Origin of the sequence: Streptomyces sp. NPDC059373, from assembly GCF_042751495.1 — a bacterium.
GTDB lineage: Bacteria > Actinomycetota > Actinomycetes > Streptomycetales > Streptomycetaceae > Actinacidiphila.
This window is the reverse complement of the sequence record NZ_JBHYXC010000007.1, coordinates 54,566-99,268: the sequence shown is the minus strand read 5'-3', so window position 1 is coordinate 99,268 and position 44,703 is coordinate 54,566. Positions and strand designations below refer to the sequence as shown.

General features: G+C 69.1%; 36 protein-coding genes and 3 pseudogenes (1 of these 39 running past the window's edge). 18 read left to right on the top strand and 21 right to left on the bottom strand.

Annotated elements, in window-relative coordinates; genetic code table 11:
* The first annotated feature begins 630 nt into the window (after positions 1–630).
* Positions 631–3,234, top strand: coding sequence for a rifamycin-inactivating phosphotransferase (gene rph / locus ACFXJ5_RS14225; protein WP_384630733.1), 2,604 nt, complete (start codon positions 631–633; stop codon positions 3,232–3,234).
* A gap of 123 nt (positions 3,235–3,357) precedes the next feature.
* On the opposite strand, the gene ACFXJ5_RS14220 is transcribed toward rph, so the two are convergent.
* Both ACFXJ5_RS14220 and ACFXJ5_RS14215 read right to left on the bottom strand, forming a co-directional pair.
* Entirely contained in the window at positions 3,358–3,906 is a 549-nt protein-coding gene (locus ACFXJ5_RS14220) for a DUF1062 domain-containing protein (protein WP_384630641.1), read from the bottom strand.
* Positions 3,907–4,252: 346 nt separating this feature from the next.
* The gene (locus tag ACFXJ5_RS14215) at positions 4,253–5,236 is read right to left on the bottom strand and encodes a helix-turn-helix domain-containing protein (protein ID WP_384630640.1); all 984 of its coding nucleotides are present in this window, start codon (positions 5,234–5,236) and stop codon (positions 4,253–4,255) included.
* Positions 5,237–5,346: 110 nt separating this feature from the next.
* On the opposite strand from ACFXJ5_RS14215, the gene ACFXJ5_RS14210 reads away from it, so the two are divergent.
* Positions 5,347–6,378, top strand: a complete 1,032-nt coding sequence (locus ACFXJ5_RS14210; protein WP_384630639.1) for a saccharopine dehydrogenase family protein — start codon at positions 5,347–5,349, stop codon at positions 6,376–6,378.
* Positions 6,379–7,211: 833 nt separating this feature from the next.
* Here the strand turns inward: ACFXJ5_RS14210 and ACFXJ5_RS14205 are convergent.
* Entirely contained in the window at positions 7,212–8,147 is a 936-nt protein-coding gene (locus tag ACFXJ5_RS14205) for a DUF5996 family protein (RefSeq protein WP_384630638.1), read from the bottom strand.
* 1,010 nt (positions 8,148–9,157) lie between these two features.
* Between ACFXJ5_RS14205 and ACFXJ5_RS14200 the strand changes: the two are divergent.
* Positions 9,158–9,339: pseudogene (locus ACFXJ5_RS14200) on the top strand (DUF2637 domain-containing protein); the annotation flags it as partial.
* A 142-nt stretch (positions 9,340–9,481) separates the two neighbouring features.
* Here ACFXJ5_RS14200 and ACFXJ5_RS14195 read toward each other — a convergent pair.
* On the bottom strand, positions 9,482–9,910 hold the full coding sequence (locus tag ACFXJ5_RS14195) for a hypothetical protein (protein ID WP_384630637.1): 429 nt from the start codon (positions 9,908–9,910) through the stop codon (positions 9,482–9,484).
* Positions 9,911–10,832: 922 nt separating this feature from the next.
* On the opposite strand from ACFXJ5_RS14195, the gene ACFXJ5_RS14190 reads away from it, so the two are divergent.
* The 5 genes and pseudogenes from ACFXJ5_RS14190 to ACFXJ5_RS14170 form a co-directional block, all read left to right on the top strand.
* The gene (locus ACFXJ5_RS14190; RefSeq protein WP_384630636.1) at positions 10,833–11,129 is read left to right on the top strand and encodes a hypothetical protein; all 297 of its coding nucleotides are present in this window, start codon (positions 10,833–10,835) and stop codon (positions 11,127–11,129) included.
* 932 nt (positions 11,130–12,061) lie between these two features.
* A complete protein-coding gene (locus ACFXJ5_RS14185; RefSeq protein WP_384630732.1) occupies positions 12,062–13,231 on the top strand; it encodes a metallophosphoesterase in 1,170 nt (389 codons plus the stop codon).
* Between the two features lie 102 nt (positions 13,232–13,333).
* Positions 13,334–13,795 (top strand): hypothetical protein, encoded by a 462-nt coding sequence (locus tag ACFXJ5_RS14180; protein WP_384630635.1) that lies wholly within the window; start codon positions 13,334–13,336, stop codon positions 13,793–13,795.
* A 33-nt stretch (positions 13,796–13,828) separates the two neighbouring features.
* Positions 13,829–14,608, top strand: coding sequence for an SDR family NAD(P)-dependent oxidoreductase (locus tag ACFXJ5_RS14175; RefSeq protein WP_384630634.1), 780 nt, complete (start codon positions 13,829–13,831; stop codon positions 14,606–14,608).
* A gap of 31 nt (positions 14,609–14,639) precedes the next feature.
* A pseudogene (locus tag ACFXJ5_RS14170) lies at positions 14,640–14,809 on the top strand (cold-shock protein); the annotation flags it as partial.
* A gap of 65 nt (positions 14,810–14,874) precedes the next feature.
* Here ACFXJ5_RS14170 and ACFXJ5_RS14165 read toward each other — a convergent pair.
* The 4 genes from ACFXJ5_RS14165 to ACFXJ5_RS14150 all read right to left on the bottom strand — a co-directional run bounded on the left by ACFXJ5_RS14165 (position 14,875) and on the right by ACFXJ5_RS14150 (position 18,458).
* Positions 14,875–15,567, bottom strand: a complete 693-nt coding sequence (locus ACFXJ5_RS14165; RefSeq protein ID WP_384630633.1) for a BlaI/MecI/CopY family transcriptional regulator — start codon at positions 15,565–15,567, stop codon at positions 14,875–14,877.
* A 1,110-nt stretch (positions 15,568–16,677) separates the two neighbouring features.
* On the bottom strand, positions 16,678–17,067 hold the full coding sequence (locus ACFXJ5_RS14160; protein ID WP_384630632.1) for a hypothetical protein: 390 nt from the start codon (positions 17,065–17,067) through the stop codon (positions 16,678–16,680).
* A gap of 133 nt (positions 17,068–17,200) precedes the next feature.
* Complete coding sequence (gene cynS, locus ACFXJ5_RS14155; protein WP_384630631.1) at positions 17,201–17,650, bottom strand: cyanase; 450 nt, start codon at positions 17,648–17,650, stop codon at positions 17,201–17,203.
* Positions 17,651–17,834: 184 nt separating this feature from the next.
* A complete protein-coding gene (locus ACFXJ5_RS14150) occupies positions 17,835–18,458 on the bottom strand; it encodes a DJ-1/PfpI family protein (protein ID WP_384630630.1) in 624 nt (207 codons plus the stop codon).
* Positions 18,459–18,546: 88 nt separating this feature from the next.
* On the opposite strand from ACFXJ5_RS14150, the gene ACFXJ5_RS14145 reads away from it, so the two are divergent.
* Positions 18,547–19,884 (top strand): PLP-dependent aminotransferase family protein, encoded by a 1,338-nt coding sequence (locus ACFXJ5_RS14145; protein ID WP_384630629.1) that lies wholly within the window; start codon positions 18,547–18,549, stop codon positions 19,882–19,884.
* Positions 19,885–20,238: 354 nt separating this feature from the next.
* Here ACFXJ5_RS14145 and ACFXJ5_RS14140 read toward each other — a convergent pair whose 3' ends face one another.
* Complete coding sequence (locus ACFXJ5_RS14140) at positions 20,239–20,973, bottom strand: IclR family transcriptional regulator (protein ID WP_384630731.1); 735 nt, start codon at positions 20,971–20,973, stop codon at positions 20,239–20,241.
* A gap of 106 nt (positions 20,974–21,079) precedes the next feature.
* Between ACFXJ5_RS14140 and ACFXJ5_RS14135 the strand changes: the two genes are divergently transcribed.
* Genes ACFXJ5_RS14135 through dmpG form a run of 3 tightly spaced genes read left to right on the top strand, consistent with a single transcriptional unit; the run spans position 21,080 to position 23,921 of the window.
* Positions 21,080–21,928: a 2-keto-4-pentenoate hydratase gene (locus ACFXJ5_RS14135; protein WP_384630628.1), complete on the top strand. Its 849-nt coding sequence runs from the start codon at positions 21,080–21,082 to the stop codon at positions 21,926–21,928.
* Entirely contained in the window at positions 21,925–22,890 is a 966-nt protein-coding gene (locus ACFXJ5_RS14130) for an acetaldehyde dehydrogenase (acetylating) (protein WP_384630627.1), read from the top strand. The genes ACFXJ5_RS14135 and ACFXJ5_RS14130 overlap by 4 nt, the downstream gene beginning before the upstream one ends.
* Positions 22,887–23,921: a 4-hydroxy-2-oxovalerate aldolase gene (dmpG, locus tag ACFXJ5_RS14125; protein ID WP_384630626.1), complete on the top strand. Its 1,035-nt coding sequence runs from the start codon at positions 22,887–22,889 to the stop codon at positions 23,919–23,921. The genes ACFXJ5_RS14130 and dmpG overlap by 4 nt, the downstream gene beginning before the upstream one ends.
* A gap of 273 nt (positions 23,922–24,194) precedes the next feature.
* Here the strand turns inward: dmpG and ACFXJ5_RS14120 are convergent, their stop codons facing one another.
* Positions 24,195–25,544, bottom strand: coding sequence for an amidohydrolase family protein (locus ACFXJ5_RS14120; protein ID WP_384630625.1), 1,350 nt, complete (start codon positions 25,542–25,544; stop codon positions 24,195–24,197).
* A gap of 139 nt (positions 25,545–25,683) precedes the next feature.
* On the opposite strand from ACFXJ5_RS14120, the gene ACFXJ5_RS14115 reads away from it, so the two are divergent.
* The 3 genes from ACFXJ5_RS14115 (at position 25,684) to ACFXJ5_RS14105 (ending at position 27,856) form a co-directional block, all read left to right on the top strand.
* Positions 25,684–26,082, top strand: a complete 399-nt coding sequence (locus ACFXJ5_RS14115; RefSeq protein ID WP_384630624.1) for a winged helix-turn-helix transcriptional regulator — start codon at positions 25,684–25,686, stop codon at positions 26,080–26,082.
* A 256-nt stretch (positions 26,083–26,338) separates the two neighbouring features.
* Positions 26,339–27,349 carry a phosphotransferase family protein gene (locus tag ACFXJ5_RS14110; RefSeq protein ID WP_384630623.1) on the top strand — a complete coding sequence of 337 codons (1,011 nt, stop codon included), beginning with the start codon at positions 26,339–26,341 and terminating at the stop codon, positions 27,347–27,349.
* A gap of 291 nt (positions 27,350–27,640) precedes the next feature.
* Complete coding sequence (locus tag ACFXJ5_RS14105; protein ID WP_384630622.1) at positions 27,641–27,856, top strand: transposase; 216 nt, start codon at positions 27,641–27,643, stop codon at positions 27,854–27,856.
* Between the two features lie 172 nt (positions 27,857–28,028).
* On the opposite strand, the gene ACFXJ5_RS14100 is transcribed toward ACFXJ5_RS14105, so the two are convergent.
* The 6 genes from ACFXJ5_RS14100 to ACFXJ5_RS14075 all read right to left on the bottom strand — a co-directional run bounded on the left by ACFXJ5_RS14100 (position 28,029) and on the right by ACFXJ5_RS14075 (position 36,029).
* The gene (locus ACFXJ5_RS14100; RefSeq protein ID WP_384630621.1) at positions 28,029–29,909 is read right to left on the bottom strand and encodes an RICIN domain-containing protein; all 1,881 of its coding nucleotides are present in this window, start codon (positions 29,907–29,909) and stop codon (positions 28,029–28,031) included.
* A 55-nt stretch (positions 29,910–29,964) separates the two neighbouring features.
* Complete coding sequence (locus ACFXJ5_RS14095) at positions 29,965–31,740, bottom strand: amylo-alpha-1,6-glucosidase (protein ID WP_384630620.1); 1,776 nt, start codon at positions 31,738–31,740, stop codon at positions 29,965–29,967.
* Positions 31,741–31,820: 80 nt separating this feature from the next.
* Positions 31,821–32,648 carry a carbohydrate ABC transporter permease gene (locus tag ACFXJ5_RS14090; protein WP_384630619.1) on the bottom strand — a complete coding sequence of 276 codons (828 nt, stop codon included), beginning with the start codon at positions 32,646–32,648 and terminating at the stop codon, positions 31,821–31,823.
* A complete protein-coding gene (locus ACFXJ5_RS14085; protein ID WP_384630618.1) occupies positions 32,645–33,631 on the bottom strand; it encodes a carbohydrate ABC transporter permease in 987 nt (328 codons plus the stop codon). The genes ACFXJ5_RS14090 and ACFXJ5_RS14085 overlap by 4 nt, the downstream gene beginning before the upstream one ends.
* Before the next feature lie 21 nt (positions 33,632–33,652).
* Positions 33,653–34,900, bottom strand: coding sequence for an extracellular solute-binding protein (locus tag ACFXJ5_RS14080; protein ID WP_384630617.1), 1,248 nt, complete (start codon positions 34,898–34,900; stop codon positions 33,653–33,655).
* Positions 34,901–35,024: 124 nt separating this feature from the next.
* Entirely contained in the window at positions 35,025–36,029 is a 1,005-nt protein-coding gene (locus tag ACFXJ5_RS14075) for a LacI family DNA-binding transcriptional regulator (RefSeq protein ID WP_384630616.1), read from the bottom strand.
* A 316-nt stretch (positions 36,030–36,345) separates the two neighbouring features.
* Here ACFXJ5_RS14075 and ACFXJ5_RS14070 point away from each other — a divergent pair.
* The 3 genes and pseudogenes from ACFXJ5_RS14070 to ACFXJ5_RS14060 all read left to right on the top strand — a co-directional run.
* Positions 36,346–37,032, top strand: a pseudogene (locus ACFXJ5_RS14070) (glycoside hydrolase family protein); the annotation flags it as partial.
* A 172-nt stretch (positions 37,033–37,204) separates the two neighbouring features.
* On the top strand, positions 37,205–37,453 hold the full coding sequence (locus tag ACFXJ5_RS14065) for an RICIN domain-containing protein (RefSeq protein ID WP_384630730.1): 249 nt from the start codon (positions 37,205–37,207) through the stop codon (positions 37,451–37,453).
* A gap of 23 nt (positions 37,454–37,476) precedes the next feature.
* Positions 37,477–38,874, top strand: a complete 1,398-nt coding sequence (locus tag ACFXJ5_RS14060) for a glycoside hydrolase family 43 protein (protein ID WP_384630615.1) — start codon at positions 37,477–37,479, stop codon at positions 38,872–38,874.
* A gap of 229 nt (positions 38,875–39,103) precedes the next feature.
* Here ACFXJ5_RS14060 and acs read toward each other — a convergent pair whose 3' ends face one another.
* From acs to ACFXJ5_RS14035, 5 genes are all read right to left on the bottom strand, one after another.
* Complete coding sequence (gene acs, locus ACFXJ5_RS14055; protein WP_384630614.1) at positions 39,104–41,086, bottom strand: acetate--CoA ligase; 1,983 nt, start codon at positions 41,084–41,086, stop codon at positions 39,104–39,106.
* Positions 41,083–41,736 (bottom strand): acetate uptake transporter, encoded by a 654-nt coding sequence (locus tag ACFXJ5_RS14050; RefSeq protein WP_384630613.1) that lies wholly within the window; start codon positions 41,734–41,736, stop codon positions 41,083–41,085. Before ACFXJ5_RS14050 ends, acs begins: the two co-directional genes overlap by 4 nt.
* A 208-nt stretch (positions 41,737–41,944) precedes the next feature.
* A complete protein-coding gene (locus ACFXJ5_RS14045) occupies positions 41,945–43,678 on the bottom strand; it encodes a cation acetate symporter (protein WP_384630612.1) in 1,734 nt (577 codons plus the stop codon).
* Positions 43,675–44,148 carry a hypothetical protein gene (locus ACFXJ5_RS14040; RefSeq protein ID WP_384630611.1) on the bottom strand — a complete coding sequence of 158 codons (474 nt, stop codon included), beginning with the start codon at positions 44,146–44,148 and terminating at the stop codon, positions 43,675–43,677. The genes ACFXJ5_RS14045 and ACFXJ5_RS14040 overlap by 4 nt, the downstream gene beginning before the upstream one ends.
* Positions 44,145–44,703 carry the 3' portion of a LytR/AlgR family response regulator transcription factor gene (locus tag ACFXJ5_RS14035; protein WP_384630610.1) on the bottom strand. 221 nt of this gene lie beyond the right edge of the window, so only the last 559 of its 780 coding nucleotides appear in the window; the start codon falls outside the window, past its right edge — the gene reads right to left on this strand; the stop codon is at positions 44,145–44,147. The genes ACFXJ5_RS14040 and ACFXJ5_RS14035 overlap by 4 nt, the downstream gene beginning before the upstream one ends.

The window sequence follows — 44,703 nt, the reverse complement described above, 5'->3', positions numbered from 1 at the left end:
TCTGCGGCCCTCCGGCCCATCCAAAACCCCCCCCCCGGGGGTGGGTTGGGGGGTCCGCCCCCCCCCCCCCCCCAAACCGGCCTGCTCACCCTCGGGCCTTGCCGACAAGGGAAATAACTTCTTCCGCGGCTGCATCCGTAGGCCGCTGGGACATACGCCTTGGCCAGCGACGCGTACCCGTACGCGGCGTGCCACCGCTTCGCGAGAAGCTTGTCAGTTCCATTGGACGGCAAAAGGCAAAGGCAAGGAGAGCTCTCTCCTTGCCACTCTCAACGTATAGCGCGCTGGGGGGCTTGCCGCAAGACCCGGGTCACGGCGCAGAATCGTCGGCCGATGCCACAACCTGCGGAAATGGGGGCACGACGTGTGTGTGGTGTTGTCGACGTATGGGGGACGCGGTGATGTCGAACCAGTGGTGGGACCGGCAGTGCGGTTGCGGTTGCGGGTGCTCGGCGCGGAGGTGCGGGGGTGCGCGCCGCCCGACTGGGCGGAGCGGCCGGCCGACTCGTCAGAGGGAAGGCAACCAGGGATGAGGACGTGCTCGACAAGAGGTTCGACAGAGTTGGAGGCGCCGGTGATTCGATCGGCCACCGCAGTGCAACGGAGCACGGCTGCCTCGGAGGTATCGCCGTGATTGAGCAGTACGTGTTGGATCTTCGTGAGGTTGACGAGATGCAGGTCGCGGTCGTTGGCGGTAAGGGCGCGCACCTGGGCGGGCTGTCGCGGATCGAAGGCATCCGCGTGCCGGGTGGCTTTTGCGTGACGACGGACGCCTTCCGGCGGATCATGGCGGAAGCGCCGTCGATCGACGATCGGCTCGATCAGTTGTCGCGCTTGAACCCGGACGACCGGGAGGCGATCCGCACGCTCAGCGCGCAGATTCGTCGGACCATCGAAGGGATTGCCATCCCGGGCGATCTCGCGGCGGCGATCACCCGCGCACTCGCCCAGCTCGGCGAGCAAGTCGCCTTCGCCTACGCCGTCCGATCCAGCGCGACGGCAGAGGACCTGCCGACGGCCTCCTTTGCCGGCCAGCAGGACACGTACCTGAACGTCGTAGGGCCGGCGGCGATCCTCCAGCACGTCAGCCGGTGCTGGGCCTCGCTGTTCACCGAGCGGGCCGTGACCTACCGCCGGCGGAACGGCATCGACCACCGTACGGTCCACATGGCCGTGGTCGTGCAGCAGATGGTCTTCCCGGATGCGGCCGGCATCCTGTTCACGGCCGACCCCGTCACGGGCAACCGGAAGGTCGCCACCGTGGACGCCGGCTTCGGCCTCGGCGAGGCCCTGGTCTCCGGCCTGGTGAACCCGGACGTCTTCAAGGTGCGACACGGCGAAGTCGTCGCCAAGGCGATCGCCGCCAAACAGCGTGCCGTTCACGCCCTGCCCGCTGGTGGTACGCAGGAAGTGGCGATCGACTCGCAGCGGCAGGAGGAGCCGGCGCTGACGGATGCGCAGGTCGTGCGGCTCGTGCAGCTCGGGCGGCGGATCGAAGCGCACTTCGGCCGCCCCCAGGACATCGAATGGTGCCTGGTCGACGATGGCTTCCAGATCGTTCAGAGCCGGCCGATCACGACGCTGTTCCCCATCCCCGACACCGGGGACCAGGAGAATCACGTCTACGTCTCCGTAGGTCATCAGCAGATGATGACCGACCCCATGAAGCCCCTGGGGTTCTCCATGTGGCAGTTGACGGCCATGGTGCCGATGCACGAGGCCGGCGGGAGGCTGTTCGTCGACGTCACCCGGCGCCTGGCCTCGCCCGCGAGCCGTGCCGGCCTCCTGGACGTCATGGGGAGAGGCGATCCGCTGGTCAGGGACGCGCTGGAGACCGTCCTCGACCGCGACGGTTTCGTCCCGTCGCTCCCGGACGCGGGTCCCGGCGGGCCGCAGGCCAGGGGCGCGTCCGCCCCCATCGAGCCCGATCCGGCCATCGTCACCGAGCTGATCGAGCGCAGCCAGGCGTCCATCGCCGCCCTGGAGCGCGACATCCGGACGAAGACCGGACCGGCGCTGTTCGACTTCCTGCTGGAGGCCTTCGAGGAGCACAAGCGAGTCCTCAGTGATCCGCTGAACCTTCAGGCGATCATGGCGGGGATGGAGGCCACGTGGTGGCTCAACGACACGCTGCAGGAGTGGCTGGGGGAGAAGAACCCGGCTGACACGCTCACGCTGTCCGCCCCCGACAACGTCACGTCGGAGATGGGACTGGCGCTGCTCGACGTCGCGGACGTGATCCGCCCGCATCCGGAGGTGGTGGCGTTCCTGCAGGGCGTCGAGGACGAGGGCTTCCTGGACGAGCTGGCGAAGCTCGCGGGCGGGACCGAAGCGCGCGACGCCATCGAGTCCTACCTCGACCGCTACGGCATGCGCTGCGTCGGCGAGATCGACATCACGAGACCGCGTTGGCGCGAGCGCCCCACCACGCTCGTGCCCGTGCTCCTCGACAACGTCAGGATCTTCGAGCCGGGCGCCGCAGAGCGGCGCTTCGAGCAAGGGCGGCAGAAGGCGCGGAAGAAGGAACGGGACGTGCTGTCACGCTTGCGGGCCCTGCCGGACGGGGACCAGAAAGCCGACGATGCCAAGCGGATGATCCACCAGGTCCGAACCTTCATCGGGTACCGGGAGTACCCGAAGTACGGCATCGTCAGCCGCTACTTCGTCTACAAGCAGTCCCTGCTGGAGGAGGCCGAGCGCCTCGTGCAGGCCAACGTGCTTCCTGAGAAGGAGGACATCTTCTACCTCACGTTCCAGGAACTGCACGACGTCGTGCGCTCGAACCAGGTGGATGACCAGCTCATCCAGCGGCGCAAGGACGCGTTCCGGTCGTACGACGCGCTCACACCGCCCCGGGTGCTCACATCGGATGGTGAGGCCGTCACCGGGGCGTACCGCCGCGACGACGTGCCGGCCGGCGCCCTGGTCGGCCTACCGGTTTCCGCCGGGACCATCGAGGGGAGGGCCCGCGTCATCCTTGACATGGCGGAGGCGGATCTCGAAGCGGGCGACATCCTGGTCACGACCTTCACGGACCCCAGCTGGTCGCCGCTGTTCGTCGGAATCGCGGGCCTGGTGACGGAGGTGGGCGGCCTGATGACCCATGGCGCAGTGATCGCCCGGGAGTACGGCCTCCCGGCCGTCGTCGGCGTAGAGCAGGCCACCCGGCTGATCCGGGACGGGCAGCGGATCCGCGTGCACGGAACCGACGGGTACGTCGAGATCCTGCCTTGACCGACCACACCGAGAAACCCTGTCCGTAGCTTCCGACCAAACAACGCGAAGCGTCGTGAAAGACCGAGACCAGGGGCCTGTCCGGCGGATCTTGCCGGACAGGCCCCTGGTCCCGGGGAGGGCTCAGCGCTTGAGCGTGAAGGTGAAGTCGCCGGAGAGCTTGCCGCTCAGCCGGACTGCCGAAACGAGTTTCCCCTCCGTGATCAGTCTCTCGACCTCGGCCCGCGAAAGACCGCAACCTTCAGCGATCAGTCGCACCGGCCGGACAGGGATCCGCGCCGCAAAGCGGACCGAGATGTCGATCACCTCGCGGTCCAGGTGATCCGATCCGCCGGTGTCGAGGCGCCAGGCGTTGTCCCAGTCGAGGGCGATGCGATTACGGCGCCGCACGACCGGATCCTGGAGCAGCTCAGCTGTCAGGCCAGGGTCGTTGTCATGCAGCCGGTCCAGCAGCTCAGGTCGTACGGAGCGCACATTCATCCGCTCCAGGACCGTGAGCTTTGCAGTTTCCCCGCAAGCGGTACAGAGCGCGAGCAGCCAGGCGTCGATGAGCTTGTGGTTTGCGTTGACGCGAAACTTACCGCTTGCCCGGAAGCGCTCGGACGCGCACGCGTGGCAACGGCGGAGAACGAGCGGCAGGCAGGTGGGCACGACCACCCAGTTGTTGAGCACAGAAGTACACCGGTTTCAGTGAGAAGTCCGCAGCAAAAAGGAGCGCGGCGCACATGCGCGACGCGCGACGATTCAGCGCTCGGGAGGTCTCACACGGTGTACAACGGCACGTCCTTGCCCAGACGACTTGGTTCGGCAGCACGGTAATGGCGCACAGCGGTGCTGTTCCACTGGTTTTCGAGCGCCTCACCGCCAGGTCAAACCCGCTCTGCTGAGTTCCCCACTTGTCGTGTGGTCTTGGTCAGCGTGTCGGGCCGGGTCAAGTTCGGCGAGCCTGCCTGAGCAACGAGTTCGGCGCAATAGTGACTGACGGCAGGTGAGCCGCCGCAGCGCTGCTGCTCATGGCTCAGGGGCGTTGGCGGTGTTGCCCGCTGTCGTTCGGGCCGGGGCGGGTCCGTGAGCGGAAGGTGCGGCGGTAGGTGTCCGGAGGCACGCCGACTGTGCGGTTGAAGTGCCGGCGTAGCGTCGTGGCGGTGCCCATGCCGGCTGCGGCCGCGATGGTGTCGACGCTGTCGTCGGTGGTCTCCAGCAACTCCTGGGCGTGGCGGATCCGCTGGGTCAGCAGCCATTGCAGTGGGGTGGTGCCGGTCACCGATCTGAAGTGGCGGCCCAGGTTGCGCGAGCTCATCCGCGCCTGGCGGGCCAGGTCCTCCACGGTCAGCGGATGGTCCAGCCGTTCGATCACCCAGGGGAAGAGTTCGGCGAGCGGGTGGTTGTCCGGGGCGGGCACCGGGGTGGTGACGAACTGGGCCTGGCCGCCGTCCCGGTGCGGCGGCACGACCAGGTGGCGGGCGAGGGTGTTGGCGATCGACGAGCCGTGGTCGAGGCGGACCAGGTGCAGGCACAGGTCCATGGCGGCGGCTTTGCCGGCGGAGGTGAGCACGCGGCCGTTGTCCACGTAGAGGACGTCCGGGTCGACCGTCACCTGGGGGTATCGGGCGGCCAGCGCCCGGGTGTGCGCCCAGTGCGTGGTCGCGCGCTTCCCGTCCAGCAGGCCGGCGGCGGCCAGTACGAACGCGCCGGTGCAGAGGGAGGCCACGCGTGCGCCGGCATCGTGGGCCGCGCGCACCGCGTCGACCAGGTCGGCGGGTGGGGCCTGGTCGACGTCGGCCCAGCCCGGGACGATCACGGTGTCGGCGCGCGGGAGTTGGTCGAGGCCGTGGTCGGGCTCCAGCAGGAAGCGGCCGACCCGCACGGCGGCCGGTCCGCAGAGGGCGATGTCGTACCAGGGGCCCGTCACGGCGGCCGGGGCGGAGCCGAAGACCTCGCAGGCCAGGGCCAGTTCGAAGTGCAGCATCCCGTCGGTGACGGCCAGCGCGACAGTGTCCATGTCCGAAATTGTACGGGGCATGGCGTTCCGGACACTCGCGTGGGGCGCCAGCCCTCGACAGGATGTCCGTAACGGATCACGGCAGATCATGTGAGCACGGAGGAGAACCCATGGGGTCGGGGCAGGCAGTGACGGTGTTCGGCGCGTACGGTCACACCGGACGTTTCGTAGTGGCACAGCTGCGCGAGCGCGGGTTCGTCCCGGTTCTTTCCGGCCGGGACGCCGAGAAGCTGAAGGTACTGGCGGAATCCCAGCCCGGACTGGACATCCGCCCGGCGTCGGTCGACGATCCGGCCTCGCTCGACCACGCATTGGCCGGTGCGGCGGCTGTGATCAATTGCGCCGGGCCTTTCGCCACGACGGCCGCCCCCGTGATCGAGGCGGCACTGCGCGCCGGGATCCCGTATGTGGACGTGGCGGCCGAGATCGAGGCCAACGTCGATACGTTCACGCACTTCACGGACCGCGCCCGAGCCGCAGGAGTGATGATCGTCCCCGCGATGGCCTTCTACGGCGGCCTCGGCGACCTGCTGACCACCGCCGCGATGGGCGACTGGACGGCGGCCGACGAGGCGCACATCGCGTACGGGCTGAGCAGTTGGCACCCCACCGCCGGGACGCGCGAGGCAGGCGCGGTCTCCCGTGAGCGGCGGGGTGGCCGACGCGTCCGCTACACGAAGGGGCAGTTGGAGTACCACCAGGACGCCCCGCCGACCCTCACGTGGCCGTTCCCCGACCCGATGGGCCCGCGGGCCGTCATCGGGGAGTTCTCGATGGCTGACGTGGTCACCGTGCCCAGCCACCTCGATGTCCCCGAGGTGCGCTGCTACATGACCGACGTGGCGGCCAAGGACCTGTCGGCCTCGGACACACCGGCGCCGAGCCCGGTCGACGAGCGTGGGCGGTCCGCGCAGACCTTCCTCGTCGATGTCGTCGTGCGCGCCGGCGACACTGAACGGCGAGCTGTGGCGAGGGGCCGGGACATCTACGCCGTCACCGCGCCGCTCGTGGTGGAAGCAGTTGACCGCATCCTCACGGGACGGACCAGCACGGTCGGTGTCGCCTCCGCCGGCGAGATCTTCGACGCGCCCGACTTCCTCCGCGCGCTGTCCCCGCACATTTCCCTTGAACTGCGCCAGTAGCCGGCAGACCGCCCACGCCGCACGCCGGGCTGCCGGCCACCCTGGAAGCCGCCCAACCGGGCCATCCCCTCTCATCCCGACGTCGCCTCACTGCGAAGCCAGTGACCGGCCGGCGCACCGGTTGACATCACCGATCACCAGGGCCCGGCGACCTGACGGTCGCCAAGCCTGCCACGCGCTCTCAGCTCCATGAAGCGGGGAACAAGAGCAGCCCTGGTCGAAATTGCCGAGCGTCATCAGGGGCGCAGTCGTGTGGGGGATTAAAGGCGCTCGCGGAGGAACTCGGGCGAACTCCTTGTGGTCCTCGCCGGTACAGCTCGCCACGAGCGCATGAGCGGGGCGGCCTGCGGTGGCGGCAGGCCGGGAGGATGCTGCCGGGGCAGGTTGACGCGGAGTGGTCGGAGTTGGTGGTCGATGTGCCGGACCTGGGTCTGCGGTCGGGGCAGGGTGGCGGTCTTCCCTCTGGCGTCGTGTCGGAAGCGGGCCGGTCGGGGGTTGCCGGCACACAGCCTTGCTGGGACGCCGCCCTGGCCGCTACGAGGCAGTCCACGTCGAGCACTTCCGGCGGGTACTGACCACGGCGCGCGCGTGGGGTGAACATTGGCATCTCGGGACACCTACGACTACGGCTTCACCGACTGGGTGTACGGCCCCACCGTGCTGACCCAACGCGAAGAGGCTCCCATGTTCACTCCCATCCCGTTGGCTTCGGCGCAGGCCGATGACACCGCGGACACGGACGCCGCGGCGCTCGCCGGAGGTCGCACGCGATGACCGAGAGCCTTGCCGGACAGGCCCCCTGCCTATGGGCCCAAACCCTTGGAATCGATCATCTAGGCGAGGTTGGGCGGTGTCCTGCTCATGTGCCAGCCGTCGAAGCGTGGTCCGACGAGGTCGGGCGGCCACCCTGCCGTCTCGACGGCAGCGTCGTAGACGGCGTCGCCGAAGGCCACAATGGCCTGGTGCGGGTCTGCTGTGTCGCGCACCGCGGTCCACGGCAGAAGAACGAGGCCGGCGTCGGGATGCCAGGCTGCGCCGTCGACACCCCAGGACCGACTGTCCAGGCCGTCTGGCTGCGGCCAGATATAGGCGTACATCCCGACGTCCGGCGACTCGGGGCTTCCGAAGGAGAATCCAACCGACACGTACTCCTCGACCATGCCGTGCTGCACGAACGCCGGACGGTCAGGCGGCGGCAGGGTCGACACCCCCCGGTATCGTGTGGCGGACAGGTCGAAGCCGCCCCACATCACGCCGACGCGGGGGCGGTGTCCCCGGTACGGCGCCTGCCACGTCTCGAGCGCGCCGGCGGCGAGGTTGAACCCTGCCCAGATCAGCTGAGCCGCGTCGTGATCCCAGGAGCGGTCGACGTGATCACGGTCGAGGCCCGACGGGGCACCCGGAATTTCGCAGATCACCGTGCTGCCCGGTCTGGGCATGCCAAGTTCGGCGGCCGCGTTGCAGAACGACGCATGGAACGCGGCGACTGATCCCGTACGCAATGCCAGGGTCCGCGAGCCCGTGTTCGTCTCGATGACCACGTCGCCGTCGAGCAGGCGGTAGTGAACCGTGAAGGTCACGCCGTGCTGTCGGAACGTCGGCGTCATAAGCCCCCGGGGGGTGACGTCGAGGACGACGTCACCCCAGCCGGGTTCGAACAGTTCGTTGAGGGTGTACTTGCCTGCGACCTGCACCAACCGGTTCACGTTGTCGACCATGGGGGCCAGGTCCTCATAAACAAGCGCTGGCCACGCGAGGTGTTCGATCACGGGAGCCTCCCGGGGTGTCGGCGGGATCAGGGGGAGGGGACGTCAGGTGCCGTGCGGCTTCGCCCCACGCAGCAGCGGGCCGGTCCCGGATACCGCGGTGCCATCCACTGCACATTCTCGTACGCCGGTCACGGCCCTGCCTGGCGTGCTCGGCGGCGCGGCTCGGCCCAGATCCCCAAGAGGCACCAAGTAGCACTAAGCAGGGATTGCTTCCACTGCCCACCGACGGAAGTACAAGATGCCATGCCCTCCGTGAGTGCGAAGGACTTCGACCACGTTGCGGAGTGCACCCTTCCCCCGGACCGGGACATAAACCACCCAGTTGCCCTGGTCCAACGCCGCGCCGTGGACCTTCAGCGTGTTCCCTTCATAAGCACCCCGCTGCAACAGCCGGAGCAAGCGCGCCCGGACTCCGTGGCCGGCGCCACGCCGGTCCAACAGACGCGCCCCTTCCGGACCGCTGAGAACGTCCACTTCAGACAGGTCGATCCCCGCCCGTTCCAAGTCGTGACAAGCGGCGGTGCACCGCGCCTCGTTCTCCATGGTGGCGGCCACACGTTTCATGGGGTAGGGGTAGAAGTGTTCATCGATCATCCGTGGCTGACCCACGTGAATTCCTCCCTCTGAGGGAGCTCTCGCTCCTCCTCCGGTCATCGCTTTCCGTCACCGGGTACCCGGTGACGCGATCCGCAGCGTCGGCACCGCCACCAGCCCGTTCTGGGCTCGTCGCCGCCGGCTCAACGGTCGAAAGTGGAGTGGGCCACAACGGAGGCCTGGGCAGCGACGGCGGTCCGTTCGATGCCGAAGTCATCGAACGGAGGGAGGATCCGCTGACGTAATCAGCTCTTCACCTCGGTAGGACCTTTGATACGTATTGTCATTATATGGGTGATGTTCGGTGAGGGCGGTTCGACGGACATTGCCGGAGCCGACAGGTCGTGGTCGGCGACCGCCTCGCCAGCTGATGCAAGGGAAGGCTGGAGTTTCCCCCTGAGTAGGGCACCCGGAGCCCGTTGCTGCGGCAGACGGCCTGGCCACTGACCGCCGCCACCATCGCTTCCAACGGCGCCGCCCGTGGCCGGACCCGCTGGGCGTCGGGATGCACGCCATCATCCCGGTCCTGTTCGTGGTCAGCGTCGAGGCGGCGCGGCACGCGGTGGGCCGGGTCGCGGACATCACCGCCGACCGGCATAGGGGGAACCGACGAAATGCGGCTCCGGAGGTGACGGAATGCGCCGAGTGGGGGCAGCGGGCCGGGTGGCCGCCGCGTTTGTGGCACGCTAGCCGGCCACTCTGAGCGTCGCGGTTGGCTGGCCCAACGAACCCGTTGCTGGTCAGCAGTTGATGGGGGGGTTACCGGAAGCGACTCGGCAGAAGTCCGACCCGAGTCCGCCGTCGACGGTGCCGGCGTTCGGGCCGACGAAGATGAAGTCGCCGTCGGCGCTGCCGAGGATCCTGCCGGTCGCCGTGGTACCGGCGTTGGCCGTGATGGAGTCGCCGCCGGCGCCGCCGTCGACGGTGCCGGCAACGATGCCGTTGATGGAGATGTAGTCGCTCCCGCCCAAGCCGTTGACGCTATCGCCCACGGCGAGGGCGCCGCAGCTGATGTAGTCGGGGCCGGCAGTACCAGTGACGGTCGTACCGGACACGGGACGGCCGTTGACCGTACATGAAGTCAGGGCTTGTGCAGGCGTTGCGGTCAGGGCGAGGGGAGCGGCCACGAGGGTGGCGGCGCAGAGCGTACGTATCGCGTGTCTGATCATGTAATGAGTGGTTCATGGTGACTTCATGATCGCAATTCCGCACCATCGGTGACTCTACCGTCCGGGGTAGTTTGCCGCCCGGACGGGCCACCGAGGCTGGCGGTCGGATGATCGGGTTTGCGGCTGGTGTCCGAGGCAGGAGTCCGGGGCCCATCCCGCAGGTTCCCCATCTGGGAACCTGCGGGAACCACCCACACCGACGACGCCGACGTACGGAAGTTCACCCGGGAACCTTCACGCCCCGGCCCGGGAAGTCCACCCGACGCGGGCCACGTTTCCGCAGGTCGGCGAATTTCGCCGGTAGCCCCATATGGAGTCGGTACGCATTACCCGCTGGGTCCTCGCGCACGGCCTCAGTGTCGGCAGGTCGGTCAGCGGCCCGTCGGCTGTGGCCTGGTTGCGAAGGTGGATGGCAACGGGGGACAGCCAGTAGCGACTGCTCGCTCGGTGAGCCGAAGCGTCTCGTGCGCTCCTGGCGACTGCTGGATCCCTCTGAGGCCTTTGGCTTCGGGGCTCACACGGTTGCCTCCGGGATCAGGACCGCGATCTCTCAGCCGGACCCACCACCAGCCGGCCGTCCGGGGAAAACCGCTACCGCGCGGACCGGCCCGGGGAACAGCAACTGCCGCCCGGAGGGCCGCCCGGTGGCCAAGGTCCCACACCCGCACTCCTCCGTCCTGGCTGCCGGTTACGGCGATTGCATGGCCGTCCACCACCGCGGTCGCCACCGCCTCCACCGGGCCGTCGTGGTCGGTGAGGGGTTCACCAACAGGCTGGCCGGCGGGTGGCGGGGTCCTTGCCACTCGTCCGGCGTGGACGGCTTCGAGCCGTCCATCCGTACGGCGCACCCGGAGGTGCGGTCGGCTTACCGGGATGGTCGGCTGGGCGTGACTCTGCACACTTGCGCGCATTGGAGCCCAGCATGGCGATCATCGCGATCTTCGACCAGCCCGGTATGACCCAGGCCCAGTACGAACAGGTCTCCGACAAGGTGAACCGCGGCCGTGGCCTGGTCAAGAGCGCCACGGACTGGCCTGTGCCTGGCCTCATCTCGCACACCTCTGCCCCCACACCCAATGGCTGGTATGTCGCCGACGTCTGGGAGTCCGAGGAGGCGTTCCAACGGTTCAGTGAGGTCGTGCTGCCGCTCCTGCGGGAGGCCGGTGCGCCGGAGGTGGAGCCGAAGATCTACCCGGTGTTCAACCTGGTGACCCCGTAGCCGTCGGCCTTCTGGTTGCGCGATGGGCTGAGGCATGACCCACAGGCCTGGTTGAGCGGGGTGCCACGGCACCCCGCTCACCGCCTGTCCTGCGGGGAATGCTGCGACCTCGGCACGGGATCGCCACTGGTGCGGATCGACAGAACCGCAGGTCAACGACTGTCGTGGGTAGCCCTCCTTGCGGCGCTTCACGCGTTGGGCCGCGACGGCTTCCGTGGAGAGCTCGGTTGGCAGGTCATGTTCGCTGAGGCCGAGTTCGGATGGGATGGGATGGGACTGTCCGTACGTCGTTGAGGGCGGCGTGCACCTGGTGCTCATCGGTGATCGTCTCGGCCTTGAGGAAGTGGCCGTCGATCTGGGGCACGCGGACCGGTGTGGCCCGCTTCTCGCCGTCCGTGCGCCACCACGTCAACATGGTCGGCCGCTACGCGTTCCGGCTCCCCGACCTGTCCGGCGGGCTGCGGCCCCTGCGCGACCCGGACGCGCCCGGCGACGAGGAATCTGTGCGCGGTGGCGATTCGTTCGTCCGCCATATCGGCGATCACGCAGTGCGCGGGGGAGTGGCTCGGCCCCCACGCTCGCTGGCTCGACGAGGGACCGTGGGGAACACACTTGGCGGGAGCGGCGGTCGGCGCCTGGGGCTGGACCGCCCCGCCTGCACAGGGGTGGGGTGCGAGGATGTAACCGTTCGCCTCGTGAATAGTGGTGCGCCGCGAGCGGTGTGCCGGGTCATTGGTGTCGGTGCCCGGTGTCGGGCAATGGATGTGGGGTGCGGAACAGTGCCGGACAGTGAGTCCCGTCCGTCGAATCCGGCCGGTCGGGCGGTCGGGGCCGGGGAATCGTACATTTTGCCGGGATACCCGCTCCCAGGCGACCAGGAGGCGGGAGAATCTGTCCCGTCTGCGACCGCGGACCCGGCCGGCCCGTCGGGGTTGGCGAAGGACGCGGGTGCTGTACGGGTTCTGCGCCGATGGCTGGGCGGATTCGTTGTCCTCGCCGTGCTCGTGTCCCTGTTCTACCTGCCGTGGTGGGTGTTGCTGTCCTCGGGCACCGACTGGCCGTTCCCGATCGTACTGGGCGGCACTGTTCTCTTCGCGGTCGTGTTTCTGGCCTTCCCGGTGATGATGGTTCTGGGGCATGGGCGAAGGCGGCAGGACTGGGCGGCCCGTATCGGTGACACCGTCCTCGGGGTGATCTGGGTGCTGTTCGCCTGGTCAGTGCTGGGCGGTGTACTGCGGCTCGCCCTGATCATTATCGGTGTCGGCGGTCCGGCAGGGGCCAGGGCTGTGGCCGTTGGTGTCGCGGCCGTCGCTCTTGGGCTCCTTGTCTGGGGATTCACCGAGGCGATGCGCCTGCCCCGGGTCAGGCGGGTGGAAGTCACCGTCCCGAGGCTCGGCCACGGCCTGGACGGAACGCGGGTCGTCGTGCTGGCCGACACCCACTATGGACCGATTGACCGGGCGGGATGGTCGGCGGGGGTTGCCCGCGCCGTCAATACCCTGGACCCCGACATCGTCTGCCACGCGGGCGACATAGCGGATGGCACGATATCCCAGCGCCGCGGGCAGGCCGCACCGCTGGGGACGATGCGATCGCGGTTGGCCAAGGTGTACGTCACCGGAAACCACGAGTATTTCGGTGAGGCCCAGGGGTGGCTCGACCACATGGGACAGCTGGGCTGGGAGTCGCTGCACAACCGTCATGTCGTCGTGGAGCGCGGCGGGGACAGACTCGTTCTCGCCGGTGTGGATGACCGAACCGCGGCGTCCTCCGGGCTGGCCGGCCACCGCGCCGACCTGGCAGGCGCGTTGGCGGGGGCAGACCCGGATCTGCCGGTCCTGCTCGTCGCCCACCAGCCCAAGCAGGTGGGGCAGGCCGTGAGCGCCGGGGTCGACCTTCAGGTCTCCGGGCACACCCACGGCGGGCAGATCTGGCCCTTCAACTTTCTCGTCCGGATTGATCAGCCGGTAGTGCACGGCCTGAGCCGGCACGGAGAGCGAACCCAGCTCTACACGAGCCGGGGTACCGGCTTCTGGGGACCGCCGTTCCGGATCTTCGCGCCGAGCGAGATCACTCTCCTCACACTGCGGTCGTCGGCGTAAGGTCCCGGACGCACCGGAAGCCACCGGACGTGGAGCTGGGGCAGCCAGACACCGCCACGTACAGCCGCCTCGAACGCCTGTTGCTCGACGGTGTCACCGGCGATGAAGGAGATCGTCGTCGTCACCGCGACAGGACGCGAGCCGACCGAACGAGCCGAACTCCGCGCCGAGTTGTCCGGCCTTCGGCTGGCGGAACTGCGCGAAGGAGTACGGCTCCGGCCCGCCAACCTGCTGCGGCCACGGCCCAGCCACGTCGCAGAACTCGCCCAGGGCTTCACCGCCAGGCCCGAGCAGCCCTCGCGCGCTCTGGCCACGAGTGTGCGGGCGCTCGACACGTGGGCCGAAACGGCCGACGCTTTCCTCACCCGCTTCGCAGCGGTGGAGGGTCCGGCTGATCGCTTCGCCACCGCCGCGGCCATGGTCCGGCATCTGCTCACCGACCCCGTACTGCCCGACGACAGGCCCGCGCCGGCCCTGCGTACCACGTACACCGACCAGCGGAGCGAACTGACCGAAGCCGGGCGGACCGGCCGCGGGAACACGGAGACGCGGCCAGGTGCTTGAGGAGCATGCGGGGAGCACGGAAAGGGAATCACGGTGGATCTTGAACTGACTGGTCGGCGTGCCGTTGTCACTGGCGGGAGCCGAGGGATCGGTCTGGCAATCGGCCGGGCGTTGGCAGCCGAGGGGGCCGATGTGGCACTTGTCGCGCGAGACAAGGATGCTCTTATGAGGGCTGCCGAGCAGGTCGCTGCGGAGAGCGGCCGCCGAGTGATCGGTGTACCTGCCGACACCGGGGACGACCAGTCCGTGGCCGCGATGGCCGAGGAGGTCGTCCGACAGCTCGGAGGCGTCGACATTCTCGTCAATGCCGCAGCCACCCCTAACACCGGAGGTTTCTCCGAGGACGCGTTGGAAGGCGAGATCAACGTCAAGGTCCAGGGATATCTACGCACGGCACGTGCCTTTGCACCGCTCATGACCGCTCAGGGCTGGGGCCGCATCATCAACATCGCCGGCCTTGCCGCACGCCAGACGGGTTCGGTGGTGGGATCCGTACGCAACGTCGCAGTGGCCGCACTGAGCAAGAACCTCGCGGACGAACTCGGCCCTCAAGGCGTGAACGTCGTGGTCGTACACCCTGGCGCTACGCGTACCGAGCAGACGACGCAGCTGCTCACCGCTATGGCCGACGCCCGAGGCGCCAGCGTGGAGGAGGTGGAGCGCGCGATGGAGTCGACGGTGTCGATCGGCCGTCTGGTGACCGCGCAGGAGGTCGCGGCTGTGGTCACCTTCCTCGCCAGCCCGAAGAGCGTCGCGCTGAACGGCGAGCCGATCGTGGCGAGCGGCGGTACCCGCGGCACCATCCACTACTGAGGCCGTCGGCGCGGAGTCACCCTTTGGAGGCGTGCATGGCCGGCGGAACCTCAAGTGGTTCAACTCGGAGAGGGCTTCGGCCTCATCGAGCAGGACGGGGGAGGCCAGGATGTCTTCGCCCACTACTCCACCATCGCGGGCAACGGATTTCGTGAGCTGCGGGAGGGGCAGAAGGGTCCTCAGGCGGAGAACATCACTCCCGACCTGGGCCAGTTCTCGCTGCCTGTCCCCGGCCGGCTGGGGACAGGCACTGCCTCCCGGTGCCGTCAGGCGTCCACCGGCACCGGTTCCACCGGCACCCCGGCGGACGCGTCTGCCGGGGACTCGTCCTCCTTCTTGAGGGCCGTGTAGTACACGTTGATTCCCTGCTTCTCGCGGCCCACGTTCCCCTTCGCGATAAGCGTGTTCACCGTGTTGCGCACTACCTTTTCGTCCGGGGTGCGATCAGGGTGGGCTTGCGTGATGTCATCCGCGATCTCAGCTGCCGTTCGCGGCCGGTAGTCCTGGAGGACCTCCATGACGAACACACGCAACGGGGGCCCGTCTTTCTTTCCTCCCGGCTGCGCCCTCTTCGCAGGCTTGGCGATCGTGGCGGCCTTCGCCGCACCGTCGGGCTGGGCCTGCGCCGTCTTCTTCGAGCGTTTGCCCGACACGACCGTGGCGTTCTTCGCCTGCCGCGGCCGCGGAACAGCTCCGGCCGCAGCCACTAGCCCCGCGGTATCTCCCTTGCCGGCGACCAGCGAATCGGCCGGCGGTTCCGGTGCGGCGGCCCCGCCGGTCAGCGTGTCCTGCACGCCCGACAGCCACGTGCGATCGGCCTCCAGCCGGTCCAGGCGGGCCTGCAGGGCCGCCATCTGCGAACGGACCTCCTCCTGCTCCTTCGTATTGCTCTCCAGGTCGGCCGCGATCTTCTCCGCATACTGACGCTGAATGGTGGTAATTCCCGGCTCGTTGGACATGCGATCTCCTCGTACGTGGTGTTGCTGCCGGATGCTACTCATTCGGGGGAGCCCGTAGTGCGGTTGTGCACGATATGCACTCTGCCGGGCACGTGACGTCCCGCTCGTACCCCGGATACAGGGCATCACCCGCTGCTTCGACGACGGCGCCCGCTCCAGCCGTCCGTCCGGCATGAGTTCCCCGCGCCCAGCCACCAGACACGTGTACGCAGGCGAACGGGTCATGTCCCCCGAGGGACATGACCGTCCGTCGCCGACGAACATCACCAACAGTCTCTTGTGGGACCCGTGCATCTCTCCGCACCCGACGGGTTATCACGTGGCCTGTGCACCCACCCCGGCGGCGCCCGCACTTTCCCCACCCCCGCCGCCCTCACCCACCCACACGCCACCACCCGAACGGCGCACGCTCGCATGTAACAGCACGTCAGCTACCGGCATCCGCCGAGCAGCACTGGTTCGCAAAGTGAATGGGGGGCTCGTAAGTTCGGCCGGCCGGGGGTTGATGTTCGACAGGGCGAGCCGGAAGGGCGGGCGGCGGTGCGGGCACGCGCATGCACTCGGTGGGGTGACAGGTGCCCTTGAGGGATTGCCTGGACGGGTGCGGGATCGTTGGTCGGACGTGACAATGACGCAGGAGGCCGTGGTCCCGAGCGGGAGGCGGCGCAAGATCACCGGCAGCAACGACGGCGAACCGATTCCTCTCGCGGCGGATCCGCCGATCTATGCGGCGGTGGCCCAGCGGTGGCGGCAGGCCGGGAGGATGCTGCCGGGGCAGGCTGACGCGGAGTGGTCGGAGTTGGTGGTCGACGCGCCGGACCTGGGTCTGCGGTCGGGGCAGGGTGCCGACCTTCCCTCCGGCGTCGTGTCGGAAGCGGGCCGGTCGGTGGTTGCCGGCGGTGCCCGACTGGTCTCTGTCGCGGCGGAGCCGGCCGGATCGGGCGGCCTTGGTTGGGCCCCGCCGGATCCAAGATCAGACGGTCCACGATGGGTGCGTACAGCCTTGGATCGGTGAACGCGACGCGATCACGACGCATCTACAGCTGCGAGCGCCAGGCTGCCGCTCTGGGTGCCGGGCTGCGTCCCCGTCGTGGCCCGGCACCTCTGTGGTCAGGCGCGGTTGGCGTGTGCGGGTTCGGGTCGGTCGGGGGACAGGACCAGGTTGTTGGTGTCGAGTGATATGTCGTAGGTGCGGGCGATCTGCTGGACCGGGGCGACGGCTTTGTGTACGCCGGCGGTGTTCTCGGCTGCCCATTCGATGGTGGTCAAGTCCCGGTACAGCACTTCGGCGGTCACATCGATGTCCAGGCCGCGCAGCGCCGCGTGTCGGGCGGCGTCCAGGTCCGGGCTGTCGCCGTCGGTGTGCCAGGCGGCGAGGGTGTGGGCGATGTCGATGATGCGGGAGAGCATCTCGTGTCGGGCGGAGTGCGCCCACGGGTAGTCCTGGCCGTCGAACGGCTTGCCTCTGACGAGGCCGAGGGCGTTTTCCACCGCTGACACCGAGTGCGAGGGTTCTGCCCGGGATCGATGAGTAACGAGTTGAGACATCGAACACCTCACTCAACGGCACGGGAGCCTCGTGCGTTGCGCGCACCGACACCGTCACCCGATCAGTGGCCACGCTGAAAAAGGCTCAGTCACTGGGCCAGTTGTAGGGCAGAAACTTCCCGTCGAAGGTAATGACGACATGCTCGGCCCCGTCGTGGGTCGCGCGCCCGATGTCCAGCTTGAAGTTGATCGCACTCGTGATCCCGTCGCCGAACTGCTCGTGGATCAGCTCTTTCAAAGCCGGGCCATAGACCTGCAGCGCCTCGTAGAGGCGGTAGATCGTCGGATCGGTTGGTATCACGGCGGGAAGCCCGCCGCGATACGGAACGGCGGCGAGCACCGGCACAGCTTCTGCAGGCAGGTCAAGCAGCTCAGCGACCTGACGTGCGCTGTCTGGTGGGAGTGGATGTTGCCCGAGCAATGCCGCGGTAGTCCACACCAGCGGCCGGCCAATTGCGTCAGCCAGCTGCTGCCACGTGAAGCCCTTGGCCAGTCTGTTGGAAACGATCGCAGCCGTTATCTCGTCGCGGTTCATGCATGGTCGGTGGTCGCTTGGCGCCGACTGCGCGCCGGATCCACCGTGCGCCGCGTCTTTCCCCGCGTCGTTCATCGCTTTGAGACCTCCCTGCCTAGGAGTCCGGTAGGTGTTCGGGCCGCGAACGACCGGCCAGGCTGCCGGAGGGCGTGGCTCTAGTCGGTCGCTGCTTGCGACTGGTTGTTCAGATGAGCGCCGGTGTGGGAGCGGGCAGGTAGGGGGTGATGTTGCGCCAGGCGCGCTCGATGTATTCCTCCTTCTCGCCGACCGGGGCGACATAGTGCAGCGCGCTCTCGGCGGCGTCGTTGCCCTCGAGGCGGGCGATGATCCAGGCGGCGAGGTAGTGCGAGGCCAGGCAGCCGCCGGCGGTGGCGATGTTGTCCTTGGCGTAGAAGGGCTGATTGAGTACTTCGACGCCGGCGGCGATGACCCAGGGCTTGGTGGTCAGGTCGGTGCAGGCGGGGATGTCGTTGAGCAGGCCGAGCTTGGCCAGCACGAGCGCGCCGGAGCACTGTGCCGCGATGAGTTGGCGCGAGGGGTCCAGGCGGCGCAGGATGTTCATGATCGCCGGGTCTTCGACGACCTCGCGGGTGGCGATGCCACTGCCGACGATGACGGCGTCAGCGGCGCACGCCTCCTCGAGGGTGGACATCTGTTCGATGACCACCCCGTTCATCGACGTCACCTTGGGGCTGGGGGTGGCGATGGTGACGCGCCAGCCGTCGGTCTTGATGCGGTTGAGCACACCGAGCGCGATCAGGGAGTCGAGCTCGTTGTAGCCCTCGAAGGTGAGGATGGCGATGTGCACGGCGGTTGTCCTTCCGGGTGGGTGGGTCTTGACGGTAGGGACCCACGAACAGGACAGTCAAAGAATTGTCATGCGTACAATCCGGTGTATGGCAGCCCCGCGGTACAAAATGCTGGTCGACGCGCTCGCATCCGACATCCGGACCGGGCGGCTCGCCGCGGGCGTGCGGCTGCCCACACACCGCGGGCTCGCCGCCCGTGAGGGCATCGCCGTGGTGACCGCGACTCGGGTGTACGCCGAGCTGGAAGCGATGGGTCTGGTGAGCCGGGAACAGGGCCGCGGTACGTTCGTGCGTGACATCGCGGTTCCTGCCGGTCACGGCATCGATCAGCAGGTCGTCGCCACGGATGCAGTCGACCTCAACTTCAACTATCCGTCGCTGCCTGGGCAAGCCGATCTCCTTCGGCAGGCCCTGCGAGAGGTGGCCACCTCTGGTGATCTCGACTCGCTGCTGCGCTACCAGCCACATCGAGGGCGTCCCCAGGACAGAGCCTCGATCGCACGGCACCTGAGGCGTCGAGGAATCACCACTGACGCGGATCGGATCCTCATCGTCAACGGTGCGCAGCACGGCCTGGCCATCACCGTCATGGCCGCGCTCAACGCCGGCGACGTCGTCGCGGTCGACGCACTCACCTACCCGGGTTTCAAGGTGCTCGCGCATGCCTTTCATCTCGACCTGGAGCCCATACCCGCAACCGCCAACGGGCCGAATCTTGATGCCCTCGAGAAGCTGTGCGCGACCCGCCCTGTGCGTGCGATCTACACCATGCCCACCTTGCACAACCCGCTGGGCTGGGTCATGCCGGCAACTGACCGAACCCGCCTGATCAAGATCGCCCGGCAGCACGGTCCGCTCATCATCGAAGACGCCTCCTACGCCTACCTGGTCGAGGACCCTCCACCACCGCTGGCAGCAACCGCGCCGGACATCACCGTCTACGTCTCGGGACTGTCCAAGAGCGTCGCAACCGGCCTCCGAGTCGGGTTCGTCGTCGCCCCGCCATCTGCGGTGCCGTCGCTCGAACGCGCGATTCGGGCGACTACCTGGAACACCCCGGCTCTCACCACCGCGATCGCCTGCCGCTGGCTCGACGACGGCACGGTGGACCACTTGGAAGCGCAGAAACGAGACGACGCCAAGACCCGCCAAGCACTCGCCAGACAAGAGCTGGCAGGTCTGCCACTCATCAGCCACCCCTCGTCCTACTTCACATGGCTGCCGCTGCCCGACGACGCACGCGCCGATCGCCTGACCGCCACCCTCGCGCGTCAGCACATCTCGGTATCCACGGCCGAGCCGTTCACCACCTCGATGCACACACCGCAAGCGATCCGCCTCGCTCTGGGCTCGACCGATCTGGACAGTCTCCAGTCGACACTGCGTACAGTGCGACGAGTCGTCGTCGAGGACGCCTACGCTTGAACTCCCCTCGATCAGCCGATTCCTGCCCGCACCAGCGTCAGCGCACGAAAGATCGTCGGCGCCGGAGGCCAGGGGAAAACCGGTCGGCCTGCGACCCGAGACTGATGAGGAAATCACGGTTCTCAGGCTGGTGACCGCTCGAGACGTTCACCAGCCGTGTGCCGCGGTGCCGCTCTTCGCAGGTCCGCTCGCGCCGCGCGGCGTCGCACGACTGAAGTCGTGGCGGATCCGCCGCAGGGCCCGGTGCAGCCCGAATCGAATGTCGCGCGCCTCGGCCTCACAAGGTGGCCTCCAGGGCGACCGCTTCCGCGGTGAAGGCGCCGGCCCGCAAGGCCGTTGCGGCTGGAGCGCTTCCTACTGGCGTGAGCCGTCCTGCCGCAGCATCCGGGACAGGCCGAGTGCGGCGGTGCGCACGGCCGGGGCCAGCTGGGTGGGGCGGAAGCGGGCCAGCGGGACGGCGACCGAGAGCGCGGCGACGGCCGTGCCGCCGCCGTCGAAGACCGGGGCGGCGACGCAGCACACACCCAGCGCGGCCTCCTGTTCCTCGTAGGCCAGGCCGGAGACCTGGACCTGTTCGACGGCAGTGCGCAACCGCTCCGGATCGGTCAGGGAGTGTGGGGTGAGGTGCGGCAGCGGTTCGGCGAGGACCATGTCGGTGAGTTCGGGGCCGGAGAAGGCCAGCAGTGCCTTGCCCACACCCGTGCAGTTGAGCGGCAGTCTGCCGCCGACGCGGGAGGGGAGCGGCAGCGGATCGTGGCCGTGGACGCGCTCCAGGTAGACCACGTCACGGTCGTCCCGGACACCGAGGTGCACGGTCTCATGGGTGGCCTCGTAGAGGTCCTGCACGAAAGGGAGCGCCGTCTCACGAAGACCGTGACGGCGGGGCACCAGCGTGCCGAGTTCGAAGAGCTTGCCGCCCAGCCGGTAACCAGCGTCGACGCGCTCCAGGAGACCGAGCCGCACCAGGTCCGCCGACAGCCGGTGCGCGGTGGTCTTGCTGAAGCCGGTGCGCTCCGCGAGTTCCGCCAGACGGTACGTACCGCCGTCGGGACGGAAGCAGTCGAGGATGGATATGGCTTTGTCCAGCATGTTGCCCTGGTCGGAGTTCCGTGTCACGGAACAATAATTGCCCCATCTTCGCCGCCGCGTCTATACCGGACTCATCACATCCCGCACGTCCTCTTGGAGTGGTCGCATGCCGACGCCCCCCAGCGCCGAATCCCCGCCCGCCGTGGTGGTCAAGGCCGCCGACGCCCTCGACGCAGCGACCCGCACCGGGGTGCCCTGTCCGCCGGTACGGACTCTGCTCGCCGAGGGCGGTATCGCGGGCGCGTACGCCGTGCAGCGCCTCAACCTCGAGCGCGCTCTCGCCAAGAACGACCGCCGGGTGGTCGGCCGCAAAATCGGCCTCACCTCCACCGCCGTTCAGCGGCAGCTCGGAGTCGACCAGCCGGACTTCGGTGCGCTGCTGTCCGACATGGCCGTCCCCGACGGCGGCACCGTACCCGCTGGGCGGCTGCTCCAGCCCAAGGTGGAGGCCGAGGTCGCCCTCGTCCTGGGCCAGGATCTGCCGCACGCCCAGTGCACGGTGGCCGACGTACTGCGCGCAGTCGACTTCGCGCTGCCCGCGCTGGAGATCGTGGACAGCCGCATCGCCGGCTGGGACATCACCATCGTCGACACGGTGGCCGACAACGCCTCCTCCGGCCTCTTCGTACTCGGGGGCAGCCCCGTGCCGCTGACCGCCGTGGACCTGCGCACCGTCCAGATGACGATGACCCGCGGTGGCGACAAGGTCTCCTCGGGCACCGGCGCCGACTGCCTCGGCGGCCCGCTCAACGCGGCCGTCTGGCTCGCGTCGACGCTCGCTGCGGCGGGCGATCCGCTGCGGGCCGGCGACATCGTGCTCACCGGCGCACTGGGTCCCATGGCCGTCGCCACCCCCGGTGACGCCTTCGAAGCCCGTATCTCCGGCCTCGGGTCGGTACGCGTCGCATTCGCACCGGAAGCACCGGAAACACCGGAAGAAGGAGAGCAGCAGTGAGCAGCACCACCCCCCGAGGCCGCACCAAGGTCGCCGTCATCGGGTCGGGCAACATCGGCACCGATCTGATGATCAAGGTGCTGCGCACGTCCGAGGTCCTGGAAATGGGGGCCATGGTCGGCATCGACCCGGACTCCGACGGCCTGGCCCGCGCCCGCCGCTTCAAGGTCGCCACCACCCACGAGGGCGTCGACGGCCTGGTCAAGCTCGACGAATTCGCCGACATCGGGATCGTCTTCGACGCCACCTCGGCCGGCGCCCACCCCTACAACGACCAGGTGCTGCGCGCCCTCGGCCGCAGAGTGGTGGACCTCACGCCGGCCGCGATCGGCCCGTACGTCGTGCCGTCCGTCAACCTGGACGAGCACCTGGACGCCGCCAACGTCAACATGGTCACCTGCGGCGGCCAGGCCACCATCCCGATCGTCGCCGCCGTGGGCGCGGTCGCCCCGGTCCACTACGGCGAGATCGTGGCCTCCATCTCCTCGCGCTCCGCGGGGCCCGGAACCCGCGCCAACATCGACGAGTTCACCGAGACCACATCCTCGGCCATCGAGAAGGTCGGCGGCGCCGCCCGCGGGAAGGCGATCATCGTCCTCAACCCCGCGGAACCGCCGCTGATCATGCGCGACACCGTCTTCTGCCTGGTCGGCGACTGCGACGACGCCGCGGTCACCCTCTCGGTCGAGGAGATGGTCGGCCGGGTCCAGGCGTACGTGCCGGGCTACCGGCTCAAGCAGCAGGTCCAGTTCGACCGGGTCGCCGACGACGACCCGCTGCGCAGGCTGCTGCCCGCCGGCACCGGCGGCCCGGCGGTCAAGGTGTCGGTCTTCCTCGAGGTCGAGGGCGCCGCCCACTACCTGCCGTCGTACGCCGGCAACCTCGACATCATGACGTCTGCGGCTCTGCGCACCGCGGAGCGCACGGCCTCGCACCACACCCCGGAGGTGGCTCCCCGATGAGTGCCAACCAGCCCACCGCCCTGTACGTCCAGGACGTCACCCTGCGCGACGGCATGCACGCCGTCCGGCACCGCTACACCGTCGAGCAGGCCCGCACCATCGCCGCCGCCCTGGACGCGTCCGGCGTCGGCGCCATCGAGATCGCTCACGGCGACGGCCTGGCCGGGTCCAGCATCACCTACGGGGTGGGCGCACACACCGACTGGGAGTGGATCGAGGCCGTCGCCGACGCCGCCCGCAACGCCGTACCCACCACCCTGCTGCTGCCGGGCATCGGCACCCTCCACGACCTCAGGCAGGCCCATTCCCTGGGCATCACATCGGTCCGGATCGCCACCCACTGCACCGAGGCCGACATCTCCGCCCAGCACATCTCCGCCGCCCGCGAGCTCGGCATGGACGTCGCCGGATTCCTGATGATGTCGCACATGGCGGAGCCGGCCGAACTCGCCAGGCAGGCCAAGCTGATGGAGTCCTACGGCGCCAACTGCGTGTATGTCACGGACTCCGGCGGCCGGCTCACCATGGACGACGTACGGGAGCGCTTCCGTGCGTACCGCGACATCCTGGACCCGGCCACCGAGACCGGCATCCACGCCCACCACAATCTGGCCCTCGGCGTCGCCAACACGGTGGTCGCCGTGGAGGGCGGCGCGACCCGCGTCGACGCCTCCCTGGCCGGGCAGGGCGCCGGAGCGGGCAACTGCCCCTTGGAGGCGTTCGTCGCGGTGGCCGACCTGATGGGCTGGGACCACGGCTGCGACCTCTTCCCGCTGATGGACGCCGCCGACGACCTCGTCCGCCCCCTTCAGGACCGAGCGGTCCGCGTCGACCGGGAGACCCTCACCCTCGGCTACGCCGGCGTGTACTCCAGCTTTCTGCGCCACGCCGAGACCGCCGCCGCCCGCTACGGCCTTGACACCCGCGCCGTCCTGGTCGAGGTCGGCCGCCGCAAGATGGTCGGCGGCCAGGAGGACATGATCACCGACATCGCCCTCGACCTGGCCTCGGGAGCCGCCGCACAGGGCTGACACTCGGCCACGTCGTGATCCGACGCGCAGCCGCCTGTCCCGAAACCGTTCAGGCGGGAGCGTCGGCGCCGGATCCGCCGCTCGAGGCCAGGCAAGCCGGGACGGCCCAGTATTGCTCACGCCTGTCGGTCAATGGCGCCGGGCCACGAGGCTTCCGAGGGCGAGGGGACGGTCCCACTGCAACCCCCGAAATGATCAGGTGTTGCAACCACCCCTGGAAACCAAGCATTCCCGTGGGGCCAACTGACTCGTTCGAAGCCAGCCAGTCCCATGTCATGCTGCGCCTCGCTCCGCGATGCGCGTGCGGGACTGCTTCATGAGGTCGCGTGCGGTCTCGGCGTACGGGCCGACGAGTTGGCCGTCCTTCTTGACGACCTTGCCGCCGACGATCACTGTCTCCACGTCGGCCGCGCCTGCTCCGAACACCATGGTGCTGACCGGGTCTCCGAAGCCATCGAGGTGGGGGGCTCGCATGTCCACGACTACGATGTCGCCCTGTTTGCCGACGGTGAGGGTGCCGATCTCGTCGTCGAGATGCCAGGCGCGGGCGCCGCCGGTGGTGGCCAGGTGCAGCATGTCGCGCTGGTCCAGTTCGACGTCCATGACTGCTTCGTGACGGGCGACGGCCTGCTTGTTGGCCCGTGAGCGTTCTGCCGCGAGTGCCATCCGCATCTCGCTGAACAGGTCGACGCCGCTGCTTGTCGTGGTGTCCACGCTCAGACCCGCGGGGATTCCGTGCCGCAATGCGGATCCGGTGGCCGGGTAGGTGCCGAGGGCCATCAGCGTCTCCACGGTCGCCGAGATGGCGATCGATCCGCCGGTTTCCGCGAGGAGGTCGAATTCGCGCTCGGTCAGCCGGTTCGCGTGCGCGTAGTTCACGTCGGGACCGAGCAGGCCGTGGCGATGGAGGGTTTCCACCGAATCAGGAAACCCTGCCATACCGACGTGGACAGAGATGGGGAGTCCGAGTTCGCGGGCGAACGCGAAGTCTTCGACAGTCGCTTCCGGTGTGGTGAACGCGGGGCCACGCAGCGCCATACCCATCCGTAGCCGGCCACTGGTCCCGTCGGGGAACAGCTCGTTTCGGACGTGGCGGGCGTCCTCGGGATGGCGCTGCGGAGGCCGGCCCAAGAATGCAGCGGCGTTGGGCCCAGGGCCGCCGTAGAGGAAGATTCCCCGGATTCCGGAGTCGTGCAGGGCCCGGACGTTGGCAGCGGCGTATCCAACGCCCTGCAGGTTGTGCGACCAGTCGGCGATCGTGGTGACGCCGGAGCTCAATGCCTGCAGCGAGCCCCACAGCGTCCCGGCGTAAATGTCATCCTCGGTAAAACCGGGGGCGATCTTCTCGACGACTCTGCCGACATACCCCAGAAGCGAGGCGTCCCCGGCGCTCCCACCCAATGCCCCCTGCCATACGTGGCGGTGGCTGTCCACCATGCCGGGGATCACCAGGCGCCCCTCTGCGTGGATCACCTGCGCGCCGCGGGCCTCGTCGAGTGAAACGACACCGACGGAGGCGATGCGGCCATTCTTGATGAGGACATCGCCCTGGGGAACGTCCCCCGTCTCCGGGTCGAGGGTGACTACATACCCACCGGTGATCAAGAGGTCCTGGTCACTCACGATTGCGCACTTCTTCCCGCCACAGATAGTACCTGTTCGGCATGCAGGTCTACGATGAATACCACCTCTTCAGGCTCACCGACGGCCCGTCCGCGGGCAAGAAGGCAGCTTGAACTGCCCTAGTACCCCGGAGGGAACCATGGCCTCGCTCATGACGCCTCAGCAGGTGCCGGACCTGGTGACAGGTGTCCATGAGGCGGTCCTGAGGAACGTTCTGGCCCGGCTCGGCGACAAGTGGACGGTCATCGTCATATGCCGTCTGGATGCCGGCCCTAAGCGCTTCAATGAACTGCGCCGAGCAACGGGGGGCATCACCCAGCGCATGCTGACCGCCACCCTGCGGCACCTTGAACGTGATGGCCTGGTCACGCGAACGGTGAATCCGACGGTCCCGCCGCAAGTCGAGTACGCGCTGACCTCCGGCGGCCGAAGCCTCCACTCGGTCCTCTACCAACTGGTCGAGTGGACCGAAGAGAACCTCGAAAGCATCCTGAGCGCCCGAGCGGCATACGACTCGATCAGCCCCACGGGGCAGTAGCACCCTCTGCTCTGGTCAGCGCGGGCCTGGCCGCCCTCGGCGCGATGAGGTCCGGGCGGCGCGACGCGTCGATTGTCGAAGCGCTTCAAGAGCCCGAACGACGAACATGAACGGCTGTGGTTCCGGGAAAAAATCCGCCTCCGGGCGTAGGAGCCCGGGGAATTACCGTCGTAAACACCTTGACGGCGCTGATCAGGGAACCCAGTATCGAGGCGCTTCGACGCCCTCCGCGTATTCGCCCAGCACAGAGGTCCCCATGCAGAGCCAGACCAAACGCCTGCTCACCGCCGAGCAGTTGGACGCCATGCTGCGCGCGTCGGCAGACACAGGCTGCCGGGTGGAGGCGGAGCTGACCGACGGTTGGTTCAACAGCGCCTACCGGGTCCGTCTCGACGACGGCCGCCCCGCCATCGTGAAGGTCGCCCCGCACGCCGACGTGCCGGTGCTGCGTTACGAGCGAGGCATCATGCGCACCGAGGCCACGGTCTACCGGCAACTGGCCGCCGTCGGCGGCATCCCGCTGCCCGAGCTGATCCACCAGGGCCCGGACTTCCTCGTCATATCCGTCCTGGACGGCATCCCCTGGGACAAGGCCGGCGACCAGGTCCCGACCGGCCGCCAGGACGCGCTCCGGCGCGAGTTGGGCCGGATCACCGCCCGGCTGCACACCGTACGGTCGCCGGACGGCCGCTTCGGCTATCCCGCACCCGAGGCCGGGCTCACCGGGGCGGACTGGCCGACGGCCTTCTCCGCGATGGTGGAGGCCATCCTGGAGGACGCCGGGCGCTGGGACAGCCCGCTCGGGATCGCCCCGGACGAGGTGCGGTCACTGGTGGCGGCGGGGGCGGACGCGCTCGGTGAGGTCACCGATGCCGCACTCGTCCACTTCGACCTGTGGCCGGGCAACATCTTCATCAGCGCCGGCGTCACCGCCGATGTCACCTCCGACGGCCGGCCGCCGGGCGTGACCGGCCTCATCGACCACGAACGGGCCTTCTACGGCGACCCGGCGGCCGAGCTGGTCTCCCTGGACTTCGGCGGCGGCATCGGCCCCGACGGCCCGCTCGTCGCCGGCTACCTCGAAGCCGGCGGCCGGCTTCCCTTCGGCCCCTCCCTCCGGCGCCGGCTCGCCCTCTACCGCCTCTACCTCGGACTGCTCCTGGTCGTCGAGTGCGGCCCGCGCGGATACGGCGCCGACCACATCGCCTACTGCCGGCGGACGCTCGACAGCTGGGCGGCCGCCCTGCGTGACCTCACGAACTCCTGACCTCACGAACTCAACCAGGTCTCACCGACAACAGCCCAGCGGTGGGCGGACTGCTACCGGACCTGCGGCGAAGCGGGCGCGACGTGAGCGGCGGTGTGCCGCCGACACCCATCACGTCATTTCGAAACGCATCGTGGCAGAGGCTGAACGCACCTCGCGCGGTATCGCCTTGGAAGACCTCAAGGGCATCCGGACGAGGGCTCGGTTGAGAAGGCTCCAACGGGCCGCGGTGCACTCCTGGGTTTCGCCCAGCTCGGAGTATTCATCGGGTACAAGGCCCGCCGTGCCGGCGTGCCGCTGGTGTACGTCGATCCCGCGTACACCAGCCAGCAGTGCTCCGAGTGCGGTTGCGTAGACACAAGGGATCGGGCCTCGCAGGCCCGGTTCCGGTGCAGGTCGTGCGGCGTCGTTGCGCACGCCGACCTGAACGCTTCCCGCAACCTCGCCCACAAGGGCGAGGTTGCGTGGATTGCGGGGCGTGAGTCGCGCGGCCCAGCCGCCGCGTAGGCGGCTCAGACGCGGGAGACCACGCGACAGCCAGTCGCGCCCTACCCGCAAGTTCGGTCCTTCAGGACCGGGTTAAGTTGACCCGAACGACTTTCACGCCCAATCCCGTACCCCTGCGGGGACTACCGGGTCTGTCAGACGAACGTTTGACAGACCCGGCGGTCGGGACGGGTCAGGCAGCCTTTCCGGGCAGCCGCCAGATCTGGTTCTTCTTGGTGCTGAGCGCGCTGGCGGCGTCACAGGTCCACTGGTGGATCAGTGCGCCCGGCGAGGTCGACACGGTGCTGACGTCGACACACTTGCCGCTGTGGACCGCGACCAGCTGGTAGTCCTGGCTGTTGCCCAGCGCGGTGACCGGGTTGAGGGTGAACTGCTGGTTGGTGCCGCCGCTGCAGGTGTACTGGATGACGGCGGCGCCGTCGGCGGTGGACGCCCCCGAGACGTCCAGGCACTTGCCGCTGAGTTCGTTGACCACCGTGTAGGTGTTGGTCCTGCCGTTCACCGGCTTGAAGTCGAGCATCTGCTGGTAGCCGCCCTCGCAGGAGTACTGTTGGTACTGCATGCCGTCGGCGGTGCTGAGGTTGGTGTCGTCCAGGCACTGGCCGCTGTGCTGCACGACGGCCACGGTGGAGACAGTGTTGTTGGACGGCGGCAGCAGTGTGACGGTGTAGCCGTCCTTGGCGTTGGTCCACGGCACGCTCACCGAGGCCGCGTTGCCGCTGACGGTCAGGGTCTGGTCGGAGACGGTGACCGGGCCGGTCACGGCGCCACCGCCGTTGTAGGGGATGCGCTGGAGTATCGCGCGGACCTTGCCGCTCTCGACGACGGAGGTGGTGTCCAGGCCGGTGAGGCTGACGGTGACGGTGCCGGTGTTGCCGTTGCTGCCGAGCAGGACCTTGGCGTTCTTGGCGGTGTTGTCCTTGGTGGCCAGGCCGTCGGTGTTGGTGCCCGGGGTGAGCTTGACGATGTTGCCGCTCTGGGAGCCGTAGTAGCGGTACATGAACCACTCGCCGAGCGGCAGGTACTGACCGGAGCTGTTCTTGGTCAGCAGACCGGCCTCGTAGTCGTGCAGGTTCGACCCGGACGCCCAGTTGCCGCGCAGGCCGTCCGCGCCGGCCCGCTCCAGGCGGCCCATGAACCAGGCGCCGCCGCCGGGGGTCTGCATGGAGGGCGTGGCGTACTCGTTGATCTGGTACGCACGGGTGTTGGTCAGCCCGTGCGAGGCGAGCGTGGTGTTGGCGTTGGCGACATCGGTGACGGGGTCACCGGGTTCGTCGTGCCAGCTCCAGATGTCGGGGGCGACGTTGTTGGCCTTGACGTAGGTCAGGTAGGTGTTCCACCAGGTGTTGGAGGAGCTGGGCTGGGCGGCGATGCTGGGGCCCACGATCAGCTGGGAGGGGAACTCGGCACGGACGCGGGCGTAGAAGCGTGACCACATGGCCAGGTACTGGGTCTGCCCGGAGCCCCAGAAGTTGCTGCCGTCCGGCTCGTTCCACAGATCCCACTGGACGGTCATGTTGTTGGCTTTGACGTCCGAGACCAGCTGGCCGAGGAAGTTGTCGAAGCTCGTCCAGTCGCCGTTGTCACCGGGGAAGGACTGGCTGGTCGTGCCGTCTGCACCCCACAGGTCGTGCGGGAGCAGGATGAAGGTGCCGCCGAGCGCGACCGTGCGCTTGTACTGGGCCAGGGTGGAGGCCCAGCGGGTCTGGTAGTCGGTGAGGCTGGTGGCGTAGCCGCCGCTGTTGAGCTGGGCGCCCCCGGCCCGCATGTAGTTCCACTTGATGTCCTTGTAGAAGTGGTCCTGGGGCAGGGATCCGTTCTGGGTCATCCCGTAGATGGTGCCCGAGGCGTGATACGTGGGGGCTCCTCCGGCGGTGGAGAAGTCCACGGTGACGGAGGTGTCGGCGGCATGCGCCGTGGCGGCCGGCAGGACGGCTGTGACGAGCGAGGTGACCACTGCGGCGAGGGTGGTGGATACGCGGAAGCGGCGGGCTCCGGAGGGGACGGGCTCGCTGCCGTGTCTGGGTGGGGGAAGGAAGCGAGGTATGCGCATTGCGGGTCTCCCGAGTGTCGATACTGCTGCCTGGGCACGACCGGCCCAGGGGTCTTCAGTCGCCGACGGCTTCCACGGCCTCCACGGCCTTTCCGGTCGCGGAACGGAGCTGGTGGGCCTCGGCGAGGATGAGATAGCTGCTGGCGGTCCAGGTGTAGGCGCGGTCGCGCAGTCCGGCGCCGGTCAGGGCGTCGAAGTTCTCCGCGAAACCGTTGGTCTCGCACAGGGTGCGGAAGCGGGCGCTGATCTCGTCCGCGAGGCGCTGGTGGCCGGCCCGGCGCAGGCCGTCCTCGATGAGGACGGTGGCGGGGGCCCAGATGGGGCCCCGCCAGTAGCCGTCGGACCGGTAGTGCGGGGACGCGGGCAGTTCGGTGGCGAGCCCGTGCGGGGTGAGGTGTGCCTCGATCCGGTCGGCGAGCACGGCACTGATGTGGTCGGGCAGGTGCTCGCCCAGCGCGATGGGCATCAGCTCGAGCAGGCTGGAGCCGCTCCAGGTGCTGCCGGTCCGCACCCCGCGCGCCTGGAACCGGTCGCCGGTCCAGAGCTGGTCCAGCATCGCGCTCTGTGTCGCTGCGGCGGTCCGGGACCAGCTGTCGGCTTCGTCGGGCAGGCCGAGTTCGGCGGCCAGTTCGGCGAGCTGGTGGAGCTGGAGGGTGAGGAACGCGGCGAGGTCGGCGGTGACGGTCACGCGCTCCGGGTCGAAGACCGTGGCGTTGTCCCAGCCGCTGTCGTTGCCGTGCTGGTAGTGCGGCAGGGCCGAGCCGGGCGCGCGTCGGGCGGTGAGCCAGAAGTCGGTCCAGCGCCCCAGCCTGCGGTAGGCCTCGGTCAGTTCGGCGCGGCCAAGGGGCTCGGGGAGCCGCCGGCGCAGCAGACCCAGGGCCCAGCCGTGGATGGGCGGTTTGACGAAGTTGTAGAGCACCTCGGAGTGGGTGACCGAGTCCGGCAGCGCCCCGCTGCTGTCCTGATGGTCGAAGATCAGCGAGAACTGGTCCCAGGCCAGTTCGGGCCGCCCGGGCGCCAGAGCGAGGGCGTTGAAGCAGTGGTCCCAGCTCCAGACCTTGTCCATCCAGTGCTTGGACATCAGCACGGCGGGACGGCCGACGAAGCCGGCCGGCCGTACGGTCGCGGACCACAGGACGTAGGCGGCGAGTTCGGCGGCCGGGGTGTCGGGGGAGCGCCAGGGGGCGATGGCGTCGGTGAAGCCGGTGAAGGCGTCGTGCGCGGCCTCGGCGATCCGGTCGAACGGCGCCGCCGAGCGGTACGGCTCGCGTGCGCTGTCGAGTTCCTCGACAGCGGCCTCCCAGGTCCCGCCGGGCCCGGCCGTGACCGTGAGTCCTCGGTCGCCGCCGCCCAGCGCCTGGGCGCCGGACACGTCGGCGGCTTCGCCGGACAGTACGGTGACGCGGTAGCGGCGGCCGGTCTCGTACGAGGTGAACACATATGAGCCGTCGACCGGATCGTCGTAGAAATAGGTGCCGCTGAAGGGCGTCAGGGTGTCCGCCGCCGCCGCGATGCGCAGGGCCGGCCCGTCGCCGCGCAGGCGCACGGTGTCCGGCGCTTCGTAGACGAGGTCGATACGTCCCCCGCCGGCGCCGGTCCAGCTGAGCCGGCTGGGGGTGGCCCGCACGGTGGTCCGGGCCCGGCCGCCCCCCGGGCCGTCGAGCGGCACGAAGCGCAGGACGGCGTGCATGCCGGTCTGGTGCGAGACGAGGTGCAGGTCGTCGGCGAGCGTCTGCTCCGCCACGACGGGCGAGATGTCGAACCAGGATCCGTGCGTGCTGAACGGGATGTCGTGGACGGGAAAGGCCGGGCCGGACGGGGCGTCGGTCATCAAGCGGTACTCGTTTCTCGGGCGGGGCAAGTCAAGTCGGCGCAGGGCCGGTGCGTGCGGGCTTCACCGGCGGCGGGCCGTCAGTCCTTCACGGCTCCGGCCGTCACGCCGGCGGCTACGTAGCGCTGGGCGAGCACGAGGATGAGCGTCGCCGGGATCGAGGCCACGACGGCGGTGGCCATGATGGCGTTCCACTGCTGGTTGTTGTTGCCGATGTAGTGGTAGATGCCCAGGGTGCTCGGCTCGCCGGAGCCGCCGTTGTCGAGGGTGCTGGCGAAGATGAAGTCGGACCAGGACCACAGGAACGCGAACAGCGAGACGGTGACGACGGCGTTGCGGCTCATCGGCAGCACGATGGACCAGAAGGTGCGCAGGCTCCCGGCTCCGTCGGTCCTGGCGGCCTGGAGCAGTTCGCCGGGGATTCCGGACATGAACGCGGTGAAGATCAGGACGCCGAAGGGGACGGCCAGGGTGGAGTCGGCGACGATGAGCCCGGGGACCGACTGGAGCAGGCCGAGGCTGAGGTAGATGGCGTAGAAGCCCATCGCCATGATGATTCCCGGCACCATCTGGGCGGCCAGGAGCAGGAAGCTCAGGATTCCGCCGCCGCGCGGCCGGAGCTTGGCCAGGGCATAACCGGCGGGCGCGGCCAGCGCCACGGTCAGGACGACGGTGCCCAGGCCGATGACGAGGCTGGTGCCGAGGTAGGGCAGTTGCTGGTCGAGGACGGCGCGGTAGCCCTCCAGTGTGCCGTGGGCGGGGAACAGGTCCGGTGGGGTCTTGCGCAGGTCCTGGTCGCGGGTGAAGGAGGCGTTGAGCATCCAGTAGACCGGGAAGAGCATGATCGCGGTCAGCAGCACGCCGACGGCGGTCTTCCACCACGTACGGTTTCGGTGCCTTCGCGTCATGACAGCCCCTGCTTTCGCTGGACCCGTACGTAGAGCAGGCCGAAGGCCAGGGCGGTGACGACGAGCAGGTTGCCGACCGCCGCACCGGGGCCGAAGGCGGGGAGCAGGTTGCCGAAGCCGAGCCGGTAGGACCAGGTGGCGAAGGTGGTGGAGGAGTCGGTGGGACCGCCCTTGGTCATGATCCAGATGATGTCGAACACCTTGAGCGTGTAGACCAGGCCCAGCAGCAGGGTGATCGCCGACACCGGGCGCAGCAGCGGAAAGGTGATGTACCGGAACCGCTGCCAGGCGTCCGCGCCGTCGAGCGCGGCGGCCTCGTACAGGCTGCCGGGGATGGTCTGGAGCCCGCTGTACAGCACGACGAGGTTGAACGGGACACCGATCCAGATGTTCGCGATGATCACCGATGTCAGCGACCAGGTCGGCGAGGTCAGCCAGTTCACCGGGCCGACGCCGACGGCGTGCAGGCCCGCGTTGACGATGCCGGAGTCGCTGTTGAGCATCCACGACCAGGTGGAGGCCGACACGATCAGCGGCAGCAACCACGGCACGAGGAACAGGGCACGCAGAGTCGCCGACAGCCTGAAGTGCTGGGTGAAGAACACCGCGAGGGCCAGCCCGATGGAGTACTGGAAGACCAGTGACACGGCGGTGAACACCACAGTGTGCAGGAGCGCGGGGACGAAGGTGGGGTCGTCGAAGACGACCTGGTAGTTCTTCAGGCCGGTGAACGGCGCGTCGCCCTGGACGAAGGACCGGACGGTGTAGTTCCGCAGGCTCAGGTCGATGTTGCGGTAGAGCGGATAGGCGTAGAAGACCGCGAGGTAGACGGTCACCGGGGCGAGGAATCCCCAGGCGGCCCACTGCCCGGAGGCGGGGCGGCGGCGCCCGGCGGTGGGTGCCGGGGGCGGGGCGGCTGCGGCCGCCGCCCCGCTGCGGCCGCGCACCGGCCGGATGTCGGGCAGCTGTGTCGTGTCGTTCATCGGTGGTCGAGGGATCCCTTGCTACTTGACCGAGGACTGCGCCGTTGTGAGCGCGTCCTTCGGCGACTTGGAACCGCTCAGGGCGGCCTGGACCGCGGTCCACAACTGCTCGGAGATCTTGGGGTACTTGGTGCCCAGGTTGTCGCTGGTGCGTCCCTTGGCCGCCTTGACCGCCCCGACCCAGGCCTTCAGCTCGCTGTCCGCCGCGACCTGCTTGTCCTGGACCTCGGTGGTGGGCGCTATGTAGGACAGGGTGGTGTCGGTACTGAGCGAGTTCTGAGCGCTGGTCAGGCAGGACACGATCGTGTCGGAGGTGGCGTAGCGGGCAGTCTTGCTCTGCACCGGTACGGTGACGAACTCGCCGCCGGTCGGGGCCGCGGCGTTGCCTCCGGAGGCCGCCGGGACCGGGATGACCCCGTACCCGAAGCCGGCCTTCTTGGCGTTGGCCAGTTGCCAGGTGCCGTTCTCGGCGAAGGCGTACTTACCTGTGGCGAACTCCTGCCAGCTGGTGGTCTGGGTGTTGTTGATCACCGAGTTGGGCGCGTAGCCCTTCTTCAGCCAGTCCGTCCACAGCGAGAGCGCGGAAACGCCCTGGGCGGAGTCGAGCTTGGTCAGCTGGGCGCCCGAGCCCCAGAACCACGGCAGGAACTGGAAGCTGCCCTCCTCGGTCCCGATCGCCGAGAACGTGATGCCCTTGTCACCCGATGCCTTGGCCTTCTCCAGCGCGGCGGTGAGCGTCTTCCAGTCCTTGACCGAGGCGATGTCCACGCCGGCGGACTTGAGCACCGCCTTGTTGTAGTACAGAGCCAGGGTGTTGGCCCCGACCGGGATCCCGTACGTCTTGCCGCCCGACTGGCCGGCCGCGAGCAGGTTGGGGTCGACTTTCGAGGTGTCGATCTTGTTCTCGGCGGTCGTGGAGAGCACCCCGGCCTCCGCCAGCGTCGACACCACCGGGTTGTCGACGATGAGCACGTCCGGGGAGTTGTCCTGCTGCGCCGCCAGCAGCGTCTTGTTCGTCAGGTCGCTGGTGTCGAAGGCCGTCCGCTTGATGTGCACCCCGGCCTTGCTGCCGCAGCCGTCCAGTAGCTTCGCCCACGCCGAGGTCTTGTCGAACTGCGGGTACGGGTCCCAGATGGTGTACGTGCCGCTGCCTGCGGCGGCCTCGTTGGTGCTGCCTCCGGAAGCGGAGGAGCAGGCGGTGGCGCTGGTGGCGACGGCCACGACGGCCAGCGCGGTGGCGATGAGTCGCCGCCGGGTGGTTCTGTTCATGAACTGCACCTTTCGGTCTGGTACGGGTGGGTCGGAGCGGGCGCAATCGCCCGGCCGGTGCGCAGGCCGAGGCGGCCGCACGGGTCGAGTCGGGCCGTGCCGGTGAGGTGCGAAGCGGGGGTGCTCAGGCGGGCGCGGTGCTGGCCCGCAGCGAAATCGGAGGCGTGAGGAGGTGGTGGCGCGCAACCGCGGCGGGGTCGGCGAGCCGTTCGACGAGCAGGTCGACGGCGAGCCGGCCGAGCCGGGCCGCCGGCACGTCCGCCGCGGTGAGCTGCGGGGTGACCGTCTCGGCCCAGCGGCTCGCGGCGACGCCGGTGATCGAGAAGTCGCGCGGTACGTGGCGGCCGGCCTCGGCCAGCCCCCGGTACAGGCCCCCCAGCGCGGCCTCGTTGAGGGTGACCAGGGCCGTGGTGGCGGGGTCGTCGTGCAGGATCCGCTCCACGCACGCCTGGCCCGAGGGTGCGTCGTCGCCGCAGCAGTAGGCCCGTACGGTGAGTCCGCGTTCCGCCGCGGCCTTGGAGAACCCCTGCAGGCCCCGGTGGGCCGACTCGTACCCGGCCCGCAGCAGGGCTTCGGGCCGGTTGACGAAGGCGACGGTGCGGTGTCCCAGGTCCGCGAGGTGGTTCACGCACGACTCCACCAGGGCGGCGTGATCCAGACCGACCCACCAACCGCCCTCAGGTTTCCCGGTACGGCCGATGGCGACGAAGGGGAAGCCCACCTCGGTGAGATGGTCCACCCGGTCGTCCTCCAGCCTGATCTCCATCAGGATTGCCCCGTCCACCCGGCGCTCGCCCAGCAGTCGCTGGAACGAGCGGTCGCTGTCCATGCCGCTCGGGGAGAGCAGCACGTCGTAGTCGTGGGCTGCGGCGGCCTCGACGACGCTGCCGATGAAGTCGAGCTGCATGCCGGTGTAGTGGTGTCCGGCCGGCGGGAAGACGAGGCCGAGTGTGCTGGACCGGCCGTTGGCCAGGGCCCGCGCGCTCGCGTTGGGCTGGTAGCCCAGCTCGTCGATGACCCGCTGGATCTTGCGCCGGGTCTCCTCCGACACGGGCCGCTTGCCGCTGAGTGCGTACGAGACCGTGCTGCGCGAGACACCGGCCTGCCGGGCGATCTCACCGATGTTCACGAGGGCTCCTCGGCTCTTCGATCGAACCGGTTCGATGAATCAGCGGATGCGGGCACCGAACACGGCTTGGGCGTTGGGGGTGATGCAAGTGGATGGCACCCGGCCTGTCGAACCGGTTCGCGTTCCGTTTGAAGGTTGAAGGTAGGAGCGACCTGTACGGCTGTCAATGGATCGCGCAGTACTTCCCGTAACAACCTGGAAATCTCAACCCGGGAGCGGAAGTTGCCGTTCGAAGTCTTGACGGAGCCATGTCGGTGCTCCTACGTTCTCGGCCGACGCCACGAACGTGGTTCGGTATTACGAACGCTGGCTGTCGATGAAGGGACGCGACATGGGCCGCACCCGTTTCCGATCCTGGTTGTTCTTCACCGTCGCGCTGCGCACGGCGCCGGCGCCGGTACTCGCCGATCCCGCCGCCGGGCGCCCGTACACCAATCCGCTGAACGCGGCGAAAGGCGCCGACCCCTGGCTGCAGTATTCCAACGGGCACTACTACCTGATCACGACGACCTTCACCGGCATCCTCGGCATGCGCAAGTCACCGACCCTCGCCGGGCTGGCCAACCCTCCGAACGTACAGGTGTGGTCCGATTCCACCCCGGCCCGCGCCACCAACTTCTGGGGCCATGCTCACCGGATCCAACCTCTGCCCCACGAACTGGCTCATCGACGCGAGCGTGCTGCAAATGGACAACCGGCTGTACGTGGTGGGCAGCGGCACGACGAGCAGCGACAGCCCACCGAGCCTGGTCATCGCGCCGCTGAGCGACCCGTACACCGTCAGCGCGCCCTTCACCGTGATCTCCACAGCGACGCTGAGCCGGGAGACTCAGGGCGCCGCCGTCAACGGGGCGGCCGGACATTCCTGACCTACGCCGCAAGCGCCTGCGACACCCCCGACTACGCCGCGGGCGTCTACGGCCCCGACCACAACGGCTTCTTCACCTCACCGGACGGCACCGAGAACTGGATCGTCCACCACGCCAACGACTCCACGTCGGGCAAGTGCGGCAACGGACGCACCTCCCGCGCCCAGAACTTCACCTGGAACGCGGACGGCACCGCGCACTTCGGCACCCCGGTCGCGTACGCCTTGGTCAACCGCAACAGCGGCAAGTGGCGCGTGGAGGACCTCGGCCGACACCAGCCGCCTGATCAACGTGACCACCGGCAAGGTGCTGGACGTCAGCGGCTGTAGGACCGCCGACGGCACCGACATCCAGCAGTGGTCGTGGCTCAACAACAAGTGCCAGCGCTTCCGGCTGGTCTTCACCGACACCGGTGACTACGTACGGTTCGTCAACGAGAACAGCGGCAAGGTCGCCGACGTCGCCAACTGCGGCACCGCCGACAGCACCGACGTACGCCAGTGGACCTGGCTCGCCGACGACTGCCAGAAGTGGCAACGCACACCCGCCGACTGACGTTCCCTCAAGGAGAGATGACCATGACCTCAGTAAGACTCGCACGGCACGGCTTACGGGGAGCGGCAGGGGCGATGCTCGCCCTGCTGATATCCCTCGCCGCGCTGCTCGCCCCGGCCGCCCTGCTGGGCGCCGGCCCCGCTCACGCGGCCGCCCCGCCGGCCGGCTCCGCATCCCGGTACACGATGACGTCGTTCACGTACGCCAGCGAGACCAGCATGAACGTGTACGACTCGCCGGACGGCACGGGCTTCAGCACCGTGAAGGCCCCCGCCTACAGCCCGCCGAGCGGCTACCTTCGTGACCCCAGCATCTTCAAACACACCGACGGTTACTACTACGTCACCTACACGCCCCAGACCTTCTCGCTCAGCAACAACTACATCGGTTTCGCGCGCAGTTCCGACCGGGTGAACTGGACGTTCCTCGGCAATGTCACCCTCGGGCTGTCCGGGATCACGAACGCGTGGGCCCCGGAGTGGTTCGTCGACAGCGACGGCAGCGTCAACATCATCGTCTCCCTGCACCTGAGCTCCGACGCCTCGGGCGCCTTCTACCCCTACCGGATCACAGCCACCAACGCCGCCCTGACCTCCTGGTCCACCCCGACCAAGCTGAGCGGCATAACCAACAGCTACATCGACACGGACATCGTGAGGATCGGCTCGACGTACCACGCCTTCCTCAAGAGCACCTCCACCAAGTCCATCGACTTCGCCACCGCCACCTCCCTCGGCGGCCCCTACACCATCACCAAGACCGGCAACTTCGTCGACTACGACGGCGAGGGCCCGACGGTGGTGCAGCTCGACAACGGCGGCTACCGCCTCTACTTCGAGGCTTACCAGCAACACAAGGCGTACTTCACGGACAGCTACGACACCTTCGGGACCTGGACCACGCCTACCGAGATCCCCGGCCTGTCCGGCACCGTCAAGCACTTCACCGTCTACAAGGAGACCGTCTCCGGCGGTGCGACCCTCCCCCTGAACACCACCCGGTCACTGCAGTCCGTCAACTACCCGGACCGGTACGTCCGGACCCGCTCCGACTCCCTCGGTTACCTCGACCAGGTGAGCGCGAGCAGCGACGCCGCGACCAGGCAGAGCGCGACCTTCACCACCGTGCCCGGCCTGGCGGACGCCAACTGCTACTCGCTGCGCGCCTCGGACGGCCGCTACCTGCGGCACTACTCCTTCCGGGTGCGCCTGGACGCCAATGACGGCACCGGTGTCTTCGCCAAGGACGCCACCTTCTGCGCCCGGCCCGGCACCGCCTCCGGCTCCGTACGGCTGGAGTCGTACAACTTCCCCGGCCGCTACATACGCCACCGCGCCTACGAGCTTTGGGTGGACCCGTACGAGGACAGCGACCTGTTCCGCGCGGACAGCAGCTTCACGGCGGTGACGTCCCTGGCCTGAAAGCCCGTGTGTACGGTCGTCGACCGCTAGGAGCCTGAAGATTGGGACTCATCGCATGCGGTGGCCGAGGGAGACGACCCTCGTTGCCGGTAGCAACGATCCCGTCAAACCTCGAAGACCGCATCGACGAACGCGGGCGGTTGAGGGGCGAGTTGGGCAGCGGTTGACCCCGTACGGGTGACCCGTCCCGCCACGGGTGTGCCGTACGGGCTCAGAGGACGAGGTGAGGCTACTCGTCCTCGCCGGATCCCGGTCCCGTGTCGCCGGACGTGGCGGACGGCAACCGCTCGCGGATCGCGTCCATCACCGTCGAGTCGGTGAGCGTCGTGACATCGCCCAGGGACCGGTTCTCGGCGACATCGCGCAGCAGCCGCCGCATGATCTTGCCCGACCGGGTCTTGGGCAGTTCGGCGACCAGCATCAGCTGCCGCGGCCGGGCGATCGGCCCGATCTCCTTGGCCACGTGTGCCCGCAGCTCCTGCGCCAGTTCGTCACCACCGGACCCGTCGCCGCGCAGGATGACGAACGCGACGATGCCCTGCCCGGTGGTCGGGTCGGTGGCGCCCACCACGGCGGCCTCGGCGACCAGCGGGTGGGACACCAGGGCGGACTCCACCTCGGTGGTGGAGATCCGGTGTCCGGAGACGTTCATCACGTCGTCCACCCGGCCCAGCAGCCAGATGTCGCCGTCGTCGTCCTTCTTGGCGCCGTCCCCGGCGAAGTAGCGGCCTGGGAAACGCGACCAGTACGTGTCGATGTACCGCTGTTCGTCGCCCCAGATGGTGCGCAGCATCGACGGCCATGGCTCGGTCAGCACCAGGTACCCGCCCGAACCGTTCGGCACGGGGGCGCCGGTGTCGTCGACGACCTCGGCGCTGATGCCGGGCAGCGCACGCAATGCGGAGCCGGGCTTGCAGGTGCTCACCCCGGGCAGCGGGCTGAGCATGTGCGCGCCGGTCTCGGTCTGCCACCAGGTGTCCATCACCGGGCAGCGGTCCCCGCCGATGGCCTGCCGGTACCACATCCACGCCTCGGGGTTGATCGGCTCACCGACCGAGCCGAGCAGCCGCAGCGAGGAGAGGTCGTAGCGGGCCGGGATCTCCTCGCCCCACTTCATGAAGGTGCGGATGGCGGTCGGCGCGCAGTAGAGGATCGACACCCCGTACTTCTGCACGATCTCCCACCAGCGGCCCTGGTGCGGGGTGTCCGGCGTGCCCTCGTAGAGCACCGAGGTGACGCCGTTGGCCAGCGGCCCGTAGACGATGTACGAGTGGCCGGTGACCCAGCCGATGTCGGCCGCGGTCCAGTACACGTCCCGTTCCGGCTTGACGTCGAAAACGGCCCAGTGCGACCAGGCGACCTGGGTGAGGTAGCCGCCAGTGGTGTGCAGGATGCCCTTGGGCCGGGCCGTGGTGCCCGAGGTGTACATGATGTAGAGCGGGTGCTCGCTGTCGAACGCCTCGGGTTCGTGCTCGGCGGACTGGGCGGCGACCAGGTCGTGCCACCACACGTCCCGGCCCTCGGTCCAGCCCACCTCCTGGCCGGTGCGACGCACCACCAGGACGCTGCGTACGTCTGGGCACTCCTCCAGGGCGGTGTCCACCGCGGGCTTGAGGGCCGAGGGTGCGCCCTTGCGGTAGCCGCCGTCCGCGGTGATCACCACCCGCGCGTCGCAGTCCTGGATCCGGCCGCGCAGGGCGTCGGCCGAGAAGCCGCCGAAGACCACCGTGTGCGGGGCGCCGATGCGTGCGCAGGCCAGCATCGCCACCACCGTCTCGGGGATCATCGGCAGGTAGATCGCCACGCGGTCGCCGGCTTGCACCCCGAGGGACAGCAGGGCGTTCGCCGCCCGGCAGACGTCGTCCTTGAGGCCGGCGTACGTCAGCGTGCGGGTGTCGCCCGGCTCGCCCTCCCAGTGGAAAGCGATCCGGTCGCCGTGCCCGGCGCGCACATGCCGGTCGAGGCAGTTGTACGCCACGTTGAGCCGGCCGCCGGTGAACCAGCGGGCGAACGGCGCCCGGCTCCAGTCGCGTACCTGCGTCCACGGCTCGGCCCAGTCCAGGCGGGCCGCCTGGGTGGCCCAGAACGCCTCCCCGTCGGCGGCCGCCTCCTCGTAGGCGGCCGCGGTGACGTTCGCCTCGGCCGCCAGCTTCGCCGGGGGTGGGAAGCGCCGCTCCTCCCGCGACAGATTGGCGAGCGTCTCCCCACTCATGAGTGGGTTCCTTCCACCGGGACCGGTCCGCCGCGCCCGATACGGAGCGCGCCGCTGAGCGGGACGAGCGGGACGATCGAGCGCTTCCAGGTGGAGTTGCTGACGACGGCGAACGAGGCGTACCAGGCGAGGACCGCGGTCACCAGGCCGAGCCAGCCGCCCACCTTGGCGGTGCCGGTGGACTCGGCGAACTCGGCGACGGTCAGCACGATGAAGGTCGCCGACAAAGCCACGAAGACCGCCAGCAGCGCGGCGTTCGTCCGCAGTGCGGCGACCGTCATGTAGACCGTGAAGATCGCCCAGACCAGCAGGTAGAGCCCGGTGGCCTGGTTCGCCTTGTCAGGCGGCAGGTCCCCCACGACGAACTTCACGTAGGCGGCGTACGACAGCCAGAACGCGCCGTACGAGCCGAACGCGGTCGCGCCGAAGGTGTTGCCCTTCTTGAACTCCCACATGCCCGCCAGCACTTGGAGCAGCCCGCCGTAGAACAGTGCGAGCGGCAGCACCACCGTGAGCAGGCTGGCGTCGATGAGGCCGGCGTTGAAGGAGCTGAGGACGAACGTGGTGGCGGCGAATGCGGCGAGGCCGAGGGGGCCGGGGTCGGCGATGGTGTCCGGGGCCGGCGCGGGGGTCGCATCGGGGATGCTCATCTGCGGTTTCCCTCCTCATTGAGGAATGGCAGTGGTGTGCGGGAGCCATGTCCGGTTCCCGGGGACACGCTAGGAACGCAAGCGCGGGCCCGGCCAGCGATGCGGCGCTGGAGTCGCCCAGCGGTGCGGTCGGCTCGCCGGACGGTCCGTCCGGCACGCCCAGCGGTCGTGCGGTGCCGGCCCGGCGGTCGGGGCGGCCGTACGCCGGTCAGCGCGTGGGCGGCAGCGAGCCCACCTCTTCGGGCAGGTGCATCCGCAGCATGACCCGGTCCACGGCCGCCGCCGATATCCGGTGCTTGGACAGCAGCGACACCGTGATCATGACGGCGAACGCCACCGGCACCGTCCATGCCGCGGGCTGTTCGAGCAGCGTGCCGGTCCAGCCCCGGCCGGGTCCGCGCACACTGGTCAGCACCACCACGGTGGCGGCGAGGCCGCCACCGGTCACCAGGCCGAGCAGCGCGCCCAGGTCGGTCAGGCCGCGCCACCAGATGCCGAGCACCAGCAGTGGGCAGAACGACGAGGCGGCGACCGCGAACGCCAGCCCGATGGCGTCGGCCACCGGCAGCCCGCCGGTCGCCGTCGCCATCACCAGCGGCGGCACCCCCGCGAGCAGCGAGGCCCAGCGGAAGCCGCGCTTCGAGCCACGCAGCAGATCCTGCGACACCACGCCGGCCACCGACACGGTCAGCCCCGACGCGGTGGACACGAAGGCCGCGAAGGCCCCGGCTGTGACCAGGGCCGTGAGCAGCCGGCCGCCCTCACCCGCATCGGCGATCTGCGGTAGCACCAGTACCGCGGTGTCCGTCTGCCCGGTGAGCAGCAGTTGCGGTGCAAGGACTCTGCCCAGTGCCCCGTAAATCGTCGGCAGCAGGTAGAAGACGCTCAGCAGGACGAGGACCAGGAGCGTGGTACGCCGGGCCGCCCGCCCGTCCGGGTTGGTGTAGAAGCGAACGAGGACATGCGGCAGGCCCATCGTGCCCAGGCAGGTGGCCAGCAGGATCGAGTACATCGCGTACAGCGGGTGGGAGCGCCCGCCGGCTCCGGACAGCGGGCTGGCCCACATCGCGCCCGTCGCGGGTTGCAGGCCCTCCTTGTGCGGTACGGGTGCGCCCGCGGGGAAGGTCAGGCGCGCCCCGCCCGCAGCCGCGTGCTCGCCCTCGGCGAGCCGCACCGGCCGGGCCGCCGCGCCGTACACGGTCCCGTCGAGCCCGCCGCGGACCACCACTGTCACCGACGACCGGACGTCGAAGCGGACCGGGTCCTGGATCGGTACCACCGTGGTGTGCGTGAACCGCGGGGTGTCGGGGCCGGTCAGGGCCGGGGCCCCGGCCGACCGCCAGGCCAGCACCAGGAACACCGCGGGCACCGCGATGGCGGTGAGTTTCAGCCAGAACTGGAAGCCCTGGACCAGGGTGACGCTGCGCATCCCGCCCGCCGCCGCGACACCGACCACCACGACCGCGACCACCACCGCGCCGACCCACCGGGGCAGGCCGGTCACCGTCTCCAGGGTCAGGCCCGCCCCCTGCAACTGCGGCACCAGGTACAGCCAGGCGATGACCGCGACGAGCACGCTCGCCACCCGCCGGACCGCCGTGGAGCCGAGCCGTTCCTCGGCGAAGTCCGGCAGGGTGTAGGCGCCGGAGCGGCGCAGCGGTGCCGCCACCATCAGCAGCAGCACCAGGTATCCGGCGGTGTAGCCCACCGGATAGGCGAGCATGTCCACCCCGTACGCCATCACGAGTCCGGCGACGCCGAGGAAGGACGCCGCCGACAGGTACTCGCCGCCGATCGCCGAGGCATTCCACAGCGGGGAGACCTCTCGCGACGCCACGTAGAAGTCCGAGGTGGCCCGGGACAGCCGCAGCCCGTAGACGCCGAACGCCACGGTCGCCACCAGGACGACGGCCAGGGCGGTCAGGCCGAGTGCCGGATTCATCCGGCACCGGGGCGGGACCCGGGTTCGGAAGCGGGGCTTGAGCCTGACCCGGCAGCTGGACCTCGATCCGAGCCTGCCCCCGCATCCGGGCCGTTCAGCAGCTCGGTGAAGTCACGCTCCACTCGCTCCGCATACCGTACGTGGAACCGCGCCACCCCCACCAGCAGCGGATAGGCGACGATCCCGAGCAGCAGCCAGGCCAGCCGGATCCCGAAGACCTCCGCCGTCCGCAGTCCCGGCGCAAGGGCGAACGCCGCGGGCAGCCCGCCGAGCACTCCCGCCAGCACGGCCAGCACCCCGACCGACAGCCGCAGCTGGTCGCGGACCAGCGAGCGTACGTAGACCTGGCCGAGCCGCGGCTGCGCGTGCAGATCCTCCGCTCCGGCGCGCGCGGAGTAACCGCCGGTCCGGCGGCGGCGTGGGCCGGAGACCGCGACCCGGCGTGGGGGCGGCTCCGGTATGCCGCTCATGACGGGCTGCCCGGCGCGGTCGCCCATCGGCCGAGCCGGTCGCGCAGCTCGCGGCTGTGGCGGCGGCTGACCGGAAGTTCGCGGCCTGTCACCCGAACCGTCCAGTGCCCGGCGTCCGAGCGCAGTTCCTCCACGTGCCGGAGCGAGACGAGGTAGCGCCGGTGGATGCGCAGGAAGCCGTGCGGCACCCAGCGCTCCTCCAGCACCGCCAGCGAGATCCGCACCAACGGAGCGTTGCCGCCCGCGTGCAGGCGTACGTAGTCGCCCTGGGCCTCGGCGTACGCCACCTCGTCGCGCGTAAGGAAACGGGTTACGCCACCCAGGTCCACCGGGATCCGTTCGGCGGACCGGTCCGGGCCGGCGGCGCCCGGTGTGTCACCCGGTGCGCCGCCCGGTGTGTCGCCGCCTGCGGTGAGTTCGGCGACCCGGCGTACGGCCTCGGCCAGGCGTTCCCGGCCCACCGGTTTGAGCAGGTAGTCACACGCCTTGAGGGCGAAGGCGTCCACGGCGAAGTCCTCGTAGGCGGTGACGAAGACGACGGCCGGCGGGTGCGCG

Bases quoted from the DNA above. Each gene is read 5' to 3' on its own strand.
- ACFXJ5_RS14080 (WP_384630617.1), bottom strand. From the start codon at position 34,900: ATGAACAGAACCACCCGGCGGCGACTCATCGCCACCGCGCTGGCCGTC.
- ACFXJ5_RS14100 (WP_384630621.1), bottom strand. From the start codon at position 29,909: ATGCGCATACCTCGCTTCCTTCCCCCACCCAGACACGGCAGCGAGCCC.
- ACFXJ5_RS14060 (WP_384630615.1), top strand. From the start codon at position 37,477: ATGACCTCAGTAAGACTCGCACGGCACGGCTTACGGGGAGCGGCAGGG.
- ACFXJ5_RS14195 (WP_384630637.1), bottom strand. From the start codon at position 9,910: ATGATCAGACACGCGATACGTACGCTCTGCGCCGCCACCCTCGTGGCC.
- ACFXJ5_RS14190 (WP_384630636.1), top strand. From the start codon at position 10,833: ATGGCGATCATCGCGATCTTCGACCAGCCCGGTATGACCCAGGCCCAG.
- ACFXJ5_RS14145 (WP_384630629.1), top strand. From the start codon at position 18,547: ATGGCAGCCCCGCGGTACAAAATGCTGGTCGACGCGCTCGCATCCGAC.
- ACFXJ5_RS14140 (WP_384630731.1), bottom strand. From the start codon at position 20,973: ATGCTGGACAAAGCCATATCCATCCTCGACTGCTTCCGTCCCGACGGC.
- ACFXJ5_RS14090 (WP_384630619.1), bottom strand. From the start codon at position 32,648: ATGACGCGAAGGCACCGAAACCGTACGTGGTGGAAGACCGCCGTCGGC.
- ACFXJ5_RS14085 (WP_384630618.1), bottom strand. From the start codon at position 33,631: ATGAACGACACGACACAGCTGCCCGACATCCGGCCGGTGCGCGGCCGC.
- ACFXJ5_RS14210 (WP_384630639.1), top strand. From the start codon at position 5,347: ATGGGGTCGGGGCAGGCAGTGACGGTGTTCGGCGCGTACGGTCACACC.
- ACFXJ5_RS14115 (WP_384630624.1), top strand. From the start codon at position 25,684: ATGGCCTCGCTCATGACGCCTCAGCAGGTGCCGGACCTGGTGACAGGT.
- ACFXJ5_RS14050 (WP_384630613.1), bottom strand. From the start codon at position 41,736: ATGAGCATCCCCGATGCGACCCCCGCGCCGGCCCCGGACACCATCGCC.
- ACFXJ5_RS14135 (WP_384630628.1), top strand. From the start codon at position 21,080: ATGCCGACGCCCCCCAGCGCCGAATCCCCGCCCGCCGTGGTGGTCAAG.
- ACFXJ5_RS14110 (WP_384630623.1), top strand. From the start codon at position 26,339: ATGCAGAGCCAGACCAAACGCCTGCTCACCGCCGAGCAGTTGGACGCC.
- dmpG (WP_384630626.1), top strand. From the start codon at position 22,887: ATGAGTGCCAACCAGCCCACCGCCCTGTACGTCCAGGACGTCACCCTG.
- ACFXJ5_RS14165 (WP_384630633.1), bottom strand. From the start codon at position 15,567: ATGTCCAACGAGCCGGGAATTACCACCATTCAGCGTCAGTATGCGGAG.
- ACFXJ5_RS14180 (WP_384630635.1), top strand. From the start codon at position 13,334: ATGAAGGAGATCGTCGTCGTCACCGCGACAGGACGCGAGCCGACCGAA.
- cynS (WP_384630631.1), bottom strand. From the start codon at position 17,650: ATGAACCGCGACGAGATAACGGCTGCGATCGTTTCCAACAGACTGGCC.
- ACFXJ5_RS14040 (WP_384630611.1), bottom strand. From the start codon at position 44,148: ATGAGCGGCATACCGGAGCCGCCCCCACGCCGGGTCGCGGTCTCCGGC.
- ACFXJ5_RS14045 (WP_384630612.1), bottom strand. From the start codon at position 43,678: ATGAATCCGGCACTCGGCCTGACCGCCCTGGCCGTCGTCCTGGTGGCG.
- ACFXJ5_RS14095 (WP_384630620.1), bottom strand. From the start codon at position 31,740: ATGACCGACGCCCCGTCCGGCCCGGCCTTTCCCGTCCACGACATCCCG.
- ACFXJ5_RS14215 (WP_384630640.1), bottom strand. From the start codon at position 5,236: ATGGACACTGTCGCGCTGGCCGTCACCGACGGGATGCTGCACTTCGAA.
- acs (WP_384630614.1), bottom strand. From the start codon at position 41,086: ATGAGTGGGGAGACGCTCGCCAATCTGTCGCGGGAGGAGCGGCGCTTC.